Annotated in this window: 36 protein-coding genes and 2 pseudogenes; 26 read left to right on the plus strand and 12 right to left on the minus strand. The window is 56.8% G+C overall.

The genetic code is table 11. The annotated features are described in order from the left end of the window. A pseudogene (locus Tam1G_RS07495) lies at positions 1-464 on the minus strand (integrase catalytic domain-containing protein); the annotation flags it as partial. A 124-nt stretch (positions 465-588) separates the two neighbouring features. On the opposite strand from Tam1G_RS07495, the gene Tam1G_RS07500 reads away from it, so the two are divergent. The 3 genes from Tam1G_RS07500 to Tam1G_RS07510 all read left to right on the plus strand — a co-directional run bounded on the left by Tam1G_RS07500 (position 589) and on the right by Tam1G_RS07510 (position 2,699). Continuing rightward, entirely contained in the window at positions 589-1,497 is a 909-nt protein-coding gene (locus Tam1G_RS07500; protein ID WP_207553084.1) for a DUF362 domain-containing protein, read from the plus strand. Between the two features lie 112 nt (positions 1,498-1,609). Beyond that, a complete protein-coding gene (locus tag Tam1G_RS07505; protein ID WP_101626049.1) occupies positions 1,610-2,191 on the plus strand; it encodes an ECF transporter S component in 582 nt (193 codons plus the stop codon). Positions 2,192-2,270: 79 nt separating this feature from the next. Continuing rightward, positions 2,271-2,699, plus strand: a complete 429-nt coding sequence (locus Tam1G_RS07510) for a DUF1893 domain-containing protein (RefSeq protein ID WP_101626050.1) — start codon at positions 2,271-2,273, stop codon at positions 2,697-2,699. 142 nt (positions 2,700-2,841) lie between these two features. Here the strand turns inward: Tam1G_RS07510 and Tam1G_RS07515 are convergent, their stop codons facing one another. After that, on the minus strand, positions 2,842-4,404 hold the full coding sequence (locus Tam1G_RS07515; protein WP_101626051.1) for an alpha-N-arabinofuranosidase: 1,563 nt from the start codon (positions 4,402-4,404) through the stop codon (positions 2,842-2,844). Positions 4,405-4,452: 48 nt separating this feature from the next. Further along, positions 4,453-5,715 (minus strand): MFS transporter, encoded by a 1,263-nt coding sequence (locus tag Tam1G_RS07520; RefSeq protein ID WP_101626052.1) that lies wholly within the window; start codon positions 5,713-5,715, stop codon positions 4,453-4,455. 374 nt (positions 5,716-6,089) lie between these two features. Here Tam1G_RS07520 and Tam1G_RS07525 point away from each other — a divergent pair, with 374 nt between their 5' ends. The 8 genes from Tam1G_RS07525 (at position 6,090) to araA (ending at position 15,535) form a co-directional block, all read left to right on the plus strand. Continuing rightward, a complete protein-coding gene (locus Tam1G_RS07525; protein ID WP_165781948.1) occupies positions 6,090-7,103 on the plus strand; it encodes a LacI family DNA-binding transcriptional regulator in 1,014 nt (337 codons plus the stop codon). Positions 7,104-7,299: 196 nt separating this feature from the next. Further along, positions 7,300-7,665 (plus strand): 50S ribosomal protein L19, encoded by a 366-nt coding sequence (rplS, locus tag Tam1G_RS07530; protein WP_033891529.1) that lies wholly within the window; start codon positions 7,300-7,302, stop codon positions 7,663-7,665. Positions 7,666-7,842: 177 nt separating this feature from the next. Continuing rightward, entirely contained in the window at positions 7,843-8,733 is an 891-nt protein-coding gene (gene lepB / locus Tam1G_RS07535; protein WP_101626054.1) for a signal peptidase I, read from the plus strand. Positions 8,734-8,845: 112 nt separating this feature from the next. Further along, positions 8,846-9,538, plus strand: coding sequence for a ribonuclease HII (locus Tam1G_RS07540; RefSeq protein ID WP_101626055.1), 693 nt, complete (start codon positions 8,846-8,848; stop codon positions 9,536-9,538). A gap of 186 nt (positions 9,539-9,724) precedes the next feature. Further along, the gene (locus tag Tam1G_RS07545; RefSeq protein WP_101626075.1) at positions 9,725-10,840 is read left to right on the plus strand and encodes a LacI family DNA-binding transcriptional regulator; all 1,116 of its coding nucleotides are present in this window, start codon (positions 9,725-9,727) and stop codon (positions 10,838-10,840) included. 254 nt (positions 10,841-11,094) lie between these two features. Next, positions 11,095-12,741 carry a xylulokinase gene (locus Tam1G_RS07550; protein WP_101626056.1) on the plus strand — a complete coding sequence of 549 codons (1,647 nt, stop codon included), beginning with the start codon at positions 11,095-11,097 and terminating at the stop codon, positions 12,739-12,741. A 231-nt stretch (positions 12,742-12,972) separates the two neighbouring features. Further along, on the plus strand, positions 12,973-13,665 hold the full coding sequence (locus Tam1G_RS07555) for an L-ribulose-5-phosphate 4-epimerase (RefSeq protein WP_101626057.1): 693 nt from the start codon (positions 12,973-12,975) through the stop codon (positions 13,663-13,665). Between the two features lie 352 nt (positions 13,666-14,017). Beyond that, positions 14,018-15,535 carry an L-arabinose isomerase gene (gene araA / locus Tam1G_RS07560; RefSeq protein WP_101626058.1) on the plus strand — a complete coding sequence of 506 codons (1,518 nt, stop codon included), beginning with the start codon at positions 14,018-14,020 and terminating at the stop codon, positions 15,533-15,535. A gap of 642 nt (positions 15,536-16,177) precedes the next feature. On the opposite strand, the gene Tam1G_RS07565 is transcribed toward araA, so the two are convergent. The 3 genes from Tam1G_RS07565 to Tam1G_RS11665 form a co-directional block, all read right to left on the minus strand. Continuing rightward, the gene (locus Tam1G_RS07565) at positions 16,178-16,963 is read right to left on the minus strand and encodes a gamma-glutamyl-gamma-aminobutyrate hydrolase family protein (RefSeq protein ID WP_423220498.1); all 786 of its coding nucleotides are present in this window, start codon (positions 16,961-16,963) and stop codon (positions 16,178-16,180) included. Positions 16,964-17,099: 136 nt separating this feature from the next. Then, on the minus strand, positions 17,100-18,512 hold the full coding sequence (locus tag Tam1G_RS07575) for a hypothetical protein (protein ID WP_101626059.1): 1,413 nt from the start codon (positions 18,510-18,512) through the stop codon (positions 17,100-17,102). Between the two features lie 2 nt (positions 18,513-18,514). Beyond that, positions 18,515-19,225: a response regulator transcription factor gene (locus tag Tam1G_RS11665; protein ID WP_165781949.1), complete on the minus strand. Its 711-nt coding sequence runs from the start codon at positions 19,223-19,225 to the stop codon at positions 18,515-18,517. A gap of 139 nt (positions 19,226-19,364) precedes the next feature. Here Tam1G_RS11665 and Tam1G_RS07585 point away from each other — a divergent pair, with 139 nt between their 5' ends. After that, positions 19,365-20,165 carry a hypothetical protein gene (locus Tam1G_RS07585; protein ID WP_165781950.1) on the plus strand — a complete coding sequence of 267 codons (801 nt, stop codon included), beginning with the start codon at positions 19,365-19,367 and terminating at the stop codon, positions 20,163-20,165. Positions 20,166-20,270: 105 nt separating this feature from the next. Here the strand turns inward: Tam1G_RS07585 and Tam1G_RS07590 are convergent, their stop codons facing one another. After that, positions 20,271-22,094: an AMP-dependent synthetase/ligase gene (locus Tam1G_RS07590; protein ID WP_101626062.1), complete on the minus strand. Its 1,824-nt coding sequence runs from the start codon at positions 22,092-22,094 to the stop codon at positions 20,271-20,273. 67 nt (positions 22,095-22,161) lie between these two features. After that, positions 22,162-22,431 carry a hypothetical protein gene (locus Tam1G_RS11525; RefSeq protein WP_133124994.1) on the minus strand — a complete coding sequence of 90 codons (270 nt, stop codon included), beginning with the start codon at positions 22,429-22,431 and terminating at the stop codon, positions 22,162-22,164. A gap of 95 nt (positions 22,432-22,526) precedes the next feature. Here Tam1G_RS11525 and Tam1G_RS07595 point away from each other — a divergent pair, with 95 nt between their 5' ends. The 7 genes from Tam1G_RS07595 to Tam1G_RS07625 all read left to right on the plus strand — a co-directional run bounded on the left by Tam1G_RS07595 (position 22,527) and on the right by Tam1G_RS07625 (position 33,189). Further along, positions 22,527-24,116 (plus strand): sugar porter family MFS transporter, encoded by a 1,590-nt coding sequence (locus Tam1G_RS07595; protein WP_242689676.1) that lies wholly within the window; start codon positions 22,527-22,529, stop codon positions 24,114-24,116. A 227-nt stretch (positions 24,117-24,343) separates the two neighbouring features. Further along, the gene (locus Tam1G_RS07600; protein ID WP_101626063.1) at positions 24,344-25,918 is read left to right on the plus strand and encodes an ABC transporter substrate-binding protein; all 1,575 of its coding nucleotides are present in this window, start codon (positions 24,344-24,346) and stop codon (positions 25,916-25,918) included. 23 nt (positions 25,919-25,941) lie between these two features. After that, positions 25,942-26,931: an ABC transporter permease gene (locus Tam1G_RS07605; RefSeq protein WP_207797862.1), complete on the plus strand. Its 990-nt coding sequence runs from the start codon at positions 25,942-25,944 to the stop codon at positions 26,929-26,931. Continuing rightward, positions 26,928-27,743, plus strand: a complete 816-nt coding sequence (locus tag Tam1G_RS07610; RefSeq protein ID WP_101626064.1) for an ABC transporter permease — start codon at positions 26,928-26,930, stop codon at positions 27,741-27,743. Before Tam1G_RS07605 ends, Tam1G_RS07610 begins: the two co-directional genes overlap by 4 nt. After that, positions 27,740-28,495, plus strand: a complete 756-nt coding sequence (locus tag Tam1G_RS07615) for an ABC transporter ATP-binding protein (RefSeq protein WP_101626065.1) — start codon at positions 27,740-27,742, stop codon at positions 28,493-28,495. Before Tam1G_RS07610 ends, Tam1G_RS07615 begins: the two co-directional genes overlap by 4 nt. Next, positions 28,492-29,298: an ABC transporter ATP-binding protein gene (locus tag Tam1G_RS07620; protein WP_101626066.1), complete on the plus strand. Its 807-nt coding sequence runs from the start codon at positions 28,492-28,494 to the stop codon at positions 29,296-29,298. The genes Tam1G_RS07615 and Tam1G_RS07620 overlap by 4 nt, the downstream gene beginning before the upstream one ends. 84 nt (positions 29,299-29,382) lie before the next feature. Continuing rightward, positions 29,383-33,189 (plus strand): thiol reductant ABC exporter subunit CydD/CydC, encoded by a 3,807-nt coding sequence (locus Tam1G_RS07625; RefSeq protein WP_101626067.1) that lies wholly within the window; start codon positions 29,383-29,385, stop codon positions 33,187-33,189. 8 nt (positions 33,190-33,197) lie between these two features. Here Tam1G_RS07625 and Tam1G_RS07630 read toward each other — a convergent pair whose 3' ends face one another. Beyond that, positions 33,198-35,345: a sugar porter family MFS transporter gene (locus Tam1G_RS07630; protein ID WP_101626068.1), complete on the minus strand. Its 2,148-nt coding sequence runs from the start codon at positions 35,343-35,345 to the stop codon at positions 33,198-33,200. A gap of 309 nt (positions 35,346-35,654) precedes the next feature. On the opposite strand from Tam1G_RS07630, the gene Tam1G_RS07635 reads away from it, so the two are divergent. From Tam1G_RS07635 to Tam1G_RS07645, 3 genes are all read left to right on the plus strand, one after another. Beyond that, entirely contained in the window at positions 35,655-36,524 is an 870-nt protein-coding gene (locus Tam1G_RS07635; protein WP_101626069.1) for an aldo/keto reductase, read from the plus strand. A 4-nt stretch (positions 36,525-36,528) separates the two neighbouring features. Beyond that, entirely contained in the window at positions 36,529-37,284 is a 756-nt protein-coding gene (locus Tam1G_RS07640; RefSeq protein ID WP_165781951.1) for an HNH endonuclease family protein, read from the plus strand. A gap of 391 nt (positions 37,285-37,675) precedes the next feature. Further along, positions 37,676-38,947, plus strand: a complete 1,272-nt coding sequence (locus Tam1G_RS07645) for an Nramp family divalent metal transporter (protein WP_242689710.1) — start codon at positions 37,676-37,678, stop codon at positions 38,945-38,947. Positions 38,948-39,424: 477 nt separating this feature from the next. On the opposite strand, the gene Tam1G_RS07650 is transcribed toward Tam1G_RS07645, so the two are convergent. Beyond that, the gene (locus Tam1G_RS07650) at positions 39,425-41,020 is read right to left on the minus strand and encodes an MDR family MFS transporter (RefSeq protein WP_165781952.1); all 1,596 of its coding nucleotides are present in this window, start codon (positions 41,018-41,020) and stop codon (positions 39,425-39,427) included. Positions 41,021-41,579: 559 nt separating this feature from the next. Between Tam1G_RS07650 and Tam1G_RS07655 the strand changes: the two genes are divergently transcribed. Further along, complete coding sequence (locus Tam1G_RS07655) at positions 41,580-43,139, plus strand: sugar transferase (RefSeq protein WP_165781953.1); 1,560 nt, start codon at positions 41,580-41,582, stop codon at positions 43,137-43,139. An 80-nt stretch (positions 43,140-43,219) separates the two neighbouring features. Further along, the gene (locus tag Tam1G_RS07660; RefSeq protein ID WP_101626072.1) at positions 43,220-45,145 is read left to right on the plus strand and encodes a DUF4012 domain-containing protein; all 1,926 of its coding nucleotides are present in this window, start codon (positions 43,220-43,222) and stop codon (positions 45,143-45,145) included. Between the two features lie 175 nt (positions 45,146-45,320). On the opposite strand, the gene Tam1G_RS07665 is transcribed toward Tam1G_RS07660, so the two are convergent. Further along, a complete protein-coding gene (locus tag Tam1G_RS07665; protein WP_101626073.1) occupies positions 45,321-46,769 on the minus strand; it encodes an ATP-binding protein in 1,449 nt (482 codons plus the stop codon). A 115-nt stretch (positions 46,770-46,884) separates the two neighbouring features. On the opposite strand from Tam1G_RS07665, the gene Tam1G_RS11795 reads away from it, so the two are divergent. Together Tam1G_RS11795 and Tam1G_RS07675 are read left to right on the plus strand one after the other, a co-directional pair. Next, the gene (locus Tam1G_RS11795; protein WP_207553081.1) at positions 46,885-47,460 is read left to right on the plus strand and encodes a hypothetical protein; all 576 of its coding nucleotides are present in this window, start codon (positions 46,885-46,887) and stop codon (positions 47,458-47,460) included. Further along, positions 47,444-47,764 (plus strand): hypothetical protein, encoded by a 321-nt coding sequence (locus Tam1G_RS07675; RefSeq protein WP_243394874.1) that lies wholly within the window; start codon positions 47,444-47,446, stop codon positions 47,762-47,764. The genes Tam1G_RS11795 and Tam1G_RS07675 overlap by 17 nt, the downstream gene beginning before the upstream one ends. Positions 47,765-48,018: 254 nt before the next feature. Here the strand turns inward: Tam1G_RS07675 and Tam1G_RS07680 are convergent. Continuing rightward, a pseudogene (locus Tam1G_RS07680) lies at positions 48,019-48,205 on the minus strand (integrase catalytic domain-containing protein); the annotation flags it as partial.

Here is a 48,205-nt window from a genome sequence, read left to right on the forward strand (position 1 = left end):
AGCAGCTCCCCGGCGGGCCGGGTAGTGGAGATGCCTCTGGGCCGTGCCGCGTCGCGCGTCTTTTTGAGGTACCGGTCCATCGTGGCCGCGCTCATCCGCTCCAGCTCGCGGAACGCGAAACCGTCCCAGTCGGCGAGCTCGCCGTGCGCGCGCAGCATGGGCATCCACAGGGGCAGCATCGCCTTGAGGTACTTCGCGCACGGCGCATCCATCATCAGCCACACCTGGACCAGCAGCTCGCGCGACTGCTCCGAATACCGCTTCGGCCGCTCCGCGGGCGACATCGACGGCCTGCCGCGCCCGGCTTCCGTGAGTCTGCGTCTCGCGGTGCTCCTGCCGATTCCCAGCACGGAGCACATCTCATCGAGGATGCGTCCCTTGTCCTTCTTCGACGCCTTCATGTATTCATCCCTGAATCTCAGGGTGACCTGCCGCTTCGTCGCCATGCTGATCCTGTCTTCCATAAGACAAGCCAAACAGGACCGATACCGTTCGCGCTCATTCCCGATGAGGCACCACCACACCCTACGCGCTCAAAAAACGTGAGGCACGTCGACCCTTGAAAGCACGGATGCAAGGAGGCATATTATGGAGGAAACGCATAATCACGACACCGATTACCCAATGGCCGCCAACGTGTATTTCACTCGAGATATCAGCCCGGCCGGCCTCATGCGCGTGTATGAGGCGCTTGGCGCTCGGCCTCAAGGCAAGGTAGCGGTCAAACTCAGCTCCGGCGAAGGCGGCAATACGCATTATCTGCAGCCGGCGCTTATCAAAGATTTGGTGCAGCATTTGAACGGCACCATCGTGGAATGCAACACCGCTTATCCCGGCACGCGAGACGTCAGCGAGCATCATTGGCAAACCATCAAAGACCACGGTTTCCTGGACATCGCCCCGTGCGACATCCAGGATGAGGAAGGCGAAATCACCATTCCTGTGGAAGGTGGTAAGCGAATCACCGGCGATATCGTCGGCTCCCACTTCCCGAACTACGACTACTACGCCGTGCTTTCCCACTTCAAAGGTCATATGATGGGCGGCTTCGGCGGTGCGCTCAAGAACATCTCCATCGGTATGGCTTCCTCAAACGGCAAGAAGCGCCTGCATTCCGGTCAGGATGAGATTCTGCCCAACCCGTTCAGCGGCGATCAGGACTCCTTCCTCGAAGCCATGGCGGAGGCGGCAACCGCCGTGTTCAACGCACTCAAAGGCAATATGCTCTTCATCAACGTGATGAACAACCTGTCCGTGGACTGCGATTGCGACGGCAACCCGCACCCGCCCGTTATGGCGGATATTGGCATCTGCGCCTCGCTCGACCCAGTAGCCGTGGATCAGGCTTGCGTGGACATGGTTTACGTGTCTCATGACAACAAAGAGCCGCTTATCGAACGCATCGAATCCCGCCACGGCATTCACACCATCGAACATGCCGTAGAAATGGGCCTCGGCTCGCGCGACTACCACCTCATCGACCTCGACCATCGTTAGTTGGTTTTCGTTGATTCTCGGCTTCTCTTGTCAGGGGAGCTGTCACCGAAGGTGACTGAGGGGTAGTCAAAGACGACGAACTGATATCGATATTCAACAAGGAGTTTTCATCATGCAAACAACTACCGCAACGCGCACCTACGCGCTGCCATCCGTCAAATTCCAATCCATCGCGGCGGCGCTTGCTGTTATCGCCGCCGTCGCTCTGCCGCAAATCTTCCATCTAGCCGGCGCGGCACTCGGCTTAGGCACTGTAATCGGCCAGACGCTGCTGCCCATGCATCTGCCGGTCCTACTCGTCGGTCTGCTCGCTGGCCCTTATGCCGGTGTGGCAACTGGTGCGCTTGCGCCAATCATCAGTTTTGCGCTGACCGGCATGCCCATGGCTCCGATGGTGCCGTTCATGGTTATCGAACTCGCCGCATACGGCCTGTTTGCTGGCTTGCTGCGCGGTGTGCAGTTGCCCGCGGCAGTGCCAGCACCGCTCGCATGGCTGGGTAAGCTGCTTGGTGCTCAGGTTGCCGGCCGCTTGGTTGATGCTATTGCGATTGCCGTGGCGGTTTCGCTGCTCGGCAATACAGCAATGACAGTTGCCTCGGTATGGGCTGCCGTGATTACTGGACTGCCTGGCTTGGTATTGCAGTGGGTTCTGGTTCCGGTGATTATGACGGCTGTGGATCGCAGACGCGACTAATCAACTGATTCTTGCCCATAGTTGACAGTAATGGCCCCTTGTTCGCAAGGGGCCATTACATAAGAAGAGGGAAGTACTGATGGTCGATCTTGATCGCGCGAAAACATTGCTGCTAGCAGACCCATCACTGGGCTGCGTGGCCTGCAATAGCAACGCCGAAACCCTGACCGGTACTGGTCGAGGAGTGCGTCCGCTACTGCAGTGGCTTGCTGCCGGGCAAAGCCTCAAAGGATATTCCGCCGCCGATCGCGTGGTCGGCAAAGGCGCTGCACTGCTCTATGCCAAGCTCGGAGCCAAGGCGGTTTATGCCGAAACAATGAGCGAGGCAGGGCTGGATACCCTGCAAAAACAAGGCATCGAAGCATCGTATGGCACGCTGGTGCCGATGATTCTCAATCGTGCAGGAACCGGCATGTGCCCGATTGAGCAGTCGGTAGCAAACACTGATACTCCAGACACCGCCGAACCGGCTATTAGGTCTGCCGTAGCAAAGTTGATGCGGCAATAACTCCGCAGCGAATCGTACTTAATTGCATAAGAAAATGGCGGAATCGCAATGATTCCGCCATTATCATACCTGCGCGTTTATATGCATATTCCCTGCACAGTTTGAGCAATGCTGCCAAACTGTGCAGGACTACTCAAATCAATCACGCCGTAAACCGCACTGCCGACCAAGCAATAGACGGCAGCTCATAGCTCACTGCAGCGCCATCGGTCGCCACAGTGAGCTCCTGCGGCGTTACAGCCAGAGGATTTTCAGCAGTGTTTTGGCGGTATGGATCGTCATCATGCAGCACCTCGGCGTGTGTCACGGCAAAGCGAGCCGCATCCGCACCTGGCAGAGAAGCAACATCAATGGTCACCTCATGTGCAGCATCCGGATCGCGATTTACGGCCAGAATCAGGCCTTCGCGCGTGGCTTCATCCCAAGTCACCACGGACTCCAACGCCTGCACATCGCCATAGGTCTCAGTGTGGAATGTCGGGCCGTCGACCGCAGGAACATAGGCAACACCACGAGCATGGTTGGCAACTTCAGCAAACGGGTAATAAATCGTCTGCTTCCAAGCCGGTCCGTTTTCTTCCGCCATAATCGGCGCAATCACATTCACCAGCTGGGCGCGGGATGCAGAACGCACGCGGTCGCAGTGCTTGAGCAGCGTAATCATCAACGATCCCTCAACCACAGCATCGGACGCAGTGTACACATCTTCCAGCAGGTGCGGTGCCTTGGGCCATGGCTCGGTGTGCAGGCCTTCGGTTTCCGCGGCCTTCCACTCGGCTTCCTGCTTCTGCCACACATCCTGATACCACACACCCCATTCGTCGAAGGAGATGGCGATGTCCTTGGTGCCGTGGTTCTGCTCGCGCGCATAATCGGCGCAAGATGCCACGGTGGCAATGAACTGCTTCATGTCTTCGGAAGAAGCCAGGAATTCTCGCATACCTTCGGGCTTGTGGGAATCGTGGTCATGATCGTAGTAATAGGCGTGCGCAGAGACGAAGCTTAAGTACTCGTAAGCGCGGGTGAGCACGGTCTTCTCCCACGTGCCAAAGGTCGGCATCTGAGCGCTGGAGGAGCCGCAGGCCACCATTTCCAAGCCGGATTCAGCCAGCTTCATGGCGTGTGCCACCTTCTCCACGCGGCTGGCATATTCCTCGGCCGTCATGTGACCGACCTGCCAGGGGCCGTCCATTTCGTTGCCGATGCACCACATGGCAATGTTCATCGGCTCGGGGATTCCGTTGGCCACGCGGCGGTCGGCAATGGTGGTGCCGGGAGCGCCGTTCACATACTCCAGTTCGTCCAGTGCCTCCTGAAGTCCGCGGGTGCCCATGTTGACGGCAAGCATGATTTCGGTGCCGGCTTTCTTGCTCCAGCGGTAGAAATCATCAATGCCGACTTCATTGGTTTCGGTTTGGTGCCAGGCCAGTTCGCGGCGTACCGGTCGCAATTCGCGCGGGCCGGTGCCATCCTCCCAGCGATAGTTGGAGACGATATTGCCGCCCGGATAACGCACGCAGGTGACGCCGAGCTCTTTGACGAGGTCCAGCACGTCCTGACGGAAGCCGTTCTCATCCGCAGTGGGGTGAGTGGGCTCGTAAATGCCGCCATACACGCTGCGGCCGAGCTGCTCCACAAACGAGCCGAACAGTCGGCGAGGGATATCTGCAACAGGGGTGAACGAAGAAATGGAAGTGGTGCTCATAATGCTGTCCTTCACAATGATTGCTTCATGATTTCACGGATACTTCGATTACTTCACGCGCTTGATCATCATAATCAGCAGGCCACCGATAACGCAGATGATGGTTTCGGTTGGGAAGATTGCGCGGTAGCCGAGGATGTTGATCACGCCGGCTGCAATCATCGGGCCAAAGACCTGGCCCAAGGTGTTGGCCATATTGATGATGCCCAAGTCCTTCGCGGCAGTCTTCGGATCAGGCAGCACGGCCACGTTCAGAGCCTGATCGACGGCGTTGTAAGCGCCCATGCCGATGCCGGCCACCACAGCGTAAGCAAGCATGGTCCATGGCTCGGCTGCGATGAACGGGAAGAATGCGCCTACGCCGAGCATGATGGTGGTCACGGCAACCGGGGCCTTCAGACGGTGGAACTTATCGGTCAGCGGGCCGGCAATGGCGCAGAACAGAATGCCGGTGATCATCAGAATGATGGACATGATGGAGACGGAATTTGCGGTGGCCTTATCGTCCAGCTTCATGTAATCGGTGAAGATGTAAAGCTGGTATCCCACAATCACATACTGACCGGTGACCATCAGAATCTTGCCGGCGAGGGCCAGATAGTAGTCGCGGCAGTTCTGGGTCGGGAACATGAAGTTCTGCTTCAGAGTGTTGATATCGAACTTAGCGCGCGGCTCGTCAAGATTGCTTGGTTCCTTGGCGATTACAGCGGAAAGAACGCCGCCGATCACCGCGAAGGCGGCCAGCACCTGAATACCGGTGCCAACATTGCCGAGGAACTGGGAGGCGATAATGCCGGAACCATAGTTACCGAATGCCATGCCGATGCCGTAGAAGGAGGAGATGGTGCCGCGCCAACGAGGTGCGACGCGATCAGACAGCTGGGCGATCATCGGGGCAACAACTGCATTCAGTACTGCCTGATAGACGGCCCACACGGCGAGCAGCACGGGGATGTTCGGAGCCATGGAGAGCAGCCAGAGCAGTACGCCGGAAAGAATGGAGCAGATAACGATCCACGGCGTGCGCTTGCCGTGCTTGGTGCGGGTGATGTCTGACAGGGCGCCGGCCAGAATGTTGGCGATGGTGGCCACGATCATGGCCACGGCGGAGAAGGTGGCCACCAAAGTGACCTTGTCGTTCGGGGCGAGCTGCTGAATCTTGGCCGGCAGCAGGGTGACTGAGGTGCCGACGTATGGGCCGAGCCAGCAAGCCGGTCCGATAACCAGTGCCCAGCCGATGCGAGTGGGCAGCTTGGGCTGCGATTCGTTGGTGACGCCCACCGTTGTGGTGGTTGCTTCGTTGGAAGACATGGGGAAGTCCTTTCTTCTGTTATTCCCAGTGGTAACAACGCTGCACTACACGTTTAGGAAACTTTCTCTGTTTTAGAGAAACTTCGTTGTTAATTTGCACTGTAGTAATTCGGTGTTTGCGTTATCAAATACGGCGTGTTGCTTGACATGGTGCGCCTTATGGACATTTTCCCAACTTTCGCAACATAAAAGAAAGTTTCATAAAAACTTTCTTTTTCGGGATGGAAGGTAAGGATTGTTCTGCGCTGCGATCGTCAGCTGTTTTCCCGCGGCCTCCGCGATGCATTGATACTGTCTGCGCATCTGCTTCGAATGACGGCGAAAGTTTCGTCTTCATTGCATATCCGGCCCTAAACTGCGCTATGGTAAAGGCCATGACTTCCCAACCCGGCAATACCAAGCTCGCCCAAATCGCCCGAGAGGCAGGAGTGTCCCTATCGACGGCGTCCAAGGTGCTCAATAATCGCCCGGGTGTATCCGATGCCACGCGTAAACGCATTGATGCGTTGCTGGAAAAGAATGGGTATCGCCGGCGCAAGCGCACTGAGCAGACCACGACCAATATGGTTGAGCTGTTGCTCGACGATCTTGACACCCCGTGGTCTGAGGAGATTCTTTCCGGTGTGCTTGCCGGGCTCAACAAGCCATATGTGCCCATCGTTTCCGCCAGAACCAACGAGGATTGGAATATCAGCGATTGGTTGGAAGAGGTACTGGCTCGTAAATCAGCCGGCGTGATCATACCGCTGTTCGAATTCCCCAAAGAAGCCGAAGAACGTCTGACTCGCTCCGGCATTCCTGCGGTGCTCGTCGACCCTACCGGAGAAGTGCCGAAAAATGTGCCCACTGTGGGGTCGAATGATTATGTAGGCGTGCGCGAGGCTACGGAATACTTGATTGCACAAGGTCATACGCGCATCGCATTCATCGGCGGTCCAACCTATCTGCAGACTGCCTTGGCTCGATTGGATGGTTTCCGTGGTGCCATGCGGCAGGCGGACATCCCGGTGGACCCCGCGCTGATCACATCCGGGGAGTTTCGCTATGAAGACGGACGCGAGCATGCGCGAAAGCTGCTTGACCTGCCGAATCCACCCACGGCCATCTTCGCCGCCAGCGACATGCAGGCTGCCGGCGTATATGCGGTCGCATGGGAGCGCGGTCTGACAATCCCGAACGATCTATCGGTAGTCGGATTCGATGATTTGCCCACCAGCCGCATGCTACTGCCACCGCTGACCACCGTGCATCACGCCGTGCGAGAAATGGCACAATTCGGTGCCACTACGCTGATGCAGCTACTCGAAGGCAAAGGTGGTTCCATGCCCACGCATATCGAGCTGACCACGAACCTGATCGTACGCCAAAGTGTCCGCAAGCTGCCGTAAACTTTTGCTTTGTTGTGCCGAGAAGTAGGCCGCCGCATAAGCCAACTTCTCCAAGGGTCCAGTCGAACAAGACTTTCGGCGGATTGGCAGACTTCCCAAAGGCAAACCTGAGGGATAAATGTGAGCGATTGCGCCACATTATGTTGGCAGCAATCCCAACCTAGGGCTGGTATGCGGCAGCACTGAAGGAACAACAATGGTTAACGCTATTGAGGCTTTTGACGCCAAGCACATGAAGCCGGCTGAGGAAATCCCGGCCTTCCGTCCCGGCGACACCGTCGACGTGAACGTGAAGATCAAGGAAGGCAACAACTCCCGTATCCAGACCTTCACCGGCGTGGTGATTGCTCGTCAGGGTGCTGGCGTTCGTGAGACCTTCGTGGTCCGCAAGATCAGCTTCGGCACTGGTGTGGAGCGTCGTTTCCCGGTTCACTCCCCGTCCATCGAGTCCATCAAGCTCGTGCGTAAGGGCCGTGTGCGCCGCGCCAAGCTGTACTACCTGCGCGCTCTGCGCGGCAAGGCTGCTCGTATCGTCGAGCGCCGCGACAACTCCGCTAAGTGAGTTCGTCAATAGGTTTGTTACAGCTTGCGACTATGCAGTCGCGCGAATAAACCGTGAAATTCAGCCCGGAATCGTTTGTGGTTCCGGGCTGAATTCGTATTGGGCAAGTAAGATGGAGCCCGCTTATATGCCGGCTACCGGTTACGCGGAAACAGACTGGACCACGGAGGATGTGCAATGCAGGATGATCAGGATAACGAATCGCTGCCGATTTCCGTGATTGCCGAAACTCCGAGCGCGAATCCGCTGCAATCTGCGGACGCTGCAGTCACCGATGCTGCCAATGCGGCCGCTGATGCCGAATCCTCGGCCCGTGACCTACGCACTTTGCAAGTGGCCGATCATGGTGTTGATGTAACTCCGGTGCCGCCTGCCGTAGTGGTGGTTGGCAGAGGATCGCAAAAAACCGTGGCTCGTCACGCCAAGAGTGCAGCCGAACCCGATGATGGTGGGTTCACGTTGCGCGACTTCTTTATCTGGTGCGGCATACCGGTACTGATTGTGCTGCTGATTCGTATTTTCCTCGTGGGATTCTACGAAATTCCATCTCGATCCATGATGGATACGATTGTGCCCGGAGATCGAGTGGTGGCCAGCAAACTCACCCCGAAATACTTTGATTTGCAACGCGGCGACGTGGTGGTCTTCAAAGATCCAAACAATTGGCTGAGCGCCGAGCAAAGTAACGGCCTCGGCGGAGGATTCCTTATCAAACGTCTGATTGGTTTGCCTGGCGACACCGTGGAGTGCAAGGGCGCCGGTCAGCCGATCACCATCAATGGTGTGGCGATTAATGAATCCTCTTATATTCGCCCCGGCGTGGATCCGAGTGCCTTCCCATTCTCGGTGACCGTGACCGAAGGCCATGTGTTTGTGATGGGGGACAATCGCGCTAATTCCGCCGATTCCCGCTACCATCAAGACGATGGAGATCACGGCTTGGTGCCCATCTCCGATGTAGTGGGTACCGGCCTGGTGACGTACTGGCCTCTTAACCGCATTGGCGTGCTCGACGCCCATCATGGTGTCTTCGCCAACGTCCCTGACCCCACTTCCTCCGCTTCCTGAATTCCTTTTTCCTTGGCTCCCCTTGTCAGGGGAGCTGTCGGTGAAGCCGACGGAGGGGTAGTTCTTCGGTGGAAGTTTTGAAACGCATTGAGTTGTTTATCGGAGGTAAGGCATGCCGAAAATCACGCCAACACTGGAACTTGAACATAGCCTTGCCTCCCAAGGCTATGACTTGATCGTTGGCTTCGATGAAGTTGGGCGCGGAGCGCTCGCCGGGCCGGTAATGGTTGGCTGCGCTGCGATCTGGGCGCGCGATTTGAACACCCTCGATGTTCCCGCAGGCGTAGCCGATTCCAAAATGCTCACCGAACATCGCCGCGAAGCCATCTACGACGAACTGTGTAACTGGTGTGCCGCCTGGGCGGTGGGCCAGGCCAGCAATACTGAAATCGACGACTGGGGCATCTCCTATGCGCTTGGCATTGCCGCCCTGCGTGCGCTTACCCAAGCCGAACGGCAGCTTGGGATGAGAGCCGATCAGCCGCTGCGAGTCGGCGCAATCCTCGATGGTCCAAGCGACTACATCACCAAAGCGTTAGACACTTTTGATGCGCCAGACGTACCGATTCCGGCCGCAGTCACCACCAAAGTCAAAGGTGACCAGCATTGTGCCACGGTAGCTACCGCCGCGGTGATTGCCAAAGTCACTCGAGACCGGCTCATGGTCGACCTTGCACGCAGCCATCCGCAGTATGCGCCATACGAATGGGAGCACAACAAAGGATATGGCTCTGCGGCTCACCGTGCAGCCATTGCCGCCCAAGGCCCGACTCCGCTGCATCGCATCAGCTGGCATCTGACCTGAGTTGTTGCGGATACGCGAATAATGAGAGCCGTGGTCTGCGAATGAGAGGGAGTGGACCTTATTCCCCGCGACACGGCAATGTGAGCGTTAACGCTCCTTGATGAAAACGCGCTAAAGTCAATACCAGCAATGCCATTCAACGGCTGTGCAATGGATGCCAGTCGCGAGCGGAAAGGTTCAGGTGGTATGGTGAACAGCCGCAAACCAAGCAAGCGTCCGTCCATGTTCGAGGTGGCCAAACTTGCCGGAGTGAGTCATCAGACTGTTTCCCGCGTAATCAACAATTCTCCGGACGTTTCCGATGCCACCCGCGCCAAGGTTCAGGCCGCAGTCAATCAGCTGGGTTACCGTCCATCCAATTCCGCGCGCGCATTGGCCTCCCACCGTTCGCGCACCATCGGCCTGATCGCAGGCGGCATGAAGTTCTTCGGCCCTATTTCCGCCATCGCGTCCATTGAATCCATCGCGCGCGAGCACGGGCTGTTCATGAGTGTCATGATGGTGCACGAGGCGCTATGCACGCAGGCTGAATTCGATAACCTGTGCGATACGTTCATCGAACAGAACGTGGATGCTTTTATTTTCCTCACGCCGACTGATGTGATGTTTGCGGCGGCCTGCCGAGCCAAAGTCAACCAGCCTCGCGTTATCGTGACCTCTACTCACGGTCAAATGACCGTGCGCGAGGGCTTGAGCCTGATTTCTTCGGATAATAAGCGACGTACTGCGCTGGTTGGTGTTGATCAGTGGGATGCGATGGCCAAAGTGGTGAGGCTGATGAGCGAATATGGCCATAAATCCGCGCTGTATTTCGCTGGTCCGAACGAATGGCGTGACGCGCATACGCGTCTAGACGCATGGCGCAAACTTTCGGCCATGCACTCCATCGATTCGCAAATAGTGCGTTGCCATACCTGGAATTCCGACGAATCCTATGCGCAGATGAACCACCTGCTTGACGAATATGGTGTTAAAGGTGCGCCGCTGCCCACGGCGGTAGTGGCTGCGAACGACAGCCAGGCAGTAGGCATTATTCGTTCTCTGCATGAGCATAAGATCAGGATTCCGCAGGATATCAGCGTTGTAGGCTTCGACGATATGCCTGGCATGGATAACTTGTATCCGCCACTGACCACCGTGCACCCTGATTTTGAGGCGTTGGGTGGCGCCGCCATGCGTGAAACATTGCGTCTTTTGGGGGAAGGCTCCGAGCCTGTGTTCCTTACTAATCAGCACAGCGTGGGATTGATTCCCGCCAAGGTGATGAGCCGCAGCTCGCTGGGTCCCGCCCCACGCAGGTAAATATCGTCTGTTATTTCGTGGCTCCCCTTGTTAGGGGAGCTGGCGGCAAAGCCGACTGAGGGGTAGTTAATAAGAGATGCGTTGCATCAATAAGCGATTCACTTGCTGTTATCGATTCGTTATAAACGAAATAACGCTATAAGTTGTGTCGAACCTCGGTTATAGGTACAATAATTTTCGGAAATTGTGAGCGCTAACAGAAGTGCCCCAAAGAAGGGGAGCAAACCCCGGCGCTCCACAGGGTAAGGATAGATATGGCAGTTATCGACAACGCGGCCGAGCAGGTCGCCAACATCGCCGAGAAGATTCGCGCGGGCAAAACCACGCTGGGTATTGAATTCGGCTCCACCCGAATCAAGGCCGTTCTGATTGACGACACCTTCCACACCATCGCTTCCGGCGACTACAGCTGGGCATCCCACCTCGAGGATGGCCTGTGGAGCTACTCCACCGAGGAAATCTGGGGCGGCCTGCAGCACGCCTACGCTTCTATGGCCAACGATGTTGAGACCGCATATGGCGAAAAGCTCACCCACATCGGCCACATCGGCTTCTCCGCCATGATGCACGGCTACCTCGCCTTCGACGAGAACGGCGAACTGCTCGTCCCGTTCCGCACCTGGCAGAACACCAACACTTCCGAAGCTCACCAGAAGCTCTCCGAGCTGTTCCAGTACAACATTCCTGAACGCTGGTCCATCGCTCACCTTTACCAGGCCGTGCTCAACAAGGAAGAGCACGTTTCCAAGGTTGCATACTTCACCACTCTGGCCGGCTATGTGCACTGGAAGCTCACCGGCAAGAAGGTGCTCGGCGTTGGCGATGCCTCCGGTATGTTCCCGATCGATCCGACCACCCACACGTACGAAACCGAATTCATCGAGAAGTTCGACGCTCTGCCTGAGGTTGCCGCGCAGCCGTGGAAGCTGGAAAACCTACTGCCGACTCCGCTCGTTGCCGGTACTCCGGCTGGTGAGCTGACCGAGGAAGGCGCCAAGCTGCTCGACCCGTCCGGCACGCTGAAGCCTGGCATTGTGCTCGCTCCTCCGGAAGGCGACGCTGGCACCGGTATGGTGGCCACCAACTCCGTGCGCGTGCGTACTGGTAACGTCTCCGCTGGAACCTCCATCTTCGCCATGGTCGTGCTTGAGCATAAGCTCAAGGCTCTGCACCCGGAAGTCGACCTGGTCACCACCCCGGCCGGCGATTTGGCTGGTATGAGCCACGCCAACAACTTCACCTCCGACCTGAACGCTTGGGTTGGTCTGTTCGGTGAGTTTGCCAAGGCTATTGGCCAGCCTGTTGACGCAGGTACTTTGTACGGCACCCTGTTCCGCGCTGCTATCGCCGACGATGTGGACGCCAACTGCGGTGGCCTCCTGAACTACCCGTTCCGCTCCGGCGAATTCCTGGCAGGTCTGCCGGAAGGCCGTCCGCTGTTCGCCCGTAGCCCTGAAGCTCACATGACTCTCGGCAACTTCATGCGCGCCCAGCTGTTCTCCGCATTCTCCCCGGTCAAGATTGGTATGGATGTGATGACCAAGCAGGAGCACGTGCAGATCGATTCTCTCGTGGGCCACGGTGGCATCTTCACCACCCCGAAGGTCGCCCAGAAGATTCTGGCCGCCGCCTTCAACACCCCGATTAAGGTCATGTCCACCGCCGCCGAAGGTGGCGCATGGGGCATGGCAGTGCTCGCCAACTACCTGTGGAACACCAACGAAGACCACTCCAACCTGGCTGATTACCTGGATGGTTGCGTTTTCAAGGATGCCCAGTCCGTTACCGAAACCCCGGTGGCCTCTGACGTAATCGGCTTCGAAGACTTCTTCGCACGCTTCTCCAAGGGGCTGCCGATCGAGCACACCGCCATCGAGTCCATCAACCTCGAAGACAAGTAATTCTCCTTTTCTCTGGCCCCCTCTGACAGGACATTGCCGTTAAGCAAACAACCCGGTGGGTTGTTTGTAGGCAATGTGCGAGACGACAGTCGAGCTGGCCCCCTCTGACGAGGGGGCTGTCAGCCGGAGGCTGACTGGGGGAGAGAAGCGGAAACACAGCCGGCCGCAAGGCCGTCCATATCCCAAAATTTCAACAATCGTTATCCGATCTAGTGGAAAGGAAATCCAACAATGGCTACTTTGGCTGATTACGGCCCCGAGGTTCGTGCCGAGGTCAAGCAGGTTCGTGAGGTCGTCTCCACCCTGCACCAGCAGCTGATCAAGTGGAACCTGGTCGTGTGGACGGCTGGCAACGTGTCCCAGCGCCTGCATACCGCGGACCTGTTCGTCATCAAGCCGTCAGGCGTGCGCTACGAGAACCTGACGCCGAACTCGATGGTCGTGGTGGACCTGGATGGCAACGTGGTCGACGGCACCGAGGCCCCGTCCTCCGACACCGCCTCCCACGCGTACATCTACCGCAACATGCCTGACGTCTACGGTGTTGTGCACACCCACTCCACGTACGCTACCGCCTGGGCTGCTACTGGTCAGAACATTCCTTGCGGCCTGACCATGATGGGCGACGAGTTCGGCGGCCCGGTGCCGGTTGGCCCGTTCCGTCTGATCGGCTCCGAGGCCATCGGCAAGGGTGTTGTCGAAACCCTGAAGAAGTATCCGAAGTCGCCGGCCGTGCTGATGCAGAACCATGGTCCGTTCACGATCGGCAAGGATGCCGAGGGTGCGGTGAAGGCCGCCGCGATGACCGAGGAGGTTGCTCACACGATGTGGGCCGCCAAGCAGCTCGGCGACATCATCGAGATCGACCAGGCCGATATCGATAAGCTCAACGACCGCTACCAGAACGTCTACGGTCAGCACTGATTTGATGGAGTGTCCGCTGCGTTACGGAAGGCTCGACGTACCTTCGTACGCCTTCGCCTTCCGCGCCTTGCGGCCACACACATCAAATCACCGCTGACTTCGCCAGCACTGAGTTATCGGGCGTGTCTGCGGCGTTGCTCCTCGGTCGACGTACCTTCGTACGCCTTCCCTCGGTGCGCCTTGCATCCACACCCGCTAACTCAGTGCTCCGCACTGATGCTACTTTCCCTGGCCCCCTCTGACGAGGGGGCTCCCGGCGAAGCCGGGTGGGGGAGAGAAGAAAAAAACAACGGTTCCGCAAGGAACTCAATCTTTACAACTCCACACAACGAAGTAAATAAAAGGAGCCATTATGGCAATGGAAAACCCCTTTGAGGGCAAGGAAATCTGGTTCGGCGTTGGTTCTCAGGACCTGTACGGCGAGGAAGCTCTGCGTCAGGTCGCTGAGCACTCCGCTGAAATGGTCGACTACCTGAACAAGACCGGCAAGATCCCGGCCAAGATCGTTCTCAAGCCGACCCTGAAGTCCTCCGATGGCGTCAAGCAGTTCATGGTTGAAGCCTCCGCTAACCCGGCCGTTATCGGTGTCATCACCTGGTGCCACACCTTCTCCCCGGCCAAGATGTGGATCCGTGGCCTCGAAGTGCTGACCAAGCCGCTGCTGCAGCTGGCCACTCAGCACCACAAGGAGATTCCGTGGGAGACCATCGACATGGACTTCATGAACCTGAACCAGGCCGCCCACGGCGACCGTGAGTTCGGTTACATCGTCTCCCGCCTTGGCATTCCGCGCAAGATCGTCGTCGGCCACTACACCGATCCGGAAGTCGCCGAGAAGGTCGGCACCTGGGCTCGCGCTTGCGCCGGCTGGGATGCTTCCAACAACATGAAGGTCATGCGCTGGGGCGACAACATGCGTAACGTTGCCGTCACCGAAGGCGACAAGACCGAAGCCGAGCGCGTGTTCGGCGCTTCCATCAACACCTGGGCCGTCAACGAGCTCGTCGCCGCATACGACGCCGTCAAGGACGATCAGGTCAAGGAAATCATCGAAGATTACAAGGCCAAGTACGACGTTGACCCAGCTCTGCTGGACGCCAAGTACGACTCCCTGTTCATCGCAGCCAAGGAAGAGGCTGCTATGGTCAACATGATGCGCGCCAACGGCTGCACCGCCGGCGTCGACAACTTCGAAGACCTTGGCGCTCTGCCGCAGCTGCCGGGCGTTGGCCCGCAGCGCTTCCCGTCCGAGTACGGCTGGGGCTTCTCCGCTGAAGGCGACTGGAAGACTGCTGTGCTGGTCCGCATCGGTGCCGTGATGGGCTACGGCCTTGAAGGTGGCGCCTCCCTCATGGAGGACTACTCCTACAACTTCACCGAGGGCAACGAGCTCGACATGGGCTCCCACATGCTCGAGGTCTCCCCGGCCATTGGCACCATCGCCAAGCCGAAGCTGGAGATTCACCCGCTGGGCATCGGTGGCAAGGCCGACCCGGTCCGCTTGGTCTTCTCCGGCGCTCCGAAGAAGGATGCAGTCGTGGTCTCCATGGCCGACGAGCGCGAACGCTTCCGCCTGCTCATGGACGTCGTCGACGTTGTCGAACCGCAGGGCTCCCTCAAGGAACTGCCGTGCGCTCGCGCCGTCTGGAAGCCGCAGCCGGATCTGAAGACCGCTGTTCAGTGCTGGATCACCGCTGGCGGCTCTCACCACACCTGCATGACCACCTCCGTTGGTCGCGAGGCTTGGGAAGACTTCGCTCGCATCGCCGGCGTTGAGCTCGCCGTCATCGACGACAAGACCACCGCTCGCCAGTTCGAGAAGGAACTGCAGCTGTCCGAGATGTATCACCGCCTCGACAACCGTCACTGATTGATGGAGTGTCCTCGTCGTTGTTCCTCGGTCGACGTACCTTCGTACGCCTTCCCTCGGTACGCCTAGAGGGCACACGCATCAATCAGCGCCGGCAGGCCGTCACTGATTCTTAACTTGAGAACTGCCCAAGGGCCGCTTCGGGAAACCGTAAGCGGCCCTTTTTCGTTTGGTTTTGCGCATTATTGTGTGTATTCTTCTGCGCTTCCCCTCCATCTTTCGAACGTCTTGCCCATTTTTCCATACACATTTTGTCCCGGTAGCCAAATCAATCGATTGATGCGATTATCGGGACAAATCTGAGTGTCCCGGTAGCGCATTTCAGCCATTTTTCGGGAACCGTGGCAGAGAATCGCCCTGTAATAGGGTTACACATACAACTTGTACCGCGTAAAACCGCATAATTCCGCCATTTTTTGTTTTGCGATGATTGAGACTTCGGGAAGAATCTGTCCCGGTAGCTCAAAAATAACGAAAAAGAGCTACCGGGACAACGAAATTTGTCTCGGTGGAAGAATCAATCGATTGATGTAACTACCGAGACGCAAAACGCCGCAATATACCGCAAGATGAGACGCGGAGCTGCGCAACCTTTTGCAATATCACTGCTTAAACGTGTGTCTTCTGCGTTGCAGTTGCCGTTCAACGGTGGCAACTCTTAACAAACGCATTAAAAATTGCCTGTGATCGCGCATCAACCTTGTACAAAAATTCAGGATGCCACTGCACCGCCCACAGGAACCGGCTCGCGGGCCTGTATAACGCCTCAATTACTCCATCGGGCGCAACGGCCATAACATTAAGGCCAGGTGCCGCTTCACGAACCGCTTGGTGATGGTAACTATTCACTGCAATCTCGGATTGCCCCGCAAATAAAGAAGCCAGAGGGGTGCCCGGAATCAAGGAAACGCTATGCCCGAAAGTGTCGTACGGCGGATTCATGTGGTGCTCCACCGCGCTTGGATGCTCGCTGGGCAGATCTTGCCAAAGTGTTCCGCCCAAATACTTGTTGATGAACTGAATACCGCGGCAGATGCCGAGAATTGGTTTATCGAGTGCCATCGCAGCTGGAAGCAATAGCGACTCCATGCGGTCACGTTCAGGGGAGAGTACTTCGCTGCGGCCTCTGGCTGAGGAGTTCGCAATGTCAGCAGCGTCCGCAGCATCCGCAGCGCCAGCTTCCCTACAGCCGATATCGGCCGAAATGCCATCCTTGGCATCTAAGCCCGCCATATGGCTGGCATCAAATCCGACTTTTGGCCCCACATCCGGCCCGCCCGTGAACAGGAACGCGTCAAACTGTTCGGCGCATTGCGCCACCGCATCGGTATTATCAGTCAGCGGCAGCATTACCGGTGTGCCGCCGGCCCGCATCACCGCGTCCATATATCCGGGCAACATCCACAAACTATCCCGCCCATAATCCATCAACGGAGTCACCGCAACCATCGGACGGCCAACGCCCATAACCGCCTCCTTATAGTCATACGTTCGCATTGCTTCGGCGGGGCACAAGCCCCAACCAGCACCTATTTGCCGCCACTGTACTGGACCGTTATAACCGTCAGACCAACGGCAGTTTGAGGAGAACGGTCCAGGTGGAGGAGTTGGGGGAGAGCGTGAATTCACCGCCAAGGGCTTCGGCGGTCTGCCGGCAACGATCGAGACCGGTGCCGCTGCTGAGGACGAAGTCCGACGGTGCAACATCCGATGGGGCATCCATTCGCACGACGCCCGCCGATACTCCATCCGTACCACATGCGACGGCATGGTCTCCGGATTCGCCGCCCGACGTACCGGCGACATGGCCATGGTTCCGCACGGCCCGCGGTATGCCGTTCGACGCGGACAATGTCGCCAGTCCCGGTGCGAGGGCAACGACGACGCAGTAGCCGGCGTCCGGGTCTGCATACTTCATGATGTTGCCGACGACCTCATGCAGGATATCCAGCAACGCCGCCTTCCGCTCGTCCGTGCATGCATACGTTGTCTCTCCGGTGGTCAGGATCTCGCCGGTGAGCCCGTTCGCATGCAGCCGTTCGTCATAGGATCGTGCGATGGCTCGCAGTTCGTCGTCCGATATCGTTGTCAGCGGTCCCGCCGACGATGCGTCTGGCTCGATGAACTGCGCAAGTCGTGCGCAGGCCGATTCGATTGGTTGCATCCGATCATCGCCTATGCCATCACGGTCCGCCGCGATTTCCGAGGCTTTGGGCGATGCGCCGCCATCCCGGCCATCCAATCCCGCAATCAAAGTGCGTACCTTGGCAAGCGATTCGGTTGCGGTCCGCTCGATAAGCGCCACGGTGTCGCAACCGTTCGCATCCAAAGCCCCATTTGAGTCGGCGTCACCTGGCGTTGACTGGCTGCCGCCGTTCGCCCCCGACCGCAATTGCCGGGCCAGCAGAAGTATCGTGGTCAGGTCATTGGCCACGGAATGATGCAGCTGCGTGGCAAGCTCCTGATCGGCGAGACGATGCAGCAGCTCGGCGCGCTCCCGTGCCTCGATTTCCTGCCGTTCGCGCCAACCCATCATCGAGCCGAGCCACAACGCCACCATCAGGAACGCCGCCGTGGCGCATACGATGGCCACCACCGACGAATCCCACGGATACAGCCAGATACGGGTCGCGGTGACCGCCTCGGCCACCACCGCCGCGAACACCGCCATACTGATGTCCAGATACGCCATGATCGTCACTGCCATCAATAGGCAGAACAGCAGGGAAAACGGCGTGGCCGCCGGCACGATGCAACGCGCCGCCCACAACGCCACGATCGCCCATCCGCCGATGCGCGGCAGCAAAGCCATCAGCAGACTGCCGACCGTCGCCAGTAAGGCGAACAGCAGCGTGACATCGTTGGCGTCGCCGATCGTATGCAGATAGGCGGTTTCGATGATCGCCGGGATCGCCGCGCACGCCAGCAGTATGCGGGTGCGCGCGTCCCAGAGCAGACGCTTGTCGTCAACGCGCATGATCACATCCTTAGGTAGCGGCGGCACAGGGCGACCGCTTCGTCACGGTCGCGCGCGTGCAGCTTCTCCCGAACCCGTGCGACCTGCGAGAAGATGGTGCCCTTGGAGATGCCGAGCTTTGCCGCAATCTGCTCGGTCGATTGCCCATCCGCATACAATCGCATAATGGCCGATTGCTGCGCGGACAGTGCGAACGATCGCGCAGGCTCGGCGGCGTCCGGTGGAAGCGCCGGTTCGGTTGCGCTGACGGTATTGGTTGATTGCGATGGTGCCAGGAACGACCGGGCGGCTGATTGCTCGCTGCCGGGATGTGCCGGCGAGCACTGCCCGGCAAGCTTACGTATGCACCGTGCAATCGCGGCGATGTCGTCCTTGCTGATGACCGCGGCGGCTCCGGCCGCGAGCGCGGCACCGGCGTACACGGCCGGCTCGTAGGCGGTCATGCCCAGCAGCGGCAGATGCGGCGCCCATCTGCGCACGGCCCGGCACACGTCGACGCCGGTCATGTCGGTCAGCGCCATGTCCACCAGCAGCACGTCCGGGCGGTCCTGCTCACGTATGCATCGCTGGATTGCGGCGGCGCCCAGCTGTGCGGCCCATATCACCGTGAACCCCGCCCGGTCCAGCAGCGAGCGCAACGCCATCAGTGCCATGGCATCGTTGTCCACCAGCGCGATGGCGATGGCGCCATGCCGGGTCGAATCATTCTCCATGCCATACAAGTCTAGGAAGACGACATGCTGACCGGTAATCCATGTCATGCGCCGCATGTCACCGGCTATCCTAAGGCAGGGGAGCGGCCATAGTCTGAAATCGTCACCAACGAACGGACTGAAAGCAAGGAGGCCCACGATGAACAAGGCAATGCGGGCATTGCGCAACCATACGGCCGTGCCGCAGGACGGACGGCCGCAGCAGGGTCCACGAGAGCATACGCTGACAAGCGAAACCGGCACCCGCCCCGCACGGCCGTTGTGGTGGTGGCTGCTGGCGGCATTCCTGGCGTTCGCGGTGATCGTGACCGGTGCGTTCGTCTGGCAGCGCTCCACGCGTGTCACCGCGCAGAAAATCACCGACGAACTGGTGGCGCTCGACCCGAACATCAGCGAATCCCAACTGGAAAATCTCGGTTACGTATACGGTGGCGAGGCCGTGGGTGGATACCGCGGATACTCCACCGGCGAGGACTACCCGTGGTACCAGAACCCGGATACCAAGCGCATCGACGCGTTCCTGGGCGACGTGCGCGCCGGCCGGGAGTCCGTATTGCGGCTGGTGGTGCGTGGTACGGGTCCTTACAGCATCACCACGGATGCCGGCTCTCAGGAATCAAGCGCGTCGGGTGGCGTCTCGGTGCGCATCCTCTGGTTCGACCCGAATGCCGACGCCGACTGGGCCGAGAAGGATTCGAGCGTCGAGCCGGCCACCATCCACCATGACGGCAAAGGGCAGATTCGCGAATGGTGGTGGCGGGGCGGCGAGATCGTCACGTCGGACAAACGCTTCTCGCGCGCCATCTCCGCCAACGGCGGGGCTGTGGGCGGCGGGGTCGAATACGTGCTCAAACACCAGCCCGCCATCCCGTCCGACCCGGATTCGGCCGACACCGTCATCATCGGATACGACGAGGTGCTGTACTCGCTGAGCGAGTGACGGAGGCGGGCGGAGGCGGGTGAAGGCCACGCCGGCGCAGACGAAATTGGGGTGGTTCCGGTGAAAAGGAACCGGAACCACCCCACATTATTGAACGAGATGAAGTCAGTGCTTGCCGTTGTAGATTTCGCGGTCGATGACGTCAGCGAACACACGGTTCACAGCCGGGCGCACCACCTTGAGGGACGGCGTCAGGCACTTGTTTTCCTGTGTGAACTGCGTGTCCAGCACAGCGAACTTACGCACGGATTCCGCGCGAGACACCGTCGCATTTGCCTTATCCACATACTGTTGAATCTCTTCGCGCACAGCCGCGTTCGTAGCCAAACGATCCACCGGAGTATCCACGGACAGGCCATGAGCGGGCAGCCATGCGGCCAACGATTCAGGATCCAAAGTCACCAGAGCGCCAATGAACGGGCGACGGTCGCCCACCACCACGCAATGCTCCACAATCGGGCACTTGGCAATCTCCTCCTCCAGCGGAATGGGGGAGACGTTCTTACCGCCAGCGGTGATGATGATGTCCTTGATACGGCCGGTGATAGTGATGCGGCCCTCATCATCGATTTCAGCCAAATCGCCGGTTCGCAGCCAGCCGTCAGCAGTGAACGCTTCGGCGGTCTTCTCCGGCAGATTATGGTAGCCGCGGAACACGTTCGGGCCCTTGACCTGCAGCTCGCCTTCATCGGAAATACGCACGGAAGAGCCCGGAGCCGGTTGGCCAACCGTACCGATCACATTGTCGGTCACACGAGTGGCGGCAAATGGGGCAGCGGTTTCGGTCATGCCATAACCCTGAATCATCGGCAGGCCAATGCCATTGTAGAAGTGAGCCAAATCCAGAGACAGCGGAGCGCCGCCGCAAGCCACGTACTTGATCTTCGGTCCCAAAGCGCCGCGAACCGTGCGGTACACTAGCGTCTCATACTTAGCGTGATCAGCGATTTCGGCCAGTGTATGCTTCTCGCCGGCTTGCTCCTTGCGGCTCCACACGCGAGCAGCTTCGGCAGCTTTCAGGAACAGGCGGCCCTTCCAGCCGGTGCCGGCCTTACGGGAGGCAGCGTTATACACCTTCTCGAACACACGCGGCACACCCAGCAGGTAGGTCGGTTCGAAGGAACGCAGGTCCGGAAGCAGGGACTTGGTATCCGGCAAGTAGCCGACCACGCCATCATCGGAGGCGATGGACGCATACTGGATGAAGCGTGCGAAGCAGTGGGCGAGCGGCAGGAACAGCAGCAGACGCGGATGATCGTCAAGAATCATCTCATGCAATGCTTCAGATGCGGCAATAGTAATGGAAACAAAGTTCTTATGCGTCAGCTCGGCACCCTTGGGGTTGCCGGTGGAGCCAGACGTGTACACAATCGTGGCCAAATCATCGACGTGCACTGAAGCCACGCGCTCGTCGAACTCTTCATCGGATACGGTAACGCCCAAGCCTTCCAGAGCACCAAGCGCGTTGCCGTCGAACATCAGAATCTGGCGCAGCGTGGGGCAGTGGTCTTTGACAGAGTCGAGACGGTCGAAGCGCTCGCGGTTATCCGCCACAGCCAGCTTGACGGAGGAATCGTTCATGATGCGCTGTGCCTGGGAAGCGGAATCAGTGTCGTAAATCGGCACGCTCACGGCGCCGACTGCCGCCAGCGCGAAGTCCAAAATGCCCCATTCGAGGCGGGTGGAGGAGAAGATGGTGACCGCATCGCCCTTGCCGATGCCCAGAGCGATCAGGCCCTTGGCAGCGGAAATGACGCTTTTCTGGAATTCGCCGGTGGTCACGTTCTGCCAACGGCCCGGGCCGAGCTTCTTGGCTGCGATAACCGTATCTTCGCCAGTGCGCAGAATACGGTTGGTAAGCAGCGAGTAGATGGTCTGATCATCGCGTAATTCGATGGATGATCCTGGAGTGGTGTATTCGGTGAGCATAGGTGCCTGTCTATTCCTTCGTGCTGCTGGCCGCGATTGACGATTCCGGCCATTCTGTTAGCTGAGGTTACGCGTGCGTAGCATGATGCGCGTTGTGCAGGGCGAAAAAGTCGTGACAGTGCTTTTGTGGATTGCCTACAAGTGCTTGAAAATTGACGGTTTGACAACATTCTGACTGCAGATTGGCGGCTGTTCTGCGGCAGTTGGCAGCGGCTTGGCGGTGAATCGGCACTGCTGCTGCGCTGGTTTGATAACAGTTTGGCAACGTATCGATAACGGTTTTACAACGATTTGCTCCAGAGGGGCCTTTTCCGCATATTTCAAGGTAAACAAGCATTACCATTTTCCTTTGGTCGCAAGTGCTGTTAGCGCAAACAGTCATCGATTGCGGCCATAAGAGAGCGAAAGAAATAAGAAACAGAGGGTACTGCAGTGAGTCAAGCAGCATCAGCAACCGCGCCAATCCAGCCGGTTTCAGAAGACGACGAACATCAGCGTCGCGGATCAGGCCGCTACATCGTAGGCCTTGCATTGAGCGCCGGCCTTGCCGGTCTGCTCTATGGTTACGACACCGTGTCCATCTCCGGTGCCATCGATTTCCTGCAGAACAAGTATTCATTGAGCCCGGCACTGCAGGGCCTCGTCATCAGCTCCATCATGATCGGTGGTGTGATTGGTGCAGGTTTCTCCGGCTTCCTGTCTGATAAATACGGCCGCCGCAAGATTCTCATGTTCGGTGGAGCGTTCTTCTTCGTGGCTGCCCTGTGGAGCGCCTTCACGTTCAGCCCGTTCACGCTGATTCTGGCCCGCATCATCGGTGGCGTGGGCATCGGCTTGGCTGCAGCGCTCGCCGTGACCTACATCACCGAGTCCGCACCGACCAACATTCGTGGTGCCTTGACTTCCGCCTACCAGTTGCTGACCATCTCCGGCATCTTCCTGACCAACGTCATCAACTACTTCATCGCATCCTCTGGCGATCACAACTGGGGCATCAACATCGGCTGGCGCTGGATGCTCGGCATCGGCGCAATCCCTGCCGCCATCTTCGTCGTGGCACTCTGGTTCTCGCCCGAATCCCCGCGCTTCCTCGTGCAGGCCGGCCGCGTTGAGGAAGGCTATAAGGTTCTCGAACGCATCAACGGTTCGGACAAGGCCCGCCGCGATGTGGAAGAAATCCAAATGCAGATTAAGGCCGAGCAGGAGGCCAACGCCCAGTTCTCCGACCTGTTCAAGCCTGGCCTGCGCAAGGCACTGCTCATCGGCATCTTCCTGGCCATCTTCAACCAGGCCATCGGCATGAACGCCATCTCCTACTATGGCCCGGTAATGTTCTCCCACATGGGCTTTGGTGGCAACACCGAGTTCCTGGCCTCCTCCCTGGTGGGTGGCATCGAGTTGGTGTTCACCGTGGTGGGTATGTACCTGATCGATTCCGCCGGCCGTAAGAAGCTGATGGCCGTGGGCTCCGGCCTGATGGTGCTGTTCGCGCTGGGCATCTCCTTCTCCTACGCCAACAACTATCAGCTGCTGATGCTCATCTTCGTGATGTGCTTCACCTCTTGCTTCGCCTTCTCCATGGGCCCGATTCCGTGGATTATGATTCCGGAACTCTTCCCGACCTACCTGCGTGGCCGCGCCACCGGTATCTGCACCGTGTTCCTGTGGGGCACCAACTGGGCTATCGGCCAGTTCACCCCGATGATGATTAGCTCTATTGGCGGCATGGGTACCTTCCTGGTGTTCGCATGCACCAACCTCATCTGCTTCCTCGGTGTGATCACCTTCGTGCCGGAAACCAAGGACAAGACGCTGGAAGAGATCGCCGAGCTGTGGAAGCCGAAGGGTGAGCAGTCCAATGCTCAGCTTGAAGTGGTTCGCGCCACTGCTGATCTGAAGCAGGCCGAAGCCGACATCAAGGCTGCTGAGGCTGAACTGGCTCGCGCTCGCCGTGCCAAGGAGCGCGCTATCGCCACCAAGGCCGCCGCTGAAGCGCTAGTCAATGCACAAAAAGCTCGCTGATGCCTTTTTACGGCTCCCCTTGCCAGGGGAGCCGTCAGCGAAGCTGGCTGAGGGGTAAGCAACTAGGCCAATTTATTGGCACCTCATAACTCGCTAATAACGCGCAGTAACCAATGCAAATAACGCTGCAATAAGACAGCGATTGCGGCAGAGCGTAGCCCATTCTAGGATGGACTGCGCTCTTGCATTAAAAGAGGATAAAGAAGAGGAACAAGAGGAATACTCAGATGAAGAACACTCGCACTTTCCGTGCCATTCGTACGGCGCTGACGGCCGCAACCGCCGCCGTGCTTGCGCTTTCCCTCGCCGCATGCTCCCAAACTGGCGGCTCCACCACGGCCGGCACCAGCGTTTCCGGCGATCAGACCACGTTCACATATGCCCGTTCTGCAGCCGTGACCTCGCTCAACCTGTGGACTGAAATCACCTCCAACAATGCGTTCGCCATCGATAAGATCTTCGAACCGCTCGTCAGCTTTGATAAGAACGGCAAAATCATCGACTGGCTGGCCAAGTCTCACCAAATTTCGGACGATGGCCTGACCTACACCTTCACCCTGCGTGACGGCCTGAAGTTCTCCAACGGCAAGAACGTCACCGCTGAAGACGCCGTCTTCTCCATCGAACAGCATCAGGCTGAGAAGGACGCCGCTCTGCCGCTCACCGCAGACATCGCATCCGTCACCGCCCCGGACGAGAAGACCGTGGAAATCAAGCTCAACAGCCCATACACCCCGCTGCTCGCCGAGCTCGCCAACTTCTCCAACGGTATTGTGCCCAAGGATTTCGGCGGCAAATCCGAGGCTGACTTCTTCGCTAACCCGGTTGGCACTGGCCCGTTCGTGGTTTCCAAGTGGGATAAGTCCGGCGACCTGACCTTCACCAAGAACGAGAACTACTGGCAGAAGGGCAAGCCGGGCATCACCAAGCTCGTCTACAAGCTTGTGGAAGACGGCACCCAGGCCGTGAACCAGCTCAAGACCGGCCAGGTGGACGGCATTGAAGACCCAGCTCTCGAAAACCTCGACGAACTGGAAAACGGCAACGACACCAAGGTCGAAACCGCTGGTAGCTGGGTGACCCACACCTTCTTCTTCAACACTGCTGACGAACACTTCTCCGACGTGCATGTGCGCCGCGCGCTCGCCTACGCGCTGAACCGCTCCGACGTGACCAAGGCCGTCTCCTTCGGCCACGCGGACACCGCCAAGACTGTGCTGCCCAAGGCCATCGAATACAGCACTCAGGATTCCATCAAGCCGGTGGATAACAATCTCGCCAAGGCCAAGGAAGAGCTCGCCCAGTCCAAGTATCCGAGCGGCTTCGATGCCAAGATTCTGCTCGCTTCCGGCAACAACGCCTACTCCCAGGCCGCTCAGCTGCTGCAGTCCGCCGCCGCCAAGATTGGCGTCAAGCTGGAGATCGAATCCGTGGATATCGCCACCTTCCGCTCCCGCTTCAAGGCATTCGACTACCAGAGCATGATCAACTCCGCGCAGGCCGACTACCCGGATGCCGATTCCATCATCGACTTCCAGGCCGATCCGGATGGCTTCAGCAAGTCCTACTGGACCAGCTACTCCAACCCGGATGTCACCGCCGAGCTCAAGCAGGCTCAGGTGACCCCGGACGGCGACGAGCGCGCCGCCCTGTACGAGAAGATCCAGCAGACTCTGGCTGACGAAGTGCCGTACATTCCGCTGTACTCCCCGCAGATCGTCAAGGCCGTGCGCAAGAACGTGAACGGTCTCGAAGTGCTACCGAACAATTCCGTACGCTTCCAGGACGTCAAGATCGGCTGATTGCTAGCCGTACAATAGCCACTATGATCACATCACGACCTGCCGCCTTAGCCAAATGGCTGGGCGGCATTGTCGTTCATATGCTCCTTGTACTGGTTTTGGTCACTATCGGCGTATTCCTGATTGTGCGCCTCGTGCCTGGCGACCCCGCGCAAATGGTGCTTGGACTCAAAGCCCGCCCCGAACAAATCGCGGATATGCATCATCGCCTTGGCCTCGACCAGCCCATCGGCAAGCAGTTCACATCATTCGTCGGCACACTGCTCACCACCGGCGACACCGGCCAATCCATCGCCTACAACGTGTCCTCGCGGGCGCTCGTACTCGACCGTCTTCCGGTCTCCTTATGGCTGATTTGCTGCTCCGCAGTACTGGTTGTGGCGATTTCCTTGCCTCTCGCCATGACCGCGGCCCTCCACAAAGGCAGCTGGGTTGACCAACTGGTGCGCATTGTGCCTACCATCACCCTCGGTATGCCGGAATTCTGGGTGGGATTGGTGTTCGTGCTGCTCTTCGCGGTAACGCTGAAGATCTTCCCGGTAGGCGGCACGCAACCCGGCATTGATGGCATGCTGTATTCAATGGCTTTGCCATCGTTGACCATCGCGCTCGCGCAAACCCCGTTTATCGTGCGCTCATTGCGTACGCGGATTTTGGATGTGCTGCAATCTGATTTTGTGGTGACCCTGCGCGCGGCTCACCTACCTGAGCGCGTGATCCATCGGCATGTGCTCCGCAATGCGCTGCTGCCGGCACTGCAACTCTACGGTATGAAAATCTCGTTCCTTGTTGGCGGCACATTGGTGGTTGAACAAGTATTCGGTTTGAAAGGCGTGGGTTCGCTGCTGTTCAGCGCCATCACAGCCCGTGATTTTCCGCTGATTCAAGCCATCGCCATTTATTGTGCGCTGGGCGTGGTGCTGATTTCCGTGATTGTCGAAATACTCGGCGGACTTATTGACTACCGTGTGCGCGGTGGGGCTGAGCAGACGATGGCTGGGGGAGTGGCATGAAGCTATCGCATGACCGCTTGCCCCGCACGCTAGTTGCCGGCGTTGCGTTACTTATCGCCATCGTGTTGGCGGTGCTGATTATTCCGCTGGTTTCTCCATACGACCCCACTGCGGAAGATATCTCTTCCATGCTGCAGCCGCCGTCATTCGTGCATCCGTTCGGTACCGATCAGCTTGGCCGTGATTTGTTGGTACGTGTGGCAGCTGCGGGCCGAGTCGACTTGGCATTGATGGTTGGTGTGGAACTGATGCCATTCATTATTGGCACGGCTGCCGGCCTGATTGCTGGCTATTATGGCGGCTGGCCGAACCGCGTCATCACTTTGCTGTCCGATGCGCTGATTGCCTTCCCGTTCTACCTGCTGGTAGCAGTGGTGGCATTCGTCACCGGTACCGGCATTACCGGTATTTTCCTCACCTTCCTCATCATGGGCTGGATTATTTTCGCGCGCACGGTCAAAGGCGCCACAGCTTCACTGGCCGTCGCGGAATGGGTGGAAAGCGCACGCGTGATGGGATTCTCCGATGCTTCGATTCTGGTCCATCAGATGTTGCCGAATGTACTTTCGCAAGCGGTGATTGTGCTGGTCAGCGACATGGTGGCACTGCTCGTGGCCATCGTAACGCTCGGCTATCTGGGCCTCGGCGTCACTCCGCCAACTCCGGATTGGGGCACGATGATTGCAGACGGCCAATCCTTCCTCTCCACCCGCTGGTGGGTGTCCACTCTGCCGGGTTGCGCGGTGGTGCTGGTCGGCATTGCCTTAGCGCTCATCGGCGACGGCCTTAACGACGCGAGGAGGCAGGCATGAGCGCGATTATCACAGTCAAGAACCTTTATGTTCACGCTACAGCCAGCAGACGCGCGCTCGTTGACGACATCTCCTTTGACGTGCACCCCGGTGAAACCGTGGGACTGGTCGGCGAATCAGGATCCGGCAAAAGCCTCACTTTGCGTGCCATTATGGGATTGCTGCCCGAAGGCGTGACCCTTACGGATACGGAATCGATTACCGTAGCCGAGCAGAAGCGCCTCGCCATGATTTTCCAAGATCCAGTGTCCTCGCTCGACCCACTAACCGGAGTGGTCAAACAAGTGGCCGAAGTGCTGCGATACAACCAGCACCTCAATCGACGAGAAGCAAAAACCCAAGCCGCCGACCTCTTAATCAGCCTTGGCCTACCGGAATCCTTGCGCACTGCCGACCGTTACCCAGGGCAGCTTTCCGGAGGCCAATGCCAACGCGTCGGCATCGCGCTCGCGCTCGCCACCAAACCAGACATCCTGCTCTGTGACGAGCCAACCACCGCATTGGATGTTACAGTCCAGCTGCAAATCCTCGACCTGCTTGCTGATCTGCGCCAGCGCCTCGGCCTCACCATGCTGTTCGTGACCCACAATCTTGGTGTCGCCGCGCATCTGTGCAACCGACTCGTCGTGATGCAGCATGGGCGCATTGTGGAAACTGGATCCACAGCATCGATATTGCACAGTCCGCAACAGGAATACACGAAGCGTTTGGTTAGCGCGATTCTACCGATTCCGGGAGCGCAAGATCGATGACACAACATACATCACCAGCATTGTTCGAACTGCGCGATATCACGGTGGAATATGGCGACTTCACCGCAGTGGATCATGTATCGCTGAGCCTGCCGAGGGGTGAAGCCATTGGCATCGTGGGGGAGTCCGGTGCGGGCAAATCCACGCTCGCACGCGTGGCAGCCGGGTTGATTGCGCCGGCAACAGGTCAAGTGCTGCTTGATGGGGAGCCGCTGGCACCGATCCATCGCACACGCGAGCAACACCGCCGTATTCAAATGGTGTTCCAGAATCCTGATTCCTCACTGAATCCGAGTCACAGTATCTATCGCATTCTTTCCGAAGGCATACTACTGCATCGCACACTTGGAGCCAGTGGAGTGAGACCTTCCCGCGCAGCTATTACCCAGCGATGCCTCGAGCTGCTGAACATGGTCGGGCTGTCAGATGCCGACATCTTTTCCCGCCGTCCGCAAGCCTTCTCGGGCGGCCAACGCCAGCGTATCGCCATCGCCCGCGCACTCGCCGTGAATCCGGACGTGCTGATTGCCGACGAACCCACCAGCGCCTTGGACGTCTCCGTACAGCACGAGATTTTGGACCTGCTGGCAGCGTTGCGCCAAACCCAAGGCTTGAGTCTCATGCTCATCACCCATGATTTAGGCGTGGCCAACGCACTATGCGATGGCATTATGGTCATGCGCGGCGGCACAAGTGTAGTTCACAAATCAACAGAAGAGTTTTTCGCCGATCCAGGTCCTCAATATGCGCAAGATCTTCTTGCCGCAGCCCGCAGCGTCAGCATCACGCCCCAATCGGTGTGACCTATTTCGCTACGGGCAAGGCTGGCGTGTGCAGGGCTTTTCCATTACGGTGAAAAAGACTGGTGACGCACATTGAGGGGAAGCATGTTCGATAAGCGACTATTTCAACTGACGCCGGGGCTCGGAAAGCTCGTGGCCGGCAAAGTGGCTTTGATGTGGGTAGGATTACTCGCCAATATCGGCTTCGTACTCTCGTTGGTCATGCTGCTGAGCAATGCGCTGACCGCAGTCGATCCGCCGCTCTACCAATGCGATAACACATCACCTGACGCGTGGCCGTGCCCCACACCGCTGCAAGAAGTAGCCGGTAACAGCGTGCTTCCAATGGCCGGCGACATCATGTTTTACGTATTGCTCGCGCTCCTATGCGCCGCCGTGCGGTACACCACTACCACGCACGCCACGCGACTCGGCACTGAAGCCGCCGAACGCGTGAAACTGGCCTTGCGCTCCAAACTGTACCGTAAGATGCTGGCGCTCGGCCCCTCCTATGCCAGCCGGGTCAAAACCTCGGATGTGGTGCAGTCTGCCGGCGAGGGCGTGGAACAGATTCAAAGTTTCTTCGAACTGTTCCTGCCACAACTGTTTTATGCGATTCTCGCACCGCTCACCTTGTTCGTGGCGATTGCGCCGATTGATATGCCCTCCGCGCTGACGATGCTGCTCTGCGCGCCTCTGATCATCATCGTGACTGGCATGGTTTCGATGACCGCCGCCCGCGCCTTCAAGAAATACTGGGGTCGCTACACCGACATGGGTGCGGCTTTCCTCGACAATCTTCAAGGCCTTGAAACCCTGAAAAACTTCGACACGGACGACCGTGCCGCGGCTGAAATGGACAAGAAGGCCGAAAACTTCCGCGTAATGACCATGCGTGTGCTGCAAATCCAGTTGCGCTCCTTAACCGCTATGGACGTGGTGGCTTATGGCGGTGCGGCGGCCGGCATTGGCGTGGCGCTTTGGCGCTATGCGCATGCCCGCGTGTTTGATTCTGGCTTGTCGATGGCATTCCTTGCCAGCGAACTGCCCAATCCGTTGAAGTATGTTGCCTATGGTTTGCAGTACTTACTGCCCTTCGGCATCGGATTCCCTCTGACCTTGACCGGTCTGCTGTTCATTGTGCTGCTATCCGCCGAATTCTTTATCCCGATGCGCCAGCTCGGCTCGTTCTTCCATGTGGCCATGAATGGTATGACCTCCACCAAGCGCATTTTCGCACTGCTTGATGCTCCTGAACCGGCACATGGTACCGCTGTACTGCCGGCTGCATCAGCCGTTGACGGCATTACCGTGGCGTTTAATCATGTCAGTTATTCGTATGATTCGGCATCTGCGGCGCAGAATGCCGCAGGACAGCACAGCGAACGCGCGATTCCGGCGCTTACTGACGTGTCCTTTATCGCATATCCCGGCAGGCTCACTGCCGTTGTGGGCGTCTCTGGTTCCGGCAAATCCACTGCCGCAGCATTGCTTGCCGGCATATTGACCGGATACCAAGGTTCGCTGACACTCAGTGGTTGCGAAGCCCGTGAACTCACCGGTGAAACGCTTGCGCGCAATGTTACGTTGATTGGTGCCAGTAGCCATCTGTTCGCGGGTACGCTGCGTGACAATCTAACGATGGCGTTGCCTCAGACCGTGATTAATGCTGATAATGCAGAACGTTCCGATTCTGCGGTGAGTAACCGACTGTGGCAAGCTCTCGAACAGGCTCGCATTGCTGACTTTGTGCGCAGTCAGCCGAATGGTCTTGACATGGTGATTGAACCGGATGCTGCCAACCTGTCTGGTGGCCAGCGCCAGCGTATCGCCATTGCTCGCGCGTTGCTGCATGATTCACCGGTGTTTGTATTCGATGAAGCCACCAGCAGTGTGGATGTGGAATCTGAGGAGTTGATTCTCGCCACTATTCGCGAATTGGCGGAATCTCGCGGCAAAACAGTCATTATGATTACGCATCGCATGGCTAATGCCGAGCATGCCGATCAGATTGTGGTGTTTGACCATGCTCATGCTGTGGAAACCGGCATCCATGCTTCGCTTATGGCTGCGAACGGTCGCTACGCTGAACTCTTCACCGCCCAAGCCAACATTGAACACTTCGCCGACGCACATGCGGCCCCCTCTGATGAGGGAACTTCCGGTCACAGACTGGGTGGGGGAGAGACTTCCCGCGATAAGGATGCACAACCCGCAGCGCACACCATCTCGCTCACCACATTCCAAACAGTCAAGCGCTTGCTCAACGTGGCCGCACCGCTAACCCGCCTGATGGTTGCCGCCACCATCTCCGGCTCCATCGGCCACTTGGCCGCAACATTCCTCCCGGTATTCGGCATTGTGGCGGCATTCGCTATTGCCGGCCATCCGGTGTGGGGCATGGGAGCAGCTCCTGCCATCATCGGCATGATCATTTGCGCGCTCCTCAGAGGCATCACTCGATATGTCGAGCAGTATCTCAACCATAATGTGGCTTTCCACTTGCTCGCACTCTTCCGCTCCAAAGCGTTCGCAGCCCTTCGCCGCCTGGCTCCGGCCAAGCTCACCGGCAAAGGCAAGGGTAATCTCATTGCCATGCTCACCACTGATGTGGAACTGCTGGAAATCTTCTTCGCGCACACCATCAGCCCGGTAGCCATCGCCGTAACCACCACCATCGTGTATGCGATTATCGCCGCAACCTTGAACCCGTATATGGCACTTGCGCTGATTATCGCGCATCTGGTTATCGGTGTAATCATTCCAAAATTCTTCGCCACCGGTGTGCACAATCTTGGCCCGGCCATCCGCGGAGCCGCAGGCCAGCTCGATGATGTGATGCTCGACGATATGCGCGGCATCGATGAAATCATTCGCTTCGGCCGTGGTGAAGATCGAGCCCGCGCTATAGAAGATCGCACTCGTGCGCTCTGGCGTGAACATGCCAAACTCAGCCGAGTCAATGGTCGTTTTGCCGGCATTGGAGGCCTGCTGGTCTTCCTGCTCAATACTGCGGCCATTGCCATAGTGCTTAAGCTTGCCACGGCCGAACCCATCAGCATTCCAGCACTGGTCACCGCTTTTGTGCTGTTCACCAGCTCGTTCGGTCCCACTCTGGCATTGAGCGCGTTGCCGGCAAACCTCACCCAGACGTTCGCCGCAGCCCGCCGACTCTTTGGCATCATGGACGAATCCCCGGCCGTTACCGAAACCGGTACCGCCGCTCCTCAATACGAGGGCATGCAGCTCAACCGCGTCACCTTCACCTACCCCAATGCTGGTACCGAACAATCAGCCACAGCATTGCCGATTTTGAAGGACTTTAGCCTTGATATTCCGCGCCACGGCATTCTCGGAGTGCAAGGACCGTCCGGCCGCGGCAAATCCACCATGCTGAAACTGCTGATGCGCTACTGGGATCCGCAATCCGGCCAGGTCCTGTTCTCCGGCACACCGCTGCCTGAAATCAACGCCCATTACCGTCGTCATGTGCAAACCATGATGAGTCAGGATACACATCTGTTCGACGGTACTATTCGCGATAATCTGCTGATCGCATTGCCGGAATCAGAAATCGATGCGGTTTCTGACGCTCATCTGCGAGACGCGCTCGCCAAAGCCTCGGTATTGGAACTGATTGATTCCTTGCCGGACGGTCTCGATACTGAAGTGGGCGAGCTTGGCGATCGCCTTTCGGAAGGCGAACGCCAGCGCATCGGATTGGCTCGCGTATTCCTCCGCAATGCTGATCTCATCCTCTTTGATGAGCCCACCAGCCGTCTTGACGCGTTGAACGAGGCGATAATTCTGCGATCGATTCAGGAAGCTGCTGCAAGCCGGAATACGGCCGTGGTGCTTGTCTCTCATCGAGAATCCGCCATGCGTATTGCGGACGCGACTCTCACGCTCTAAGCGCTGAGTTAAGCCTTGATCAGCGCATCCAGTGAGTCAAGCGCCCGATTGATCGCCTTGGTTTCGCGTGCGTCTTCGGCTGCATCATAGGCCGGAGACGTGGCATCAGACAGAATCACGCCTTGTGCAAGCTCGTTGTCATGAGCCCTTTCCAGTGCGGAAATCGAAACATTGCCGCTAGTAGCCGATGCTGGATCGCCTGCATTCACAACCTTTGGCGGCTCAGGTACTGTGCCCTGATCAGGCAGCGGCATAGGAACCGGCTGAGTCATCGCACTTGCGTTTGCTGCAGCATGTGCAGCGGCGAACGCAGTCGCATCTTCAATATTGATTGATTCATCAACGATGGCATGATTATTTGCGGCAATGGCATTGGCGTTGCCGGCAGCATAATCAACCGGATGATTGGTGGTTGTGACTGCGGCTGAGACGATAGCGGAATGAGCGGCTGCAAGCGTATTGCCATGCGCGCGAGTCACGTTCTGATCCAGCGTGTGACGCAATTGCTCAGCTCTTAGCTGTTCCGCCGCATCATGCTGCGCGGTTTCGCGGCGTACTGCCGCAGCGCGTTGCTGAGCTTCCAATGCGAACACTTTCTGCTGTGCGGTAACGCGCGCTCGTTCAGCCGACGCCATAATGCCCAATGCCTGCAATCGCTCGTTTTCCACGCGTCGCAGTGTCGCCTCAGCATGGCGAATATTCGCATCAGCGGAACTTAGCGCATACTTTGCGGCCGCCATCTCGGTTTTCGGCTGCCACAAATGATCGATTTCCTCCAACGTGCGGCCCATCGTCTCCGGCACAAGCGTGATAATGCCAAGCAAACAAATGAGATTCAGCATGCTGAAGATTGCAAAGGAGATGCCACCGCCCCAGCCATCGATCATCATCGGCGAGAACTGTGCGATCAGCCAATTGGCAGACAGCAGACACATCACGCACAAGCCGGTTGCACGTCCGCGCAAGTATGTGGGGAACAGTTCAGGAATTACGATCCACGGAATCGGGCCCATCGAGAAAGCGAAAGACACGGTGAACGCCATCACGAATATGAGCGTTAACAGCGGGCTGCCGATAGCATAGGAAATCGCGATGCATAGTGCGAACGCGCACATCATGCCGGCGCCGACCTCCATAAGACGCTTACGGCCGAACGTGTCAATCAAATACAATCCCACAACCGTGGAGACCAGTTCAACACCGCCAACGCAAGCGGCCGTCAGGAATTCCTTATCACCGCCGAAGCCCAAATCCGCGAACATCACCGGGCCGTAATAGGAAATAGCGTTCATGCCGACCAGCTGGTTGAACACGGCCAGGAAAATGCCGATGCCCAATGCCTTGCGCAAGCCCGGGCGGAAAAGATCATGGAATTCGTTCGACATCTCGTTTTCCAAGCGCACCGAAGCGTTGATGTCATCCACGCGCAGGCGTGCCCGCTCGGTGCCGAGAATATGCTCGAGCACGGCGAAGCCTTCATCGGTTTTACCCACCTGAATCAGGAATCGTGGGCTTTCCGGGGCGCGCAGCATAGCGAGCAGAAAAGCGGCGGCTGGAATGGCACCCAAGCCCAGCATCCAACGCCAGCCGGTAGTCACATCCCAAAAATCCGTGCCATACGAGGCGATGATGTAGTTGATTACATTGGTAAGGAATACGCCGCAGACGGCGAGCATTTGGTAAGAGAACGAGAGCAAGCCTCGAATATGAGTAGGTGCCGACTCCGTAATATACGTGACCGCTAGTGCTGCGGTAAGGCCAATGCCATAGCCTCCGATGACGCGAGACGCAATCAGATCGATGGGACCCACCGTGAGTGAGCTCCAAATGGCGGCAACGAAGAAGAACATTCCGCCGATGATAAGAATGCGTCGTCTGCCGAATTTGTCGGAAAGGAAGCCTGCCGCAGCAGCGCCCACTATGGCGCCAATCATGATTGAGGAGATAACGAACCCTTGCATGACGGTACTGAGTTCGTAACGGATGCGAAGGAATTCAATGGCACCAGAAATAGACACAGTGTCATAGCCATACAGAAGACCAGCGAGACCAGCGCTCAGAGCCAAGCCGAAGGTGTATTTACCGGAACCTTGCGTGCGAATGGCTGTTCCCAGAGGGTTGGTCTGTTTAGTGGCATCCTGAAATAGACCCGCCATGTGCTCTTCCTCTCAATACAACGTGGGGGGACTCAGATAATAGTAGCCGCAGCACGTAGTTTCGGCTCGGAAATATCATAAAAATTGATAATTATTTGAGCTTAGTCAAGTGCAGTGCGGTGGTTGATATGGCGCAGCATGAAACATGCCTCCATTGACTACGTAGTTCAGCTGATCGTGGATTGCCGGTTATAGTGCTTCGCTCTTGTGGTACGAGCCGAAAAAGCTGGAAGAACCGTGGACTCTTCTCGGCAGGCGGGGAAGCCGTGTACAGTGGCGTGTAGTTAGCCGCAATCAAGGAGCATCGTCATGACCAATGGGCACATCAATCCCGCCAACGTACCAGACATCGCGTTGAAAGACGGACATTCGATTCCGCAGGTAGGCCTCGGTGTGCTGCGCATCGACGACGATGGCGTGACCCCGGTGGTCGAATCCGCGCTCGCCGCCGGCTACCGCCATATCGATGGAGCGGCAGGTTACAACAATGAGGCCGGCGTGGGCCGTGCGCTCGCCGCCACCGGCTACAACAAGGGTGCCGCTCGTGAGACTCTGTGGGTCACCACCAAGTTGCGCGACTCCCAGCAGGGCTATGATTCCGCGCTCAAGGCGTTCGATGATTCCCTGAACAAGCTGCAGCTCGATTATGTGGACATGTACATGATTCACTGGCCAACCCCGTTCGATTGGCGCAGCGCCGACACCTGGAAGGCGTTCGTGAAGCTGCGCGAGGAAGGCCGTGCTCGCACGCTTGGTGTGTGCAACTTCATGCCCGCCGATTTGAAGCGTCTCTACGATGAAACCGGTTCCTGGCCTGCCGTGAACCAGATCGAGCTGCACCCCACTTGGCAGCAGCGCGAAGTGGTGGCCTACTGCAAGGAGCACGGTATTGCTGTGGAAGCCTACTCGCCGATGGCTCGCGGTGCTGATCTCAATGCTGGTAACGGCACGATTGAGCGTATTGCCGAAGCGCATCAGGTGAGCCCAGCTCAGGTGATTCTGCGCTGGCATATCGAAAACGGCACGATCATTATTCCGAAGTCCGTGCATGCCGAGCGTCAGAAGGAAAATCTGGATTTGTTCGGCTTTGCGCTGACCGCCGAGGAGCATGCGGCCATCGATGCTCTGGACGGCCCGACCCGCGCCGGCCACGACCCTGCCACCTTCACCTACGCCTGATTAGATGTCACGCCGCTCTCGTGCACGTTCCGCGCATTTCCGCCGCGGATTCAACGCATCGAACCCCTTGGAACGCATCCTGATTCTGCTCGTGATTGCCGCCATCGTCGGTGTTACGGCAGGATTACTGCTGCCGGAGGTGAGCCCCACCGCGGCCAAAATCACCGGCAACTACACTGCCACCGGTTCGGCTGCGGACACTCTGAACCAGCTCACCGTGGACGATAACCAAAGCTCATCCGGCTACGACCGCGACTCCTTCGGCTTCCGCGAAACCGACACCGACGGCAACGGATGCGACGCCCGCGAAGACGTGCTCGCCCGCGACCTGACCGACGTGCAATACAAATACGCCGGCTCCTGCCAAGTGGCATCCGGCACCCTGCAGGACCCATACACCGGCCAGACCATCCACTTCGTGCGTGGCCGAACCACCAGCGCCAAAGTACAGATCGACCACGTAGTGGCCCTCGAGAACGCGTGGCAATCCGGTGCACGCGACTGGTCCACCGCCGAACGCCACCAATTCGGCAACGACCCCTACAATCTACTCGCCGTGGATGGCCCCGCCAATCAGGAGAAAGGTTCAGCTTCCGCCGCCTACTGGCTGCCCACCAATGCCGATTACCGCTGTGATTACGTGGCTCGGCAAATCGGAGTCAAAGACAAATACAAGCTCACCGTGACCACGCAGGAAAAAGATGCGATGCTCGCCGTGCTCCACACCTGCCCCGGGCAGGCGGTGCCGGCTGATGAATAATCATTGAATAATCATCGAGAATAATCATCGATTGTTCCAGCGTATTGACTCAGAAACATGCTGACGCTATAACAGGGGCCGGTATATGAGAGAGGCACACGAATACATGAGCGCCAACGAGAACACGAATAATTCCAAGGATTCCGCCAACTTCACGGGCCAATCCACCACTACATCCACAAACCACAAGCACACCGCCAATCAGCACACGCCGCGCACCAACGACCCCACCATTGCCAGCAACACGCACGGCCGCGGCTACGGCCGTATGCACACCATCGATAAACGCCGCACCATCCACCCCGAACAGGAGCGCCTCACCGCCAAGCATCCTGAGCTCAACATTGTGGACGCCGAAACCGCGGCCAGCATTGAGCGCGGCGATGCCGAAATCGACAAGGAACGCGCCGCCGCCCGCGCGCAAGGGCGTGGTGGTAAGACGGTGGCTCATCATGGTCATGCGCTCGCAGGTATTCTGGGGCCTGCGTTCGTGGCCGCTGTGGCATACGTGGACCCAGGCAATGTGGCCGCCAACGTCACCTCCGGCGCGCGCTACGGATACCTGCTGGTCTGGGTGCTGGTGCTCGCCAACGCTATGAGCGTGCTTATTCAATACCAATCCGCCAAGCTGGGCATCGTGACCGGCAAATCTTTGCCGGAACTGCTGGGCGAACGCATGCATGACGCCGGACGCTTTATGTTCTTCATGCAGGCCGAGGTCATTGCCATTGCCACTGATTTGGCCGAGCTGATCGGCGGTGCCATCGCATTGAACCTGCTGTTTGGTTTGCCGCTGTTCGTGGGCGGCGTGGTGATCGGCGCGGTTTCCACCGTGCTGCTGCTGTTCGAAGGCGGCAAGACACATCGTCTGTTCGAGAAAATGGTGATTGCCCTATTGCTGGTGATTACGTTCGGCTTCATCGCCGGCCTGTTCATCGCTCCGCCAAATCCGGCTGATGTGGCAGCTGGTCTGATTCCGCACTTCACCACCACGGATTCCGTGTTGATGGCATCCTCCATGTTGGGCGCCACTGTGATGCCGCACGCAATTTACTTGCATTCCACGCTGGTGAACGATCATTACGCGGGCGGGCAGGAGAAACCGTCCATCAAGCGTTTGCTCGACGGCTCCAAGGTTGACGTGTTCTGGGCGTTGCTACTTGCCGGTACCGTGAATTTGAGCCTGCTGATTTTGGCCGCCAACTCTCTGTACGGCATGAAGGGCACCGATTCGATTGAAGGTGCTCAGCATGCGATTGTCTCCGTGCTTGGCCCGGTAATCGGTACGATTTTCTCCATCGGCTTGTTGGCTTCCTCGCTGAGCTCCACTTCAGTGGGTACGTACGCTGGCTCCGAAATCATGCATGGATTGCTGCGCATCAAGGCTCCAATGTGGGCTTGCCGTGTGGTGACCTTGGTGCCAGGACTGATTGTGTTGTGGTTTGCGCCGAACCCCACCGAAGCGTTGGTGATTGGCCAGGTGATTCTTTCCGTGGGTATTCCGTTCGCCATCATTCCGCTGATGCGCTACACGCATGACAAGCAGCTCATGGGCAAATGGGTGGACGGCCCAATCAAGCACGCTATCTTCATTGCCGTGGCTGTGCTGATTATCGCGTTGAACGTGCTCCTCATAGTCCTCACCTTCCTCGGCAAAGCGTGAACACGTCCCTCGTCCCTCGCGGTTGAGGATTTCTCCTCGGCCAAACCGACTCATCGGGCCAACAATTAATTAGCCGACTCGGCTGATTTGTTTGGCCTGCCTGAGTTGCCCGACCCGGCTAATCTGTCTGCCCCGGCCAATTTGGCCGAATTGGCGGTACTGTCCGACTGAATACCTATTTGACTGTAGGATTTCCAACACTTTTTAATACTGTGTATATGTTGACTGTAGGATTTTGGACATTGACTGTAGGATTTCCAACGAAATTCGTTCAAAAACCTACAGTCAACGTTAAAAACCCGACAGTCAGTGTTCGGAAACCTACAGTGTTTGTTTAATAACCTACAGTCAGTCGGATAGTTGCTGGACTGGGGGTGGACAGGTCGCGGCCGGCAACTATCCGACGCTTAACGTCAGTTAGCGGCCAACGCACGCTTCAAACGCTGGCACTCCGTGAATCGGGATGGGAAGGACACCTTAGCTCAGGACGTTCCTTTCTACGCGCTCCAACCGTTGGCGCAGCACGCGCAGGGACACGGCATCGCGCATGTGGCCGGCACCATCTCCGCGCACCCCGAACGCCACCATGAGCACCATCACAAAGCAGATGCCTGCGGAGATACGCAGCGCCCATTGAATGCCGAAAATGGAGGCGGCAACTGTGGAAGCCCCGTTACTGTGCTGCCATGCGGCAAACGTCTCCATCAGGATCACAAGCACCGGCGCACCCACGGCGCCTGCAATCTGACGCGCGGTGTTGGTCACCGAGGAGCCGGCCGAAACCTCATCCGGCCCGTTCAGGCAGTTCAAGGACCATGTGGTGATGGGCATGAGCAGGAATCCCATACCGATCTGGCGCACGAACTGGCAGATGGATACCCACCAAATCCACGTATCCATAGACACCAAAGACATGCCAATGGTGCCCACGGTAAGCACGATGGAACCGAACAACGCCACAGGCCGCGCCCCGAAGCGGTCCATTGCACGCCCGCCAAAGAACTGGGAAACGCATTGGCCGATGGCACCGGGCAGCATGATCAGGCCGCTCATCGTGGCTGAAAAACCACGGTCGGTCTGAATATAAAGCGGCATGATCACCAGAATCGAGCTAAAGGCAAAGAACGCCAATGAAGCGGTGATGGTACCCACGGTGAAGGAGCGGTTCTTCAGCACTCGCAAGTCGAGCAGCGCCGGCTGGGGGAGCGGCTCGACGCCCGCGGCCTTGGCTTCGCTATAGCGGCGGCCGTGACGCAGGTTCCGCAGCACGAACCACACGATGCCCACCAGGCCAACAAGCATTGGCCCCCATACCGCAGGAGCCGCAAACCCGTAGGCCTCCGAGTTGGTGAAACCGAACATCAGCCCGCCAAAACCAATTACGGACAGCGACACTGAGAAGAAGTCAGCGCGTGCGGATGGGTCGTGCGAGCCGAAGTTATGCAGCCAGAACATGGCGGCGAGCAATGAGAGCACGCCGATAATCGTCATGGTCAGGAAGATGGATCGCCAGCCGTTGGCGTCGGTCTGCCAGCCGCCCAGCGTCGGTCCGATAGCTGGAGCCACACTCATGGCCATGCCCACGGTACCCATTGCGAATCCGCGTCGAGACAGGGGGTAGATGGAGAACACGGTGATCTGCAGCACCGGCCACATCACGCCCGTGCCCGCCGCCTCCAGCACGCGGCCGAGCAGCACCCATATGAAGTTCGGCCCGAGCCATGCCATTACTGAACCAAGTGTGAACACCGCCATTGAGCAGATCACGATTTGGCGAGTGGAGAAGCGACGGGTCAGGAATGCGGTGAGCGGTACCATAACGCCCATCACCAACTGGAATACGGAGGTGAGCCATTGGCCGGTGGTTACGGAAATGCCGAATTCGGAAACGATGATCGGCAGTGCCGAGCTCAGCTGCAACTGGGTGAAATTACCAACGAATGTGATGAATGTAAGAATGGCGATAGAAACGAATGCGGCTCGGCTCAACTTGCCGTCCACATAGGATTCCTCTTGACTCAGTACTCGCTGCAGTTTGCTTGTACGATTCTTGATTCTGCTCTCTCCAGCCACACCAACTCCACTTCTGCGCTCGGCCGGAAAAGCTGACTGGCTATATGCGATGGGATTGGAGACTTTGCCTGATCCAACCCAAATAGCAAACAACTGTTGCAGAGCCTATCTGCTTACTGTTGCCGATACGCTGTGTGCCGCCATATGCTTCTGTGCTTGGCCGGGCAGCCCCCTTGGAAAGCACGAATATACACTACGCCTCAGGGTGGTCTGTCTTGTTGAAGCTCGCCACGCCGCAAAGCCATCCCCTCGTGCGCCGAATCAAAGGGCGTATCTTCCACCCTTATATGCAAATGGGGCCACATGCCGATTAATGCAGGCTCAATAAAGGTTTGGTAAAGCGTTTATTCGCCTAAATCACCCCGAAAAGCAACATTAAACCCCCTATTTGTGCCCCGTTCTTTGTAGGATGCTGTAATAGGCCCGTTTTCTGGAACATGACTCGAAATGCGAATGAGAACAGCCGGTTGAGGCGTGTATGAGTTTCGAGAAAGCAAGGGCCGCAGACAGAGAGCAAGTAGTGAAGAAGAGGATGTCCGTAATGGCGTCAGCAGAACGTATGTCGCATTCTTTGAGTGGGCAAAACACGCAAGAGGCGCGGACTGCTCAATTGGCTGATCAACGTCAAGAGCAGTTGTCTCGCGTATTGTATTGGCGTTTCTTTGTGAACCTGGCGTTGATGCTTATTGATGCAGCGATGTTCGTTGTGGCTGGGGCTACTGTGCTGAATTTGCGCAATGAAGCTTCGCCGTTCTATTCTGCCAGCTTCAATTTCACTATGAATTCAACGGTGTACCTTATTGTTGCTGCGATATTTTGGATTTATTCGCTGCATGCTATGGGTGTTTATCACCGTCATGTTATGGGTGATGGGTATCAGCTGAATGCACTCTTGTTTAAGAGTGTCATTATGTGCTGGGTTATTCAGTGCGCTTTTGATTACTTCTTCAAGTTTGATTTGACGATAACCTCGTTGAGCCTCATGGTGCTTGGCGGCTGGGTGTTGACTACTGTTGAGCGAGTATTTACGCGTTTGTTTATTACGCGCAGTCGTCGTAAGGGCGAGTATGCCTATGGCACGGTACTGGTGGGGTCGCCGTCTGGTATTGGCCGCACGCTGAAGTTTTTGAGCAAGCGTGAGCAGCTTAATTACCGGCCTGTGGCAGTGTGCCCGATTCGTATCAATCATGAGACCGATACCATTGAGCCGGATTATGACATTGATCAAATGCAGCGGGATATTGCCTTGAACTGGGGAACTCCGCTGCCGGTGTTGGAATATGCCGACCGTGAGCTTGCGGAAAAGATTGTTGGCATGAATGCGCAAACGGTGATGGTGACTGATGAATTGCACCGTTACTCGGATAATTACAATATTTTCTCCGTGCGCATGGAGTCTCTTGGTCTTGAGATTGCGATGGTTGCTTCTGCTGCTGATACGTCTAACCATGAGTTGTCGGTGCGTTCTATTCAGGGCACTACGATTATTACGCAGCGTCTTGCTCAGTATTCGCCGAGCCGCCGCATGATGAAGCGTGCGCTTGATTTGGTGGTTTCTGCGTTGGCGATTGTGTTGTCGCTGATTATTACTATTCCGGTTGCTATTGCGATTAAGTTGACTGATGGTGGCCCTGTGTTCTATAAGCAGGTTCGTGTTGGTCTTCGCGGTAAAACGTTCGAGATGTTCAAGTTCCGCTCTATGGTGACTAATGCGGATGCGTTGAAGAAGAAGCTTGCGGAGGAGACTGGTCAGACCGATCGTTTCATCTTCAAGATGAAGGATGATCCGCGTATTACTAAGGTCGGTCATTTTATTCGTCGTTTCTCTATTGATGAATTGCCGCAGTTCCTTAATGTGTTTATGGGCGATATGTCTGTAGTGGGTCCGCGCCCGCCGCTGCCTGAGGAGTATGCACGTTACAACAAGCTGTATGCCACTCGTATGCTGGTGAAGCCTGGTATTACTGGCCCTTGGCAGGTGTCGGGCCGTTCTGATCTTTCCGCTGAGGAAAGCGAAGCCTTGGATGTGGCCTATGTGCAGAATTGGTCGGTACTGGGAGACATTGTGCTCATGTTCCGCACGGTTGGCGCGGTATTGAGCCATAAGGGCGCGTACTGATATAAGCGTTTTGTGCAATTGAATCCAGATCATTATTGGATTTGAATATGCAGATTTGTTTGATGCTGCAGAGGTGAGATATGGCAGAAATGCCGAATGATGTTCAGAAACTCAACGAGCCACCGGAGCCTCCTGCGCAGCCTGAATTAGGCTATATGGCTGCGAATGATGATTCCGCTAATGAATCTGATTCGCAGGTGCAGGATCAACCGGGCCAGCATCATTCCCGCCGTCGGCGTCGCATGAGTGCGCGGCATATTCGCCGTATTCGTAGACGTCGCAGGATTCGCCGTATGCTTATTGGCCTGGGTGTTGTTCTGCTGTTCGTAGCTGTGCTGGCGGTATGGTTCGCCTGGTCCGCTATGAAAACCAAGAATGAAGTGCAGCAGGCTGTATCTGTGGCCACGAGTATGCAGGAGTCGCTGACGAGCGGTGATACGGATGCTCTGAACAAATCTATGGAAGATTTTTCTTCTCACGCAAGCGCCGCCTATGATCAGACCAGCTCCATGTTGTGGAAGGTGGCATCGCAGGTTCCGTATTACGGTGATGATATTCGTGCTGTGCGTACTGCGGTTACTGCTATGGAGAATGTTTCTTCTCAAGCATTGCCTTCTTTGAGGCAGGCGTCGTCTGCTTTGAATATGAGCGATGTTTCCGTAAGCAATGGAGTGGTTGACGTCTCAGGTTTGACGAAGTATTCTGCGGCACTGCAGAAGGCTGATACGGCTATTGAGAGCGCTGAACATGATTTGATTGGTGCTCCTGATCCGCATATCGCTCAGATTTCTGATGCAATGCAAAAGGCCAAGAATTACATGCACACGTTGTCCGGCATGGTGCATGATGCGAATGTGGCTGTGCAGGTCGCGCCTAAGATGCTGGCTAATGATGGTTCCACGCGCACGTATTTGATTCTTGCCCAGACGAATTCGGAGATTCGCCCTGGTGGTGGTTTGCCTGGTTCATGGGGTGTGATGACTGTGAGCGGAGGCAAGGTTGAGCTTGAACCGTTCATTTCTGGTGGTTCGATTCCTTGGTTTGATGAGCCGGTGGTGGATCTTACTGCCGAAGAGCGTACGCTGTTTACCGACAAGCTGGGCCGAGTGGCAGTGGACGTGAACTTTACCCCTGATTTTCCGCGTACCGGCGAAATTGCTAAGGCTATGTGGAAGGCCCATGCTGGGCAGGATGTGGATGGTGTGATTGCCATTGATCCAGTGTTCTTGCAGAACATGCTGAAGGTCAGTGGCGGCGTCACTCTGGAAGATGGAGTGACGTTGGACGGCACCAATACAGCTCAATATTTATTGAATCAGGTATATATCGATAAGCCTGAAGATCAGCAGGATGCGTATTTCTCTGCTGCCGCTGGTTCTGCATTTAGTCACATTATGGCGAATGCGCAGGATGGTAAGGCTTTCCTGAAAGCTGTGACTACTTCCGTGGCACAAGGCCATATGAAGGTGTGGAGCGCGCATGAGGATGAGCAGGAGCTGTTGCTCAATACCCCAATTTCCGGGGCATTGAAGACTGATGCGGCTACGCCAGAAGTGGGAGTATTCTTCTCTGACCTTTCTCAAGCCAAAATGGATTGGTACTTGAAGCGTGATGTGAGCGTGAAATTCGATAAGGTGGCGCCTGATGGAGCCAACCAGTACACGGTGCATGTCAAGCTCACCAATATGCTGACTCAAGATGAAGTTGGGCAGCTGCCTCATTACATTGTGGGGCCATTCTTGGAGGAATTGCAGGCTGGGCAGATTGATACTGCTGTATTTGCCTATGCGCCTGCCGGTGGACGTTTAGTGGATTGGAAGTCCACCGATGGTAAAAGCTATGACGGCGTGACCACGCACAATACGCTCACGGTTGGCGTTAAGAAGCTGGTATTGAGCCCCGGCGAATCCTATGAGGCCACCATTCATGTGGAAGTTGCGCCTGACGTCAAAACTCCACTGGACATCTACCAGACGCCGCAAGTAGAAGGCCGTACTGACGAATAAACTTCAGCCCCTAGGCTTGTGATGAGGGTGTTTTGCTTTTCTTTTGATTTTAAAATCAAAAGAAAAGCAAATGGCAGGCAAAAGGGGAATCGTTGGAATTCCGCCGTTTTGTGTGTTTTGATTGCGTGAAATCGGTCAACGAGTCAAAAGAAAAGCAAATGGCAGGCAAAAGAGATTATGCCCAGTATGGTAAGTATCGGATGTACCGTTTCCCCGCATCTGGATCTGCGATTTTAAGCAAGTGATCATCCAAGCATGTTTTGATAAGACGGGAAATCTGTGATGTGCCACTCTGTGGCAATGCAAACCGTTCGCGGAGACTGGTATTGGTCATCGGTATTCGTTGTGCATACTGTACGCAGGCGTGCCAGTATGCAGCGTCCATACGTTGTTCTCGTGTGAGTTCTCGGTATGGCGTCGCCTGCATAAGGGTCACTCTCATATTGTCTCCGGGTTCTTCCACCTGCGGAGCTGGGAGATGATGTTGTTCACAATCGAGGACCACTTTATCCCAGCCGGATCCTGCTTCTTCGCAAAGCTGTAGACGGCGACAGATGGCAGCCATTTTCTCATTGCGTGAATGTGGCGGATCGTTGAGTAATCGTGCAACATCCACTAGCGAGCGTCCGGGGTTGGTAAATTCAATACGATTATCAAAAATGCAAACCATAGGTCCAGCTCCAGTAATGGAGAGGTCCTGATGAATAAGCATGTTGGCGGTAAGTTCACGCAGTGCCGTGTGCGGGAATGCGCGTAACGTGACTCGGCGTGCCCCTTGGATAATTTCCTGTTCCGGAAGTAGCGCCTCTATGTATTCAAGCATCTGGTCTAGCTGCGCATAGCCGGAATTAAATGTTTTACTGCGCGAAGGTGCGATAGGGGAGGAGCCATCGTACCGGATAACACGTAGCGCTTTACGTGAGACGGTTGGAAAGTCGTTGAGATTCCTAGCGAACAGCAACGCTCCAAGATTGGTGATGGCATATGTGCCTGAATCCTGAGGGAAAACAAACTGTTCGCTTTCTAGCAGGTGCATGGTTTGTTCGATGGAAGTGGTTTGTGGAATGCCGAATTCCTGACGGTACCAATCCGTGTCTAATTTATTGAGTACCTCATCATCGGTAAGACCACTAAGAGCGTATTGGAGTTCAAAAACCTCGGCTCGGGTCCGGCTCCATAGTTCTTCCTCGCGCTTTGATCCATGTTTGAGCTCTTGCGTTGATGAACCGGTGCGGATGTAGGCGAGCCCTTGCCAGAGCACAGGGCGATATTGTGCCGGCCAGATGCGCAGTAGGATGAGGTGTTTGCCAAATGCCTCGGCAGATTCGAATCGGAATTCAACATTGTCGGATAGGTGTTGGCGGAGCCAAAGTTCCAGCTCTTGATTGCCGACCTTAGTGGTTTTGGGATTGAATGCAGTTCCGATGAGCTCATGAGTGGCATCGTCGATGCCCCATACCTTGTATGCGAAGGTATGCCCGAGCAAGGCTGCGGAATTGGCGAGTGCGGAAATATCGCGGCCGATTCGGTTGGGGTCGGTGTTGCTGTGCTTGAACTCGAGGCATTCGTTTTCGCTGTCTTGTCTGGCTAGTGCCGTGATAAGAGTGATGATATCTTCGGGCATGCTGTTTCCTTGGGGACGTGATTTGGCACTGTGATTAAGTTGTTCTGTTAACCATAGTAGTTTCTTTTGATTTTAAAATCAAAAGAAAAGCAAATGGCGAGCAAAAGAGAAATCGTTGGAATTCCGCCATTTTGCATGTTCTGATTTCGTAAAATCAGTTAACGAGTCAAAAGAAAAGCAAATGGCAAGCAAAAGAGATTCGAATGCTTGTTCGAAAATGTGGATAACTTGGCAAGCTCGGACCACATACCTCGTTTTAGATAGACAACGCAGTGTGACATTCGTTAGCATCAACGCACCCAACTCTATCGGGGATACTTCAACAAAGGAGTTGATGCAAGTGAACTTGCCAAGTATACTTGTGCCTATCGGGGGTGAAGATCCATTGATTCTTCCCTCCGCGCATCGAGAACATAAACATGGTGAACCGTCGATTGCTGATGCTGATATTTTGCATGTCTATAGACATGGCATTGAAGTCGATGTCAACACTAGACGTGTTCCACCTACGCATGTACTTGTGGGAACCGGAACTTCGGGCGCTATTCTCTATGAGATAGGCGTCATTGAACGCGAATGGATCCCGGGAGTACATGAGCACGTCATCGTGCATGCTATGCGAGCACGGCTGACTTATGAAATGAAATGGCTTACTTTGCAGTATTCCGAAGGTGATGATGATGCGATTTGAAGATTATTCCCCAGAAATGCAGGAGAAACTGATTGCATTGGGCAACGCTGCCGCAGATGCGATTGAGGAGAAAACCGCGCCAAATTCGGGTATTCCGGAAAATGATCCGGATTTTTCGCCGGATTTGGAGATTAGCAGGCTGTTGAACCGCAGAAAGTCTGAGCTTGAGACTATTGATGCCCGGATTGCGCAGATGGTGTTAATTATGCGTCAGCGTGGCCAGTCATGGGAGACCATAGGTCACAAGCTTGGCATTACCGGCGAAGCAACTCGCCTGCGGTATGCCAAGCTGATGAAGCCGTGAGAGGTTTGGTTGCGTAGCGGGTCTTTTAGAACCTTTTAGATTGTTTTAGATTGTTTTAGAATTCGACCCGGAGGTTCGGTTTTCGCAGTTGGGCGTCGAGTATTTCAGGCTCGGCGGCGAAAACCCTCAGCAGATTTCCCTGTGCCGCGCATAGCAGGTTGATAGTTAACTGTGTCATACTTACCTCGAGGTGCCTCATTTGAAAATGAGCGCGTAATCCGGAGTGGTGCCTCACCTGTGGTGAGCGTGAAATCCTAGTCCGCGTCGGCTTGTGGGGTTTCGTCGTCTTCCGGTTCGACGCCCGCGATCCGGGCGAGCGTCTTGTTCAAGTATGCCATGTCCGGGCCCATGCGTCTGGCCAGCCGCGCGGTGCGCGGTGCCGCCAGTGCTTCGAGCCGGTCCTGGATGTCGTGGATGCGGCGGACGAGCTCGGCCGGGTTC

The sequence above is a fragment of the Bifidobacterium imperatoris genome (assembly GCF_002860405.1).
In the GTDB taxonomy this organism is placed as follows: domain Bacteria; phylum Actinomycetota; class Actinomycetes; order Actinomycetales; family Bifidobacteriaceae; genus Bifidobacterium; species Bifidobacterium imperatoris.

What these genes read in the sequence shown, in the direction of transcription:
- Tam1G_RS07500 (WP_207553084.1), top strand. Translation starts at nt 589, where the DNA reads ATGGAGGAAACGCATAATCACGACACCGATTACCCAATGGCCGCCAAC.
- Tam1G_RS07505 (WP_101626049.1), top strand. Translation starts at nt 1,610, where the DNA reads ATGCAAACAACTACCGCAACGCGCACCTACGCGCTGCCATCCGTCAAA.
- Tam1G_RS07510 (WP_101626050.1), top strand. Translation starts at nt 2,271, where the DNA reads ATGGTCGATCTTGATCGCGCGAAAACATTGCTGCTAGCAGACCCATCA.
- Tam1G_RS07515 (WP_101626051.1), bottom strand. Translation starts at nt 4,404, where the DNA reads ATGAGCACCACTTCCATTTCTTCGTTCACCCCTGTTGCAGATATCCCT.
- Tam1G_RS07520 (WP_101626052.1), bottom strand. Translation starts at nt 5,715, where the DNA reads ATGTCTTCCAACGAAGCAACCACCACAACGGTGGGCGTCACCAACGAA.
- Tam1G_RS07525 (WP_165781948.1), top strand. Translation starts at nt 6,090, where the DNA reads ATGACTTCCCAACCCGGCAATACCAAGCTCGCCCAAATCGCCCGAGAG.
- rplS (WP_033891529.1), top strand. Translation starts at nt 7,300, where the DNA reads ATGGTTAACGCTATTGAGGCTTTTGACGCCAAGCACATGAAGCCGGCT.
- lepB (WP_101626054.1), top strand. Translation starts at nt 7,843, where the DNA reads ATGCAGGATGATCAGGATAACGAATCGCTGCCGATTTCCGTGATTGCC.
- Tam1G_RS07540 (WP_101626055.1), top strand. Translation starts at nt 8,846, where the DNA reads ATGCCGAAAATCACGCCAACACTGGAACTTGAACATAGCCTTGCCTCC.
- Tam1G_RS07545 (WP_101626075.1), top strand. Translation starts at nt 9,725, where the DNA reads ATGGTGAACAGCCGCAAACCAAGCAAGCGTCCGTCCATGTTCGAGGTG.
- Tam1G_RS07550 (WP_101626056.1), top strand. Translation starts at nt 11,095, where the DNA reads ATGGCAGTTATCGACAACGCGGCCGAGCAGGTCGCCAACATCGCCGAG.
- Tam1G_RS07555 (WP_101626057.1), top strand. Translation starts at nt 12,973, where the DNA reads ATGGCTACTTTGGCTGATTACGGCCCCGAGGTTCGTGCCGAGGTCAAG.
- araA (WP_101626058.1), top strand. Translation starts at nt 14,018, where the DNA reads ATGGCAATGGAAAACCCCTTTGAGGGCAAGGAAATCTGGTTCGGCGTT.
- Tam1G_RS07565 (WP_423220498.1), bottom strand. Translation starts at nt 16,963, where the DNA reads ATGGATTATGGGCGGGATAGTTTGTGGATGTTGCCCGGATATATGGAC.
- Tam1G_RS07575 (WP_101626059.1), bottom strand. Translation starts at nt 18,512, where the DNA reads ATGCGCGTTGACGACAAGCGTCTGCTCTGGGACGCGCGCACCCGCATA.
- Tam1G_RS11665 (WP_165781949.1), bottom strand. Translation starts at nt 19,225, where the DNA reads ATGGAGAATGATTCGACCCGGCATGGCGCCATCGCCATCGCGCTGGTG.
- Tam1G_RS07585 (WP_165781950.1), top strand. Translation starts at nt 19,365, where the DNA reads ATGAACAAGGCAATGCGGGCATTGCGCAACCATACGGCCGTGCCGCAG.
- Tam1G_RS07590 (WP_101626062.1), bottom strand. Translation starts at nt 22,094, where the DNA reads ATGCTCACCGAATACACCACTCCAGGATCATCCATCGAATTACGCGAT.
- Tam1G_RS11525 (WP_133124994.1), bottom strand. Translation starts at nt 22,431, where the DNA reads ATGCTTGTTTACCTTGAAATATGCGGAAAAGGCCCCTCTGGAGCAAAT.
- Tam1G_RS07600 (WP_101626063.1), top strand. Translation starts at nt 24,344, where the DNA reads ATGAAGAACACTCGCACTTTCCGTGCCATTCGTACGGCGCTGACGGCC.
- Tam1G_RS07605 (WP_207797862.1), top strand. Translation starts at nt 25,942, where the DNA reads ATGATCACATCACGACCTGCCGCCTTAGCCAAATGGCTGGGCGGCATT.
- Tam1G_RS07610 (WP_101626064.1), top strand. Translation starts at nt 26,928, where the DNA reads ATGAAGCTATCGCATGACCGCTTGCCCCGCACGCTAGTTGCCGGCGTT.
- Tam1G_RS07615 (WP_101626065.1), top strand. Translation starts at nt 27,740, where the DNA reads ATGAGCGCGATTATCACAGTCAAGAACCTTTATGTTCACGCTACAGCC.
- Tam1G_RS07620 (WP_101626066.1), top strand. Translation starts at nt 28,492, where the DNA reads ATGACACAACATACATCACCAGCATTGTTCGAACTGCGCGATATCACG.
- Tam1G_RS07625 (WP_101626067.1), top strand. Translation starts at nt 29,383, where the DNA reads ATGTTCGATAAGCGACTATTTCAACTGACGCCGGGGCTCGGAAAGCTC.
- Tam1G_RS07630 (WP_101626068.1), bottom strand. Translation starts at nt 35,345, where the DNA reads ATGGCGGGTCTATTTCAGGATGCCACTAAACAGACCAACCCTCTGGGA.
- Tam1G_RS07635 (WP_101626069.1), top strand. Translation starts at nt 35,655, where the DNA reads ATGACCAATGGGCACATCAATCCCGCCAACGTACCAGACATCGCGTTG.
- Tam1G_RS07640 (WP_165781951.1), top strand. Translation starts at nt 36,529, where the DNA reads ATGTCACGCCGCTCTCGTGCACGTTCCGCGCATTTCCGCCGCGGATTC.
- Tam1G_RS07655 (WP_165781953.1), top strand. Translation starts at nt 41,580, where the DNA reads ATGTCGCATTCTTTGAGTGGGCAAAACACGCAAGAGGCGCGGACTGCT.
- Tam1G_RS07660 (WP_101626072.1), top strand. Translation starts at nt 43,220, where the DNA reads ATGGCAGAAATGCCGAATGATGTTCAGAAACTCAACGAGCCACCGGAG.
- Tam1G_RS07665 (WP_101626073.1), bottom strand. Translation starts at nt 46,769, where the DNA reads ATGCCCGAAGATATCATCACTCTTATCACGGCACTAGCCAGACAAGAC.
- Tam1G_RS07675 (WP_243394874.1), top strand. Translation starts at nt 47,444, where the DNA reads ATGATGATGCGATTTGAAGATTATTCCCCAGAAATGCAGGAGAAACTG.